Source organism: Nonomuraea sp. LPB2021202275-12-8 (genome assembly GCF_037044575.1).
GTDB lineage: Bacteria > Actinomycetota > Actinomycetes > Streptosporangiales > Streptosporangiaceae > Nonomuraea.
Genome location: NZ_JBAHWD010000039.1, coordinates 1 through 54,523, shown reverse-complemented (window position 1 = coordinate 54,523; position 54,523 = coordinate 1). Strand labels below are relative to the sequence as shown.

The window sequence follows — 54,523 nt, the reverse complement described above, 5'->3', positions numbered from 1 at the left end:
GGAATGTCGGGCCGGGGAGGACACCCGGCCATCCCCCCACACGCTCACAGACCAGCCGGGCCGCCTCAGACACCACCAAGCCGCCCGTATCCACGCACACGTCGGCGTATTCACTGCGTTCCAGGGCTTCCGCTTCAACGACCGCCTCCTCTACCAGATCCGGACGCCATCCCCGCGCGAGAAACCGTTCCTTGAGCTCAGCGCTATCGACGCGCAGTCGGCACACGGTGAACGTGGCATCAGGAAGAAGGGCGGTGTACTCGCGAACCTCCTCGGGAGTGTCAACGAAGCCCGCAAGGACCAGGCATTGCACCCCTTCCTGCAGGAAATTCGGCCACATCGCAGCCAGATTCCGCGCGCGGAGGCGATGCGTCACGCCCTCTGGCATGGGATAGCACAGGCTGATCTGGTCAGCGTCGACGAACGCCGTCTTGACGCCGGCACGACTCAGCCGCGCAAACACCTCCCAGCCAACCGTGGACTTCCCGACACCCGTAGGCCCCGACAGCCAGAGCAGAGGCAGAGAAACGTTGCTCATCCGCGCGACACTAGCGGGCCCCCGGTGGAACGAGCGAGTGCATTTCGCCGCCGTCAGGGGCGAGTAAGGCTCCGGACAGGACACGCGGCTCCACCTCATCGGCCAACCTCAGTGCTCCACGAATGTGAACACCTTCTCCTCCTTGCTGTCTGGATCCCCACGCGCCGAACCTCTACCTGCACGCCACGGCCGGCCCTGCGCTGCGGGGCCACGCGGGCTGGTACAAATGGGGCATGAGTGATTCCGTCGGGTATCCCCCACAGCCGAACGTGCGGCCGGCCCGGCGTGTCTACAGCCGGAGGTACCGCGTGTGGGCCCACATGCTCCTGTGGACTCCGATCGCCCTCACGGTGATCGGTGTCGTTCTCGGCCTGGGGCTGTTCGCCGCCGCTGACGCCGATTCGACGTCCAGTTCGTCCGCGCTCGGCTATCTCGGCCTCGTCGTGTGGGGCGGCCTCGCGGTCCTGTCCCCGGTCCTGCTCGGGTCGTTCATCGCCGGGCTGGTCATGCTGCTCCGCACGCGCAGCTGAGGTCGCGGCCGGACGGCGCGAAACTCTGACGGCATGATCGCCTGTCGATGCTGTCGCGAGTTGTCATTCCGGTGGGGCCTGATGGTGACGTTCCTTGTTCCCCGGTGGCACGGCCTCCTCCGTGTCACCGCCGAGTCGGCGGCCGCCGTGGCGATACCACCGGTGTGGGTCGGAACGCCTCTCGATAGGTCAGGTGGAGGGGTGAGTCGCCAAAGCTTGGCACGCTGCCGGATCGGCGGGCTCGAGCGGCGCGGTGGCCTCGATGAGAGTGTCCAGGGCATCGCGCGCGGTGAGGAGCTCGGCCACCGCGCCGCTGAGCCGTTCACGTTCCCGGTGCAGGTCAGGAAGCATGCCGGAGCAGGCCGGCGTCAGCGTCTGGCCGTCGTCGGCCATGCAGGGCAGCAGTTCGGCGATCGTGGCGCTGTTCAGTCCGGCGGCGAGCATGAGGCGGATGCCCCGCACGATGCTGACATCCCCTTCGCCGTACTCGCGGTAGCCGCTGGGCAGCCGTACCGGCTGCAGCAAGCCCTGCTCCTCGTAGTACCGCAACGAGCGCACGCTGGCCCCCGTGCGTCGGGACAGCTGGCCTATCCGCATGAAATCACCACCCCATCCGGCTTGACTCTCACGTCCATGTGAGGGTCCAACCTATCCCTCATGACGAACTCGCTTTTCTCCGGCCAGAACCGCACACCGATCACCGTCATCGGCCTGGGCCCGATGGGCCTGGCACTGGCCCGGGCACTTTTGACCCACGGACACCCCTTGACGATCTGGAACCGCACCGCCGAAAAGGGCGACGCGCTCGTCGCCGAGGGCGCGCGCCGCGCGGCGACCGTCGCCGAGGCGGTGTCCGCAAGCCCGGTCACGATCATGTGCCTCAAAGACTACGAAACCATGCACGAACTCCTGGTCCCCACCGGTGATGCTCTGCGGGGCCGGGTGCTGGTGAACCTCAACTCGGGTACGCCCGCGCAGGCACGCGCGGCGGCCGAGTGGGCGGCCGCGCACGAGATCGCTTACCTTGACGGCGCGATCATGGTGCCGCCGCCTCTCGTCGGGCAGCCCGGCTCCGTCCTGCTCTACAGCGGCCCTCAGGACGTCTTCGAGCGGCTCCAGCCGACGCTGGCCTGCCTCGGCGACCCCCGCTGGCTCGGCGCGGATCCCGGCGTGGCGGTGCTGTACAACGCGGCGCTGCTGGACCTGATGTACGCGACCATGAACGGATTCCTGCACGCCACCGCCCTGGTCGCCTCGGCGGGCGTGCCCGCGACCGAGTTCGCCGATCTCGCCGTCAACTGGTTCATGCCCACGGTGGTGATGGACGCGAGTCTTGTCGAGCAGGCGTCCGACCTGGACAAGGGCGACTACCCGGGCGACGTGGGCACGATGGAGATGAACCTGAACGCGCTGCAGCACATCACCCGCACCAGCGTGGAACAGGGAGTCCACTCCGACCAGCCACGGCTGATGCAGGAGGTCGCCGAACAGGCGATCGCCGAGGGCTACGGCGGCAACAACTATCTGGCCGTGTTCGAAATCCTCAGAAGACCGGCGACGACCTGACAGCGCCGCCCCAGGGAGACGGGGAGGGGGTGCGGCCCGCCACCGCGGCCCACATGAGTTCGATCGCGCCCCGGCTGGGCACGAACGGCGCCAGGGACTGCACGAAACGCGGCATGATCTCCTGCGGCATCAGCAGTCCGCCCAGCGCCGCGATCGGGAAGTACGCCACCTGCGACACCGCGATCGCCGCCTTGGACGACACCGCGTACCCGATGAACAAGCCCATCAGCATGAACGGCACGGAGCCCACCAGCAGCGCGCCGATGCCCAGCGCCAGGCGGAGCGGGGAGATGGCGGCGGCGGTGAGGAACGCCGAGATGAGCAGGACCGGCACCACCGACAGCAGCATGCCGGCCATCGTGGTCAGGATGCGGCAGGCGAAGCGGGGCACTCGCCGGATCGGTGCCGGTGAAGGGCACCACGAACGCCAGCATCGCGGCCGCTGGGAAGACCGCGCCTGCCACCAGCCCGATCGGGACGCGCAGCTGTTCCAGGAACTGGTAGCGGGTGAGGATGAGGCTGTCAGCACCGCTGTGCCGCCGTCGGCGTGGAAGCTCTGATCACCTCCCACAGGATTCGCCTGGCTTCCACGTCAAGCCCGGTGGTGGGCTCGTCGAGGAAGACCACGTGCGGGTTGCCGGCGAAGGCCGGCGACACCGCCAGGCGGCGCTTCTGCCCGCCGGACAGCCCGCCGATCTGCCGCTTGGCCAGGTCACTCAGCCCGAACCGCTCCAACAGGTCCGCCTTATCCCGGTATTTCGGGTAATGGTCGCGCGATCTCACCCAGGCGGTGAAGCCTTCGATCGCGTCGATGACCGCCTCGAAGCGGACCGAGTGGTACAGGTCGAAGGCGTGGTTCCCGCCGCGCAGCTCGGCGTAGACGACGGGGGAGGCCGAGGTCTGGCGTAGCCGGTCGGCGAAGTGCCGGGCATCGGCCGCGGGCACCTGCTGGTCGAGATCGCCATGGGCCACGAGGAACGGCGGTGCGCCCGGTGCGATGTGGGCCAGCGGCGAGGACTCGGGGCCTGGCTGCCGAAGTAGGTGCCGTACCAGCCGTTCAAGTAGATGGCGCCGGTTATGGAGGTGTCGGCGTCTGCGAAGCCAGGCTGGAAGGCGGGGTCGTTCTTGGGTGAGCGCGGCCAGCGCCCGCGTGGTCATCCGCGAGGCCGCGTTCACCGTCCTTCACCGTAGGTGCGGCCTCATGGTCGCCTGCCCCGAGACGGCAGGGGCCGCCAGCCGGCGGGCGCTGGACGCCGGCCTGGGCCGGGCCCCCTGCTCTTCAGGTCGGCCAGGCCGTGGCCGCGCGTCAGCCCTGGCCGATGATGGCCTGCTGCTCCCGGCCGAGGATCGCCGTGAACTCCTGGAGGTCGTCGTAGTTGCTGAGGACGACGCCGACCCAATCGGCGTCCAGGTAGACGTTCCAGTTGGTGCTGACGCCACCGCTGCCGCCGCCGCGCCCGGACACCCACTGGCTGCCGTTGATGATGTGGAGCACACCCGAGTACGCGTGGAACGACGTGGGTTTGCGGCCGGGGCGGTTGGCCCCGGTGTACAAGTCGGCGTAGGGCCGGTCCAGCACTGTGGCGTCGCGCACCGCTTTCGCGAACCGGACCAGGTCCGGCGCGGTGGCGAAGACGTCGCCGATGAAGCTGCGGCCCGGATTCTCGCCTGGTCCCTGCTGGCTCAGGCTGTCCCTGTCCAGGTTGCGGACGGCGTCCACCCGGTTGCCGTCGGGCTGGCGCATGTAGGGGTGCGCGATGTGCTCGTCGGCGAGCCACTGGTCCCTGGTGTAGTAGGCGGAGCCGGTCATGCCGGCGCGTCCGAAGACGTGTTCGTGCATGTAGTCCCAGAACGTCGTACCGGTCACGGCTTCGATGATCTGCTCGGCCATGGCGCCGGCGGCGCCACCGCCGGCAGTGTGGCCGTTGGCGGCGCCGCTCGAGCCGGGGACTGCCACCAGCGTCGCCTGCCGGGCCCACTGCTGGTTGTACTCGTGCACCTCTTCACGGCTGTGGAAGACGCGTTGCACGTCCGGCCTCGGGGCGTCTATCCCGGAGGTGCCGGTAAGCAGGTGGAAAATGTTCACCTGCTCGGCGATGTCGTCGGCGATGCCGTCCAGGTGGGTGCCGACCGTGTCCGACAGCGTCAGCCTGCCCTGCTGCAACAGCTGCAGGACGGCCACCGGGAGGAACGGCCCACCTGCCGAGGAGAGGTTGAACGCGACGTCCTCGTGGTTGCGGATCCGCCTTTCCTTGTCGGCCCAGCCGTAGCTGCGTGACAGCACGGTCCGGCCCCGGTGCGCCAGTAGCACCACACCGGAGAACTTGTCCTGTGCGGCGAGGTCCGCCACGTACCGGTCGTAGGCGCCGCCGGGCCGGGTGTCGGGCGGGATCTGGCCGTGTCCGGACAGCTCGGGCGCGGGGGCGGCGTCGACGTTGCCCGTCCCGGCGCCCAGTAACGAGCCCATCACCCCGGCCAGGGCTGCCGCGCCCGTGTATCCCATCAGTCTGCGCCGGTTGACATTGAATTCGATCATGTTGATCGTTCCTTTCCATGCGCGGGCGGTGATCCGCCGTACGCGGTCGACGAAGGGCAACACCAGGTCTTGCTCCCGGCTGTGATTGGCGACGTCTGCCCAGCCTTGTCGGCGGCCGGGTCATGGCGGCACACGCTCAGTTCCCGGGCTGGTGGGTGCTGGCACGGTGGCGGCCTCGACGAGGCGCGTGACCAGTTGCTGGTAGGGCAGTCCGGCTGCGGCGAACATTCTGGGTACCTGGGATTCGGCGGTCATTCCGGGCATGGTGTTGACTTCGTTGAGGACGGGTCCGTGGTCGGTGAGGAAGAAGTCGATGCGGGCGAGCCCGGCGCAGCCGAGCGCGTCGAACATCCGCAGCGCGCTCCGTAACTGGCCCGCCGGCCGACCCCGTCCACTGTCGGCCAGCCGTGTCTCCGCCTCATCCGCGCCGTGTCATGGTCGTGTCACGGCCGCAACCGACGGTGGCAGCCGTCGACAAGCCGAGACATGCGGCGGACAACGCGCGCGCGCATTCGGCACCCATCGTGGTCCGTTGACAATGAACGACCCACACCTTCAACCCCTCGGCCCCGAGACCGGCTGTACGCTGCGGTCCGCTGGTGCTCGCCATGCTCCTGCTGGTCCCCGGTCGAGCGGATCACGTCACGCCAGGCGTACCTGACCCCCTCGTAGGAGGAGCTCGCGTGGGCGCGGGAGAGGACCGACACCGATGAGCACCTGCTGACGCTGACGCTCGCTGAAGTGCTTTCAGCGGGTGGCGATCTCCATCCGTGAGGGCCGACTCAACTCCGTCACCTGCTCCGCAGACTCGGCTCCAGCTCCCTGCGGCGGCGCATCACCGCGGTCACAACAAGGTCGAAGGCTTCAACGGCGGCTGTTGTTTGGCTGTCAAAGGCGCAGCCCGAGGGGCGCCGCGCCCACCAGGCCGCCGTCGATGACGAGGTCCTGACCGGTGATGTACGACGCGTCGTCCGAGGCCAGGAAGGCGACGGCAGCGGCGACATCGTCCGGGTGGCCGAGCGAGCCGAGCGGCACCTCCGCGATGATGCGGGTCTCCGCGTCGGGGTCGATGGCGGACCGGTACATCTCGGTCTCGATGTAGCCGGGGCTGACGGAGTTGACGCGGATGCCACGCGGTGCGAGGTCGGTGCCGAGCGTGCGGGCCAGATTGTGCACGGCAGCCTTGCTGGCGGCGTAGATCGAGGCGACCGGGAGGCCGCGGTGCAGGGTCCAGGAGGCGTTGATGACGACGGCGCCTCCGTCACCCATCAGCGGCAGCGCCTTCTGGATCGTAAAGAACACACCCTTGAAGTTGATTCCGACGGTGTGGTCGAAGTCCTTCGGGGTGAACTCTGGGCTGAAGTCCGCAATTCCGGCATTGGCGAAGACCGCGTCGAGGGCGCCGCGCCAGGTCTCGATGCGCCGCACGAGGAGATCGAGGTCGGCGTCAACGCTGACGTCCGCGCGGACGGGCAGGACTCGCTCGGCGCCCAGGCGTTCTGCCGCGGTGTCGAGGCGGGCCTGGTCGCGGCCGGTGATGACGACGTACGCGCCCTCGTCGAGAAGCCTGCGCGCCGTCGCGAACCCGATGCCGCTGGTGCCGCCGGTGATCAAAACTGTTCTGTTCGTGAATCGCTTCATACCGACGATCCTCGAGCGGCGCGCGCCTACGCGGCAGTGTTGGCTGAACCTGGGTCTGACACCACCACCAAGCGCTCCAGCAGAGCCTTCGTTCCCGTCCCGGGTGCGGGGGTGTGCAGCGACAGGCGGTGGCCGGGCAGTTCGGGCAGCGGCAGGGTGGTGGCCTCGAAAGTCAGCGTGCCCAGGCCGGGAATCTCCAAAGCCTTGGTGCCGTGGGTGGGACCGCCCACGGGGAGTTCCGCCCAGATCTCGGCGAAGGCGGGGCTCGCGGCGCACAGGTCCGCGGCCAGGCGGCCGAACTCGGGATCGTCCGGGTAGCGGGCGGCGTCCGCCCGGAACAGGCCGATCATCGCTCGAGCCGCGTCGTGCCAGTCCACGACTGCCGCACGGTAGCGGGCGTTGGTGAAGAAGCTGACCAGGCAGTTGTGGTCGTACTCGTTGCACTGGAACACGATCTCCGCCGCGCGGTTGACCGCGAGGACGTTCCAGTGCCGGTCGATGACGTACGCGGGCCGCGGCAGCCAGCCCTCCAGTAGCCGCCGCACGGCATCGGGGACCCGGCCTTCGGACGGCGCCGCCTGCGGCGGATTGAGACCGGCGAGGAGGTACAGGTGCTCGCGCTCGGCGGGCTCCAGGCGCAGCACCCTGGCGATGGCGTCCAGGACGTCGGCGGAGACGTTGATGTCGCGTCCCTGCTCGAGCCAGGTGTACCAGGACACTCCTACACCGGCGAGCACCGCCACCTCCTCCCGCCGCAGCCCGGGCGTACGGCGGCCCTCGCCTGCCGGCATGCCCACGTCAGCGGGCGTCACGCGGGCTCGCCGCGACCGGAGGAATGCGCGCATCTCGGAACTGCGCCGCTGCCGCGCATCCGTGGAGAGCCGGGAAATGCCCATCAGGTCATGCTATGTCGTGATTAACAGACCTCGTCTGTACGGCCCGCTCACGCGTGTCGCTGCCCGGGGGTGCTGCCGAGCGGGCCGGCTCGTGTGCGAGCACGCTGTGTCGCAGCGTTTTCTGGATAGACGTTTCTGGACGGTGTCGCGCGGCCGGCATGGAGGCGCTCCTGACGCTGCCCAAGAGTATGGCCACCAGCCACCAGAGTCGGTGGCCGCCCATCACCAGATCTTGGCCGTGTACCACCAGGTCCGGTCGGCCACTACCAGCCTGGGGGTGGGGTGTCTGATCAGGCACTGGTCGGGGCGTCTCACTTGGCACGCGCTGAAGCGCCTCGCAACTGGGCGGCAACCAGCCTCGGCTATGAACGTCTAGTTCGCGGCCGTCCGGCCGCGAACACCGGAACACGACATCCCGCCAAGGAATCCTCATGAACACCTCAGATCCCCGTTCGCGGGTCGGACGGGCCAGCCGGAAGCTGGCCGTCGTCTCGGCCCTGGCAGCCGCGGCCCTCGCCATTGCGGCGGGCCCCGCTATGGCCGAGCCGAACCCGCAGGTCAAGTGCACGAGTGCCAGTACCCATGTGATCTGCTTCAGCCTTGACCGGCTTGACGACGGCAACGTCGCCGCGCATCTGGGCATCGACATCCACATGAGCCGCGCCGACGCTCAGGCCATCATCGACGCTCCCGGCGAGGAGCTCTCCGCCAAGGTCATCGGCGCGGACCCGGCCTTCAACAACAGTCTGGTGTCGGTCCCGGTCACCTGGAGCGCGGCGGGCGACGCGGGGCTCTCGGCTGAGTTCGACATCACCGTGCCCTTCAGCGTCCTCAACGAGGACGACGGGTACTTCGACGGCTACATCGACGAACTGTTCGGCCGGATCGTCCTGGTCGATCCCCGCAACGGAGCCAAGCGTACCTTCACCTCGGCGACCATCACCGGCTACTACTGAGGCCGGGCTGCCCAACCCCGGGGGACGCCAGGGCGCGGGCCGTACGGCTCGCGCCTTTGGCATGTTCGGGTGTGAGGCGAATAGCGCTCGCGGGCCATGTTTCGCCGCTCGATCTGGGGCCGCCGCGCCTGCCGTTTCCGAGGAAGCGATCCGGCGGATCCAGGGCGCCGAACGTGAGCATCTGACTCACTTGGATCTCTCCGCACCCAATCTCGGTCGCCTGCCGGACAGTCTGGGCAACCTGACCGACCTCGACTACTTGGGCGTCGGTCCGAATCCGTTGGTGAGTCCGCCGCCGGAAAACCGGCTGATGTTGCCGCGCATCGCGCTGCTGGGTGTGATCACCGCCTCCGTCTCCACCTACTTCGTCGAACGTTTTCACCAGCAGTATCTTCACCGCAGCATTAACGGCTACTGCGGGATCGGCGTGGCCTGTCCGGTCGGCCTGACGTCCGGCGAGGCGTAGACCTGCGGAGATAGCTAGAATCTGGCCCTTGATCGCCCGGCTCTGTCCGGTGCTGATCGGAAGTCCGAATAGTATTCGGCCTGCTTGGCGGCGAGTGAGACGGTAAGGCTGCCAGCCGAAGGAGTGCGTGCCGCCCACTGGAAGATCTTGTTTGGCGCGCATGCGATGCTGCGCCTTGCGGACCTTCACTTTTGAGATCACCGCGCCAAAGAGGCTCATGCTCTCGGTGTCCTCGCTCCCGCACCCCATGCTCATCCCGCCGAAATGTCCGGCAAGTCGGGTATCGCCCTTGGATTGGCGTCCTGCCCTGCCCTCTTGGAGCGCTTCAGTTGATGAACCAATCGTGACCGAAGCTGCTAGCGATTTCGCTTGCGTATATTTCGTTTGCTGCGGATACTGCGAAGAGGGGGTGTTCGCCATGACAGACGTACAGGCCAAACGAGTTCAGCCTGGGAGCATCGATGCCGAGGTAGCCGGTCGCGCAGTGCGCCGGATCAAGGACTACCTCATGCGGTATCCCGAGCAGTCGACCGTTCGAGTCGCCGGTGAGCACGGGGGTGAGGATCCATTGATTCTGCCTCGCGAAGCCGTGAGTCTGCTCGCCTTCATCCTTGCCCAAGCAGCCGAAGGGCGCGGAGTCACGGTCATTCCGTCACATGCCGAGCTGACGACACAGCAGGCGGCTGACCTGCTGAACGTCTCGCGCCCATACGTGATCAAGCTACTGGAGACGGGAGAGATTCCCTTCCGGTTGATCGGCAAACACCGACGAATCAAATGTGAGGATCTCCAGGAATACAAGCGTCGCGATGATGCCAAGCGCCGGACGTCGGCTGATCAGCTCGCTGCGCTGGGGCAAGAGCTGGGCATCTGAGCGATGACATTCGTAGTGGTCTACGACGCGAACGTGCTGTACGGCAACGCCCTGCGTGACCTGCTCATTCGCCTTGCCATGACGGGACGGGTGCAAGCCAAGTGGACCAACCGGATCCTGGATGAGATGCAGCGTAACCTTGCCGCCAACCGGCCCGACATTCCTGCGGAGAAGCTCGGCAAGCTCCGCTGCCTGATGAACTCCGCTGTCCGAGACTGTCTCGTCGAAGGGTACGAGCCGCTGATCGAAGGGCTGAAGCTCCCCGACTCGGATGATCGGCATGTGCTGGCTGCGGCGATCAAGGTGGGCGCACAAGTTATCGTTACGTCCAACCTCAAGGACTTCCCCGCCGATTATCTGACTCCATGGGATATCGAGGTGAAGTCGCCCGACGACTTCGTACTGGACCAGATCGATCTGGACGGAAGGGTCGTATGGGCTTGTGTGCAGCAGATCGCCGACTCGCGGACCAGCCCGCCGGAGACGGTTGATGACGTGCTCGATGCCTTGGAGGCGGCGGGCCTCGTCGAGGCGGTCGCTGCCCTTCGAGCCGGCTGAAGTCTTGCCGAACTGTTTTGTAGCGCGAACCGAACCGCTACCACCAGCAATACCTGTACAAAGTGCCCAACGGCTGAGGAAGCAGGGGTCTTCCGGAAGATCTTCGCGTCGCTCATCGGGTACGAGTTCGACGGTCCGACCGGCAGGCGGTCGAAACTGCGTGATGATCAGCATTCCCCTTTGAAGTAGCTGATGGCGGTCGGGACGATGTTCTCCGGGGCAGGTGGAACCCGTCGGCGACGTGACCGCTCGTCCGCCGGTTGCGCCTTGCCATCTTCAGCATCTTGCCGGGTGATGCAACATTTCAGGGGTCCTGGTGCGTCTCCGTCGGGATGAACGAGAGGATCCTCCTTCGTGGATGACGCACCGGACTTAGCCGACTTCGTCGCCAATCGGGGTCATGCGTTGTTCCGCTATGCCTACATGCTTACCGGCAATCCGCATGATGCCGCTGATCTGGTTCAAGAGGCGGTGATGCGACTGCGGAACTCGTGGCCGCGCGTGCAGCGCAAGCACGACCCAGAGAGCTACGTGAAGACCACGATCGCCCGGCTGCACATCTCCTTCTGGAGGCGGCGCAGGCGTGAACACCTGGTGTGGGAGGTGCCCGAACAGCCGCGATCGGAGGCGGAGTCACCGCTGGACCTATGGGACGAGCTGGCCAAACTGCCCAAGCGTCAACGTGCCGTCCTTGTCCTGCGCTACTACGAGGACCGGTCGGATGTAGAGATCGCCGAGATGCTCGACATTTCTCCAGGAACCGTGCGGAGCCAGGCGTCCCGCGCTCTGGGCAAACTGCGCGACACCGTTACCCGGCCAAGGAGCCTGCGATGAACGATGTTGAGAAGGAGTTGCGCCGTACGTTCGCCCGCGCGGAGGCGCGGATCCCGGCGATGCCGCCGGATTTGCTGCGCCAGATGGCCGTACCGCGGGTTCGGCGCAGACGCCGCGGCCTCGCGCTGGCGAGCGTGGCGGCCACCGGTCTCGTGATCTCGGTGACGTCAGCCGTGGTCTGGCAGGCTCCCGAGCCGCGGCCTACCGTCACGTCGCCACCCAACGTCACGGCGAGGCCGACGCCGCGCATCAAGGAGTCACGGACTGTGGAGAGGATTGCTGCGCCGCTGGAGCAGGTGCTGCCTTCGGTGATCGCGGTAGTTCCCCGGAAGGTCCCGAACGGTGAGGCCTTCACGCCGAAGCTGTTCACCGACGCAGGCACCCTGCTCGGATACGTGTCGAAGAAGGGCTACGACCCTGCGCCTGCGTTATGGACTTACAACCTGGAGTCGCAGACTTTCCAGCACCTGGCCACCATCGATTCGCCTATCGCGCCGGTGAACTCACTGGCGGTGGGTGAAGGCGTGATCGCCTGGTTCAAGTATGTGGACCGAGATATCCACATCATGACCATCCCGGTGACTGGGGGCGATCCCCGTACGGTGGTGTCGTTCCCGGCCGAGCTGGATGTGGACAAGGTGAACGGGGACAGCATCTACGGTGTCGAACTGGCCATCGGGGACGGCAAGATCTTCTGGTCGTCGACCAAATCGGGCGGTGTCCATCAGCTTCCGGTGTCGGGCGGCGAGCCGTCGTTCACTCCGGGCACAGAGGGATTGGGCCTCTTCCGCTGGCCCTGGGCGGGACGTCCCAACGATGGCCGGGTAGGCGTGACGAATCTGCTCAACCTGAGCACCGGGGAGCGGCTCGACGATCCCGCGCAGGCGGCATGCGACCTGACTTGGTGCCTCAGCGGCAACCAGGCGACCCGCCGCGACGGCAGCCAGGCCGTGGATCTGCCGGGTGATCACCCTCGGTCACTTGTGGCCGATCGCTTCGTCACCATCAGTCAGATCGACAAGCAGGGACGGAAGGCTGAAGCGATCTTTGACCTCGCCACATCAAGGGTCGGCCGGCTGTGGATCCACAACGACCACAAGGCCTCTCCCACCCTCTACACCAGCACCGAAACGCTTCACTTCAAGCGCGGCGACAAGTGGGTCGTCATCCATGACGCAGACCGTTAGGAGAAGAACCCGCGGCCCGGTTTCACTGCCTCCAAGGATCATGAAACGTTGGAGTGACCCGAGCAGGCGCTTCGCCTCCCAGTGGCGTGGAGCAGCATCTGATGCCTGAACTGAAGCGCTACCAGCAGACGTCGGCGGCAGAGAACCAGAACCAGGACGGCCTGCGGCTCGTCCTGGACGAGATGGCCAGGTTGCGCGTCCGGCTCGACGAGATCGCCGAGGCAGGGCGGCGGGTGGGACACGGCGATGATCTCCATCACGCGAGGAACGGACACCGGCGCCGCCTGTACTCCAGCGGGTGAGGCCCATGCCGGCCGTCCATCCTGTAGAGCAGGCACCGGTTCGCTGACACCGAGGCTATGGGCGTGGCCTGCGGGCGGAGGCGAGGGGTACGGCCCCAGGAACACGGAGATGACGGTCGTCGAGAAGGCGCTGCTGGCCCAGTCGTACATGTACCAACCGGTGCGTTCCCGGCGCCCTCGCGACCGACTATCGGCCTTCACCTCGGGGCTGTCGACCGTCATCGGACGCACCTCTCTGCCAAGACTCGCCGCAGGCTATTGATCCCGGCGCCCCCGGGGTCAATCAACCGTGATGACGAGCTTTCCGGGCGCGTTGCCCGCCGCCAGGTCACCCACCGCGGTGGAGGCCTCCGCCAGGGAGTACGTGCGCCCGACGGCCGGTCGCACGGCCCCGGCCTCGATGAGGTCGCGTAGCGCGTCCAGGTCGGCGGTGCGGGTCAGCGCGATCACCGGGTCCAGGCGCTGGCGCGTGAACGGGGTGATCAGCCGGGCGGCCAGCAGCCGGCCGAGCCCGCCGAACCACCGACCGCCGCCCTCGCCGCCGACGATGACGAGCCGGCCGCGCTCGGTGAGCAGCCCGCGCAGGAGGGCCAGCGGCCGGATGCCCGCGATGTCGATGATCAGGTCGTACGTCCCGGTGAGCGGCTCGCGCGTGTAGTCGATGACGGCCTGGGCGCCCAGCGACCGGACGAGGTCGGCCTTGGCTGTGCTGCACACGGCGGTGACGTGGGCGCCGCCGGCGACCGCGAGTTGCGTCGCGAAGCTGCCCACTCCGCCGCCGGCGCCGATGACCAGCGCCTTCTCGCCGGCGGTGACCTGGCCGACGGCCCGCAACGCGGTCACCCCTGACGTGGGTACGGCCGCCGCTTCGGTGAAGCTCAGGTTGGCGGGCTTGCGGGCGAGCTTGCCCGGGCGGGCGAGCGCGAACTGCGCGTACGCGCCGGTCGCCGCGCCGTACACCTCGTCGCCGGGGTGAAACGCGGTCACGTTGGCGCCGACGGACTCCACGACGCCGGCCACGTCCATGCCCGGCACGCGGTTGCGGGGCCGGCGCAGGCCGAAGCCGAGGCGGCCGATGAGCGGCAGCCCGGTCATGACGTGCCACACGCCGTAGTCGACGCCGGCCGCGTGCACCCGGATCAGCACATCGTCGGCGCCGGGCGTCGGGGTCGGGACCTCACCGAGGCTCAGCGCGTGCGGTGGGCCGTACTCGTCCTGGACGATCGCCCTCATGAGGGGTCTCCTTCGGTGTCGGGGTACTGGAAGACGTCGTCGAGTCCGACCCGGAACACCCGGGCGATGCGGAACGCCATCTCCAGCGAGGGGGAGTAGCGACCCTGTTCGATCGCGATGATGGTCTGGCGGGTGACGCCGACCCGGTCGGCCAGCTCGGCCTGGGTCATCTCGTCGTGCGCGAACCGCAGGGCCCGGATCGCGTTGGTGACCTGCGTCGGCTTCACCACGTCTGGAAGCCGCCCTTGCGGTACGCCATGATCTTGGCAACCGAGCTGAGCACCGAGGACAGCACGAACGCCAGGTAGACGGCGTTGGCGATCCAGAAGTGGCGCAGCTCGGCGATGGCCATGACCAGTGCGGCGAGCGCGCCGATGACGACGAGCGACTGCCCGATGCGCTCACTGACCTGGTTGATCTCACGGTCGCGCTCGTCAGCGCGGTCGGCGCCGTGGCCGCCCGCGATGGCCATCGCGATGTGGGCCACGATCGCGGCGACGATGGCGCCACCGATGGTCCACAGCAGAGTTCCCGCGTAGGAGATGTCGGCGAGCGGGCCGTCGCCGGCCCGGCCCAGGACGGTCGCCACGTAGAGCGTGTACGCGCCGACGGAAACCAAGATCATCACCCAGGCGCGCTTCTCCTCGAAGGCCATGCCCGCTCCTCATGTAAAACAAAGCTGACATCAACCAATGTAAAGCGCCGCGGACACCGTGTCAAAGTTTATTTACACGCACGGTCGGCGACGCCATGGCGCCCGGCGCGGTGTTGCTGCAAAACGTCCACGGTCGGCCGGACGGCGCAGGTCGCACCGGCCCGCCCACATCGGAAGAGCCGCAGGATCTGGGCTACTCCGGTTCGCGCCGCTGGGCGGCACCCTCGCCGCCGCCCAGCGGCAGACGCTTGGCCACGTCCAGCCGTACCTCGCCGTAGGACTGGACGTGCTGCCAGAACAGCGGGGGTCAGCCCAAGCTGCCGGGACCCCGGCCGAAGTCCTGGCCCAAGACACCAGCAGTGACGACCATCGGGCAGAGCTGCTAATCGGTCTTGACGAGTCGTCCATTGCAACGCCTGCGGACTCGTGCCTGACAGCCGCCAGCGGGTGAGCACTCATGGCTACTGGACCTCGAGTCCTGCCCCAAGATCGTGCCCTCGCCGGTCGGCCGGGAGAGTTGATCGCTGCTGGGATGTCGTGGGAGGGTGAGGGTCAGCGGCCTTTGTCGGCCTGGGCACTTCGGGCAAAGCGGTTGACCGCCGAGAACGATCACGGTGTGGTGAAGGTGAGCAGGGACCTTCGCCCTGGCCGGAGCCGTCACCGTCGTTCTCGCTGGCGTCTTCCCTCATTGGACCGCATGGAGCCTACCTTTTACCCCGGCGAGTCGGCAGCCGGCCCCTGGCAGGCGACGGCGATCGGCGACGTGATGCGGATGCTGGTCGACGCCGCGGGTGACCCGCTGGGCCGGCCGCGGATCGTGGCGATCGACGGTCCCGGTGGTGCCGGCAAGACCACCATCGCGGCGACGCTGGCCGGCGGCATGCCGCGCGCTGCCGTGGTACACACCGACGACGTAGCGTGGCACCACTCCTTCTTCGGCTGGAGCGACGTGCTCGTCGAGGGTGTCCTCGATCCGCTGCACCGCGGCGAGGCGGTGGCCTACCGACCGGACGCCTGGGCGCAACGAGGCCGCGCCGGAGCCATCGACGTGCCCGCCGGCCGGCACATGGTCATCGTGGAAGGCACCGGCGCCGCCCGCCGTGAACTGATGCACCTGGTCGACGCCGTCGTCTGGGTACAGGCAGACCTCGCCGAAGCCAAGCGCCGCTGCATGACCCGTGAAGGCGACGCTCAGGCCGCACGTGACTTCTGGGACGAATGGATGCAGCAGGAGATCCCCTTCATGGCCGATCACCGGCCGTGGGAGCGGGCGAACCTCGTTGTCGCCGGAACGCCGACAGTCCGCTACGACCCCACCCGCCAACTGTTGACTGCGTTTCCTCCGCCGCGCAGCCCGCGCTCCTGGCTGTTGCCGTAGAGGACCGGCTCCAAGGCCACGCCGTCGCGAACGTACAGCGCGGCGATGCCCCGGGACGCGTACATCTTGTGCCCGACCACGGTGAGCAGGTCCACGCCCAGCGCCTCGACGTCCACGGCGACTTGCCGACGGCCTGGGCGGCATCGCAGTGTCGACCACGCCGTCGCCGCCGACCGGCACCGTCCTGCCCACCCCGCGCTCGTTCGGCAACCGGCCATGCCGTGCCAACCCGTACGTCAAAGACGCGCCGTCGGGGAGCACGACGTCGCCGGCCAGTGCTAATCGTCGCGGTCTTTCCGCCTCTTTCGGTGCGGCGCCGGAGGCTCGGCCGCCTGCGGGAGGGCCGCGGCGATGCAGTCGAGGACGCGCTCCAGCCCGTGCCGGAACTGCTCGTCGCGGCTCTGGTGCGGCCGGCGCGCCTGCACCACGATCTTGGTGAAGATCGGGTACTCCCCGCTCTTCATCAGCTGCTCGACGCGCGGGGCGCTCCGCGCCATCCACTCCGGCTCGCTGAGCCCGCTGCGGCGGACCTCCTCGGCCCAGCCGATCTCCTCGCGGACGGCGCTCTCGACGTAGCCGGTCAGCAGGGCCATGAGGCCGAAGTTCTCGTCGATGGAGACGTGGGCGTCGAGGGCGCCCATCACCCGTTCGATCACGAGCAGCTGGTTGGGGCCGTAGCTGGGCAGTGCCCGGTGCACGGTGGCGATCCACGGGTGCCGCAGCCACATCGCCCGCACCCCGTCGGCGTAGCGCGTCAGGTCCGCGCGCCAGTCGCCGGAGGGCATGCCCTCGAGGTCGATCTCGCCCTGCAGCCGGTCGGTGATGAGCTCGATGAGGTCGTCGCGGCTGGGGACGTAGCGGTAGAGGGACATCGCGCCCGCGCCGATCTCGGCGGCGATCCGCCGCATGGTGGCGGCCTCCAGCCCTTCGGCGTCGGCGATGCGGATCGCCGCGTCGGTGATCTGCGCACGACTGTAGGCCGGTTTCGGCCCATAGGCCGGGCGCTCGGGCCGCATCCAGATGTTCACGTACTCGGCGTCGGTCACCGTTCCACCCCTCCTGGTTGCGTACATAGTACCCAGTCGCCTAGTCTGGCCGCCATGACCGCGTACAACGTACCCAGTGGAGGGAACATGGCGGATCCGATCATGGTCGCCGAGGGGCTGCACAAGTCCTTCGGCGACACCCACGCGCTTCGCGGCCTGGACCTGAGCGTCCCGCGAGGGACGGTCTGCGGCGTGCTGGGCCCGAACGGTGCGGGCAAGACCACCGCGGTGCGCATCCTGGCAACCCTGTCCGATCCCGACGCCGGCCACGCCCGCATCGCCGGATACGACGTCGTCCGCGACGCCGGCCAGGTGCGCGCCAGGATCGGGCTCGCGGGCCAGTACGCCGCCGTGGACGACAAGCTCACCGGCCGCGGCAACCTGCGCATGTTCGGGCGCCTCTACCACCTGTCCCGGCGCGAGGCGCACCGGCGGGCCGACGAGCTGCTCGAACGCTTCGGCCTGATGGACGCCGCCGATCGCCAGGTCGCCGGCTACTCCGGCGGCATGCGACGCCGCCTCGACCTGATCACCAGCCTCATCCTGCGCCCCGAGGTGCTCTTCCTGGACGAGCCCACCACCGGCCTGGACCCGCGCAGCCGAGGCGAGATCTGGAACAGCGTCCGCGAGCTGGTCGCGGACGGCACCACGGTGCTGCTCACCACGCAGTACCTGGACGAGGCCGATCAGCTGGCCGACGACATCACCGTCATCGACCAGGGCAAGGTGATCGCCACGGGTACTCCCGACGAGCTGAAGGCCACGATCGGGGACCGCCTCGACGTCGTCCTCGAGGACCCCGCCGCGCTGCCTCCGGCGGCGACCGTGCTGAACGCCCTGGCCGGAGCCGAGCCGGCGACGACGGGCGCCGACCGGCTCAGCGTCGCCCTGCCCGGCGGCGGTCTCCGGCTCGCCGACATCGTCCGTGCCCTCGACCGCGCCGGGGTCGCCGCGGCCGACGTGCGGCTGCGCCGCCCCACCCTCGACGAGGTGTTCCTGCGTCTCACCGACCGGAAGGAATCCGTCCGATGACCACCCTCAGCCCGCCTCTCACCCGCCACCTGCGCTGGACGTTCACCGACGGGCTGACCCTGGTCGGCCGCGAGCTGGGACGGCTGCGACACGATCCCGGCGAACTCATCGCCGCGCTGATCTTCCCGGCCGTCATGGTCGTGCTGTTCGGGTACGTCTTCGGCAGCGCGATCCAGGTGCCCGGCGGCGACTACCGCGAGTACCTCATGCCCGGGCTGTTCTCGATGGTGACCTTCTCGGCGTGGTTGGGGGTCATGACGCGGACGGCCACCGACGCCTCCCGCGGCGTGATGGACCGGTTCCGCTCCATGCCGATGGCGCGCCTGGCGGTGCCGTTCGGGCAGACCGGCGCGGACCTGCTGACCGGCCTGCTGATGCTGGCCATCATGGTGGGCGCCGGCCTGCTGGTGGGCTGGCAGCCGCACCTCGGCCTGATCCCCACGGCCCAGGCGTTCCTGCTGATGATCGTGCTGCGGTACGCGCTGAGCTGGGTGGGCGTCTATGTGGGCCTGGCGGTGAAGAACGAGCAGGTCGCCGACGCGATGGTGCCGCTGGGCCTGCCGTTCACGATGCTGTCGAACGCGTTCGTCCCGACCGGCGGCATGCCGGGCTGGCTGCGCTTCCTGGCCGACTGGAACCCGGTGAGCGCGCTCACCGCCGCCTCACGGGAGCTGTTCGGCAACCCGGGCGCCCCGTCCGGAAACCTGGCCTGGCCACTCGCGCACCCGGTGGCCGCCGTCCTGCTCTGGTCGGCCGCACTGCTGGCGGTGTTCGTCCCGCTGTCGCTGCGTGCCTACACGCGCAGGGGACGGTGAAGGCCCGGGCAGGCGGGCCCGACCACCGGCCGCACTGATCAGCGATCACGTAGCCCTTCGTACGAGATGAGAGGAATGAACGCGACAGAGTCCGTACACACCGTCAACGTGCTGCCGACGACCGGATACGACCTGGCCAGGTCGGTCCTGGCCGACTCACGGTTCAGCTCGCGCAACGAGCTCATACTCCGCCCGTACGTGGACAAAGGCGGCATCGCGTCTCGCGACCATCGGCCGAGACGGTCACGCACGCATCGTCGACCACCTCGACAACGACCGACCTCAGCGCCCACGTCGGCTCGCTCCTCCTCAAGCGGATGGCCCGGACGATGGACCCTGAGGTGCTCCTCGGACAGGGCCAGCGCGTCGACCAGCTTCAAGAGGTCATCGTGACCGTTCCTCGCTCGCTCGCCGGGAGGGGCCGGGTGAGGAGATCGACCTGGAGCAGCGTCTGGCGCGGATGACCCATTGCGGGCGACCGCCGTACGGCGGTCGCCTTGCAGGCGCGACTGCGGGCGGAGCGGCGCATCGGCTGCGCCGCCGGGTCGCCCACCATGCCGCGGCGAAAGCGCCCTTCACCCGATCACGTGCGGGGAAAGTCCCTTTCAGCCTTAGTCGATGAAGTCGATGTTCGGGTGCCGCGGGGATTCGCCGTCGAACAGGTGCCGGTCCCGTCCGCGAAGGTGCAGATCGAAGAACGCGCCGATGTAGTCCCGTTGCGCGGCCAGCGAACGACGGGGATCGATGGTGCCGATGACCGCCTCACGCTTCTCCGGCGCCACGCGCGCGCCGAGTTGCGGCACGATGACCTGGAGATCGCTGTAGGCGCTGTGCGTGCTGCCACCGCGCAGGAGCAGATCCCGCTTCCAGCCTCGCTGGTTGGCCCAGAAGTCCGCCCAGCTGCGGTCGAATCCGGGATTCCGGTGCGTGTGCTCGAGCGGTTTCCCGTTCTCGTCGACGCCCTCGGTGCCCATCAGGAGGAACGGCCTGTCCAGGCCGCGTTTCGTGACTTCGCCCGGCACGTAAGGACTTCCCGGGGGATAGCCGACCGCGGTCGCCATCGCGCCGTCCAGGTTGATCCCGGCGTCGAGACGACGGTCGTGGACCATCGTCTCGCCCGCGGTGAACCCGCCGTAGGAGTGCCCGTAGGCGCCGACCCGGGACAGGTCGAGTGACCGGCCGAGCCCGCGGGGGAGCGGCCGCTTGCCCGCGTCGGGGTTCTCGCCCCGGGTGATCTTCGTGAGCTGGTCGAGGACGAACCGGCTGTCGGCGACCCGGGCGTCGAGCGCCTTCTTCTCGAATTCGGGGCTTTCACCCCCGGGCACCGCGAGTTCGAGCCGCCCGCCAGGAAACTCGACCGCCGCGCTCTCGTAGGTGTGCGAGAGCGAGACGACCACGTAGCCGCGGCTCGCCAGATCGTCGACGATCGCCGTGTACGTCTCCCGCGGGCCACCGAAGCCGGGGGAGAAGAGCGCGACCGGCTTCGGCGCGCCGTGCGCCATGGGGACGCCGGTCTCGGCCCTTCGCTTCGCCGATGCCCAGTCGATGGAGCCGACCGGGAGAGCGAGGTAGTCCTCTCCTGCCAGCACCTGGTCGACGACGGCGCTCATGCCGGGCGTGAACCACGGTGCCCGCTGGCCCCCGGCTAACCGGTCCGCCGGGTAGGTGACGGTGACCATGAGTTCCCGGCGCCGTTCCGGTTTCCACGGATCGGGACGGGACGGGTCGACGAGGTGGAGGTCGGTGGTGCCGACGTCGTACTGGCCGGTGAGGGCCGGCGCGGTGAGCTTGGCCTGCTCCGCCGCCACGGCGGGAGCGGTCGCGGTGAGCCCGCCCGCGAGCGCGAGGCCCGCGATCAGCGCCGAACCCCGCACCACCCTGGTGTGTCTCGATAACACTGCTGGAGTCCTTCCGGATCGGGGCGGCCCAGCGGACGCTTGCTTCCGACCCTGGCAGCGCCCCGGCACTACGCGCATCCCCCTTCGGATGGAGCCGTGCTCCTACCTGTGAAGGGCACGGTAGGTCGGCGCGGCCCGGGGTGCAGCGCCACCTTGCCCGTGCCGATCAGTGTCCGGACGTCGAGGAACTGCGTCCCCACCGCGGGCGCCGGCACGAGGTCGGCGGCGTGGCCGACCAGCACGCGCGCCGCGGCGGCCGCGACGTCGTCGGGCAGGGAAAGGCGCCGCCAGCAGGAGGGTGGCAACGCCGATCGTGCGCAGTTCGCCAACTCCCTGATATGCCTGCGCCGGGACGTGGACCTGGTCGTACACCGGGCCGTAGCCCGCCCGCAGCGCCGGCAGGTGGGCGTCGAGCGGGAGGAGGGTGATCGCGGTGGTGCGGTTCAGGTCCGTCAGCGCCGGCGTGGAGTCCCGCCCGACCAGAGCAGCGCGTCGACCTCGTGCGCCACCAGCGCGTTGATCGCTTCCCCGAGCAGGAGGTTCCTGGCGGCCACGGGAACCGCGGCCCGGGCGAACAGCCGGGTGCTGAACACCGTGACGCCGGACCCGTTCGCGCCCATCGCGACCGGACGTCCGGCCAGATCGGCCAGCGACCGCACGCCGCCGTCCGCGCGCACCACCAGCGGAACGACATCACCGAGCGTTTGGCCAGTTCATAGCAACTACGAGCAAGATCGGTCTCACGATAATGGCTGTTCCGCTGTTCCGCTGTTCCGGACGCCGGATCCGACGGCCGGCGTTCGTACCCTTCGACGCCGACACCAGGTCCTCACCGACCAGCTGGACGACCTGGGCGAGACCGTGACGGGGGAGTAGCGTGAGGCAATGGATCGTCGCATCTTCGGCCTGGAGAACGAGTACGGCGTGACCTGCACGTTCAGGGGACAGCGCAGGCTGTCCCCTGACGAGGTGGCCCGGTACCTGTTCCGGCGGGTCGTGTCCTGGGGCCGGTCGAGCAATGTGTTCCTGCCCAACGGCGCCCGTCTGTACCTGGACGTCGGCAGCCATCCCGAGTACGCCACGCCCGAGTGCGACAGCGTGATCGAGCTGGTCACGCATGACAAGGCGGGGGAGCGCATCCTGGAGGGCCTGCTCGTCGACGCCGAGAAGCGGCTGCGCGAGGAGGGCATCGCGGGTGATATCTACCTGTTCAAGAACAACACCGACTCGGCCGGCAACTCCTACGGCTGTCACGAGAACTACTGTGTGGGCCGGCACGGCGAGTTCGGGCGGCTGGCCGACGTGCTGATCCCGTTCCTGGTGACGCGGCAGATCATCTGCGGGGCGGGCAAGGTGCTGCAGACCCCGCGCGGCGCGGTCTACTGCGTCTCGCAACGCGCCGAGCACATCTGGGAGGGCGTGTCGTCGGCCACCACCCGGTCCCGGCCGATCATCAACACCCGGGACGAGCCGCACGGTGACGCCGAGCGGTTTCGCCGGCTGCACGTGATCGTCGGCGACTCCAACATGAGCGAGACCACGATGCTGCTCAAGGTCGGCGCCACCGACCTGGTGCTGCGCATGATCGAGGCGGGCACGGTGATGCGCGACATGTCGCTGGAGAACCCGATCCGGGCGATCCGCGAGGTCTCCCACGACATGACCGGGCGGCGGCGGGTGCGCCTGGCCAACGGGCGCGAGGCCTCCGCCCTGGAGATCCAGCAGGAGTACCTGTCGAAGGCCAGGGACTTCGTCGAGCGCCGCGGCGGCGACGCGATCGCGCACCGGGTGCTGGAGCTGTGGGAGCGCACGCTGCGCGCGGTCGACACCGGCGACCTCGACCTGGTGTCGCGGGAGATCGACTGGGTGACGAAATACCAGCTCATCGAGCGCTACCGGAAGAAGTACGACCTGCCGCTGTCGTCGCCCAGGGTGGCGCAGCTCGACCTCGCCTACCACGACGTGCACCGCAAGCGGGGCCTGTTCTACCTGCTGCAGCGCCGCGGCGCGGTGGAGCGGGTGGCCTCCGACATCAAGATCTTCGAGGCCAAGTCGGTGCCGCCGCAGACCACCCGGGCGCGGCTGCGCGGCGAATTCATCCGCAAGGCGCAGGAGAAGCGGCGCGACTTCACCGTCGACTGGGTGCACCTCAAGCTGAACGACCAGGCCCAGCGCACCGTCCTGTGCAAGGACCCGTTCCGCAGCGTCGACGAGCGGGTGGACAAGCTTATCGCCGGCATGTGACCGAGCGGCCGGTTGGCATCGCGTCAATGGCCAGGCCACTCTGGGTCTGTACGGGCACCAGATTGCGCGCGGGCCCACGGGGGCGGTCACGCCTTCACCTGGCTCGTCGATCACCTCGATCGGGCCGTCACTTCCCTGCTCGTCGGCCGCTACACCGCCGCGGTCGGCGGCGAACCATCGCCCACGCTGAGCCCGGTGCGGATCGCGTCGATGCGCAGGCCGCCTCTTGCGCCTGGTGGGGCTCTGTCTGCCTCGGCCAGCAGCCAGGTGGTCGATGCCCACATGGCGGTGACGACGGCGGCGACGCCGATGACGACGGTCCACCACGAGATCGGCTGCAAGGGACGTCGTGGCGCTGTCATCAGATGCTCCCGATGCTCAAACTCGCGCCCAGATCCAGCCGTACCTCGCCATACGGGCGGACGTGGAGCCGGAACAGCGGGGTCAGCGGATGTGGCCATGACGCGGCTGTGAACCCGGACCGGGCCCTGGACGTCTCACACACGAGTCGTCCACCGATTTGGTCCTGCCCCATAGCTATGTAATCATGTAAGCATGGAGAGATCCTTATACGAGCACGCGGGCGGCGAAGAGGGACTGCGCAGGTTCATCGAGATCTTCTACCGCGGTCTCCTAGCCGACCCGCTGCTTCAGCCGCTGTTCGGCGAGGGCAAGGCGGGTCACGTCGACAACCTGACCGCCTTCACGGCCGAGACCTTCGGCGGCCCCGACACCTTCTCCGCGAGGATGGGCGGCTTCCCGCTGCTCATCGACGCCCATCGGGGCCTGCGGATCGAAGAGGAGCAGGGCAGGCGATTCGTCGAGCTGTACATGACGGCCGCCGACCAGGCCGGACTGCCCGATGACGAGCCGTTCAGGGCGGCGCTGCGCTCCCACGTGGAGTTCGGCACGCAGGTGGCCGTGCAGAACTCCCACGCGGAGACCGACGACGAGCTGCACCCGCTGCGGGAGGTGCCCCGCTGGGGCTGGACGTAGGCCCGGCTAGACTAGGAGGATCGGGAAGCTACCCCCTGGTCGGTACAGAATCCTGTTTGCTTTGACTTCAAGCACAGCAGGCCCAGGAGAGCACCATCGGGATCCACGACGGCGAGGCGGCGCCGGCCGCAGGAGACCATGGCCGCGTGCACCCGGGCGAGACTCTCATCCGGCCCGATCGTGCGTCCGCTCAATCGCGCGAACCGCAGCGCGGGCGCGCCGCGGGGAGCCTCGATGAGGTCGCGCCGCTCAAGCGTTCCGCGCAGCGTCGCCCCTTCGACCAGCAACAGTAGATGGACGTGCTCGTTTTCCAACGCGACCGATGCGTCGGCGACGGTCGTCTGGACCGGATGTAGCTTGGCGGTGCGTATCATCGCCTCCCGGACGGTGCGCGGGTGCCTCTCTTCGAGTGACCTCATCGAGGTTCGGTGAGCGCCGCGAGCCGTGCGGCCACGTGCTTGTGCCAGGGCGTTCCCGCGTAGGTGTCGCGGTCTTGGCTTGAGGTGAGCTCGTTGAGCGCGATCCCGGTGACGACCCGGCCGGCTTCGGGGTCCAGATGGTCGACCCCGAAGCCGTTGGGCAGCGAGATGTGCCCGGGGCGCATCCGGTCGGTGAGTTCCACGACGACCTCGACGCTGCCGCGCCGGGTGGTCAGTATCGCCCGGTCGCCGGTGGCCAATCCCAGGCGTTCGGCGTCAGAGGTCGCGATGCGCAACGCCCCGTCGATGTCGCGTTTGCGCCAGTCCGGGTCTCGGATGATCGTGTTGGCGGTGAAGGCGCGCCGTTCGCCGGCCGACAGCACGAACGGCCATTCCCGGTCGTCGGCAGGTTCGGGCCGGTCGGCGAGCTCGGCCACCTCGGCGAGGAGCTCGGGGATGTGAAGCTGAATGCGCCGGCCCTTCAGGCGCCGCCAGGTCTCCTCTTGGGCGTCGTCGGTGGTGACCAGGCCGTGCGGGCTGGAGATGATGGCGTCGAAGAGCCGCTCACCGGCTTCCATGCCTTCGCCGTAGCCTGCCTGCTTCACTCCGGCGGGGTTTTCCTGGACGAAGCCGTGCGCCGCGCCCCACAGCACCGCCGCGGCGGCGGCGCCGTCGGGCAGCGTCGGCCCGAGCGTGCGGTAGAGCAGGACCGGAGCCAGCCGGGCGAGCTGCGGTTGCGCGCCGAGGGTGTTCAAGAACGCCTCGGCGAACGCCGCACGCCCCTGGGTGGCTGCTTGCCGTAGTGGCTCGACGACCTCTGCGGTCAGCGCGCCTGAGGCCTCCACCAGCCGCGCGTGGATCTCCGGCTCGGGCAGCGGCCCGTCCGGCGGGTCCACGACCGGCCGGCGCAGATGGAAGATGTTGCGCGGGAAGTCGAAGGTGAAGAACGTCGCCTCCCACTTTTCGAACTGGGTCGGCGCGGGGAGCACGTAGTCGGCGAGCCGTGCGGTCTCGGTCATCGCGACGTCGATGACGACCAACAGGTCCAAGGCCTCCAATGCGGAACGCATGGCCACCGAGTCGGCCAGGGAGTGTGCCGGGTTCGCGCTCTCCACCAGCATCGCCCGGTAGCGGGCCGGATGGTCTGTGAGGATCTCCTCGGCGATCACGTTGCAGGGCACCAGCCCGCTGATGATCTTCGCTCCGGCGACCGGGCTGACCGGCCCCTCGCCGACCTTGTGCCCGCGATCCCGGGCGATCGACGCCAGGTTGGAGAAGGCGTACTGTGCGCCCTGCTTGCCGAGGTTGCCGGTCAGGAGCCACAGCAGCCGCTGGAGGTAGGAGACCACGGTGGAGTCGCGGTTCATCTGCACGCCCAGGTCCTCGGTGACCGCCACCGAGGACGCCGAGGCGATCCTGCGCGAGGCCGCCCGGACCAGGTCCTCCTCGACACCGGCCGTCGCGCAGTAGCGGCTCACCGACACACCCGACAGCGTTTTTCGAACCTCGGCCAGCCCGTCGGCGTGCTCCGCGAGCCAGTCCTCGTCGATCAGCTTCTCCTGGACGAGGACGGCGGCCATCGCGGTCAACAGGTAGACGTCGGTGCCGGGCCGTACCTGCAGGTGGAAGTCGGCCAGCTCGGCGGTCTCGGTCCGGACCGGGTCGATGACGATCATCGACCGTGCCGGGTCCTTGCCGATCTCCTTGAGCACCGTGCGGGCCCGGGGAAATCCATGGGACTGGTAGGGGTTCTTGCCGACGAACACCGCGACCTCGCAGTGCTCGAAGTCGGAGCGGGTCGGCGCGCCGAGCATGCGGGCGCTCACCCAGAACTCGCCGGTCTTCTCCTGGGCCAGGGCGCTGGAGCGGTATTTGGCGCCGAAGGCCTTCATCGTCGCCGCGGCATAGGCCCCGCCCAGGTGGTTGCCCTGTCCGCCGCCCCCGTAGTAGAAGATCGACTCTCCGGGCAGCGCGCCGAGCCGGGTGGCCACCTCGCCGATGGCGCTCTCCCAGGAGATCTCCTCGAAGGTGCCGTCGGGCCGCCTGCGCAAGGGGCGCGTCAGCCGTTCGGTACGCCCGTTCTGGTAGCGGTCGAGCCGCAGCGCCTTGTTGCAGGTGTAGCCCTGGGAGGCCGGATGCAGCTTGTCGCCGCGGATCTTGTCGAACGATCCGGACGGGCCGACCAAGATCTCGACACCGCAGTTGCATTCGCACAGGATGCAGGCGCTCGGCCGCCACTCGTCCATGGTCAGTCCTTTCGACACCGACTGAGTTCCCTTTTAGAACTTATTCAGTTCCGGAAAAGAACTCAATAGACTGCCGGCATGCGCTGGAAGGACATCGGGGATGTCGACTGCTCGATCGCCCGCACCCTGTCGGTGATCGGTGACCGCTGGACCCTGCTCGTGTTGCGCGACGCCTTCCTGGGCGTGCGGCGTTTCGAGGACTTTCAGAACGACCTCGGGCTCTCCCGGCATCTGCTGGCCGACCGGCTTGGCATCCTGGTCGAGCATGAGATCCTCGATCGGCGCCCCTACAGCGAGCGGCCGCCCAGGTATGAGTACAGGCTGACCGCCAAGGGCCTCGACCTCTATCCGGTGATCATCTCGATCGCCGGCTGGGGCGACCGCTGGATGGCGGGCGAGGACGGCCCGCCGCTCACCCTGCGCCACCAAAGCTGCGGCGAGATCATCGCCCCGGCCCTGACCTGCCCCTGCTGCGGCGAACGGATTGATCCCCGGCAGATGACCCCGCTCAGCCGGGGAGCCTCCCCCTGATGACCTCCTCACCCTCACCGTGGCCGGGCCCGCCAAGGTGACGCTCCCCGGCCAGGCACGCGGGCACCAACGACGTCCTGCGCGCGTGAGTGCGGGGGAGGAGGTCAGACGGCCGCGGTCCGGGTGTCGCGCAGCGCGGTGACGGCGGGGGCGAACATGGTGGTCTTGATGGCGGCGAGGGTGCCGCGGTCCTTGCCGGCCAGCGGGCGGATGCGGGCGTCGGCGGCGGCGACGAGTCCGTCGAGCCTGCACCGGGGGCCGCACACCACACCGTTTCCCCCTGGAGGTGCTCGAGCCGGGTCTTGTCCAGGCCGATATAGCGGGCGCGGCGGATCTCGGTGACCGCGACGGCTTGGCTGATCGTCCCTTCGATCCCCGATCTGGGCGCGTGCCCGGCCTTTCACTCGGCCGTCGTCTGCGCGGCTCGCCCCAGGTCAAGCGCCTCTTGTACAGGTTGGGGGTTGAGGCAAAGCTGACGGCCAGCGGTGGCGGTGTGGGAGTACCGCTGGCCACATAGCGATGGCCGACGCTGCCGCGGTCAGAACCGCGCTGCGGATGTCTCGTCCGCCCACACATCGGTTCGGTCGGGGATGCCGTCGCGCAAGAGGCCCTCGGCGGCAAACGCGCAGCGAAGGACGGCGGAATGCGGGACGAGGGCAACGTCAACGTCCAGGGGGCTGCTTGGCTGCGCCACTCAAAGGACCTCGTCCGAGAGATTCTCCTGCGTTGACGCAAGAGAATCGGCGATGAGGACACTCAAGGCCTCACGTCCATCCCGGCAGGCATGCTCGGCGTGACCAAGCGCGTCGTGCGCGCGGGCGAGACCGTCGCGCGTCCGCGTGCGCCCGCCCCTCTCCGGCGCCGGCGCAGAATGGCCGGTCCAGTCGTGCCCGGTGACCCGGGCCGTACCACGGGCAATGGCCGCCATCCTCGCCCGGTCCGCGCGGTCCAGGCCCAGTGCCTCGGCCAAAAGCCGTAACGACGTGCTGCGGGCGCGCGGTAGTCCATCTCCCTCCAACCGTCGGACGGTTCGGACACTGAGCCCGGAACGCTCGGCCACGTCCTCCTGAGTGAGTAATGCGCGCTCCCGCCAGCGCCGCAGCAGCGCCCCCAACGCCCGCTGGTCCGTGTCTGTCCCTCCTGGCATGTCGTTTCCCGCCCCTCGTCCCTGGTCGGCTCGGCTCTGCAGTGGCACCCCGAAGGCCGCGGGCCTCCTGCAAACACTCTCCTCAACCGACCCGGCGCGCGCATCCGCTGCCTGGCCACCCTCGGGGTACTCCACTCGATGTAGTCCGGGGTCGATACGCCGGTCACGCAGCTCCGACGGCCGTCATCCAGGGGTTCTCAAGTGAACTGGCTGGTCAGCCGGGTGAAGGTCTGTCAGGGTCGGGTAGCCGGAGCGCATTGCTGCGCCCCGGCCCCCTCAGAACCGTGCTTGCTGCTCGTCGCAGCACACGGCTCAAGCAAGCCCCGCGGACGCTCGGGAGGGCTTGGCCGTCCTCATGCGTTCCCGGGACATGAGACTCCGGTGGCATGAGGTGTGCACAAGGTGTGATCGGACGTCACCCTTTGGGCCGCGGCTTCCGTGGTAGACGAGGTGATCTTGTGAGATCGCCTTTCGTGCTACCTGAAGCCACCATCTCTCCCATTCATCCGGTCCTTGCGGGGGTTGTTCGGGAGATAAGAGGTGTTCTCCGCAGAGCACGCAGCGCGCGTCTTGCCGGTCGAGCACCCTGATGGTGTAGGCGTCGAGCGGGGGTTTCACCCGTCGGCGCCGCGCAGTCCAGTAGTCGTCCAGGGTGGGGTCGTCTGGGGACGCCCGCCCTCTGACCATGGTGTGTCGTTCGATCTTTGCCCAAGAGAATTTCAGCAGGTAGGCACCCGTTTCCGGGTTGCCGAACACCCAGCGGTCGTTGCGGAACTTGTTGAACTTTCCGTAGTGCCGATCAACGATCCAGCGGGGTGGCCTGTTGCGGTGGGTTCGAAGCGCCCACCGGTAGGTGAGCGTCCACAGGTAGTGGTCCAAGGACTTGAACACCTTGGCCGAGACCACCGTCCGGTAGTAGGCGGCCCAACCCCTGATGATGGGGTTGAGCCGAGCGATCACCCTCGTCGAGTTGGCCCCGCGCAGAGAGCGTAGTTCCTTGGCGAGCCGTTCCCGGATCCTCTTGATGGCAGCCTTGCTCGGTTTGATCAGTAGCTTGCCGCCCGCGTAGCGGCGGACGTTCATCCCCAGAAAATCGAACCCTTCCGAGGCGTGGACGATGCGCGTCTTGTCCTCATTGAAGGCCAGTCCCCGGGGCTTCAGCCATGCGGCGAGCCGTGCCTTGACCTGTTCGGCCTGCTGCTTCGAGAAGCAGCAGGCGACCAGGTCGTCGGCATATCTGATCACTGCCGGGCTGGCCTGTCCGAGTCGCGTCGTCTCTTTCGAGTAGCGGACTCCTGCGGCTTCCTCTAGCCCGTGAAGTGCGACGTTCAGCAAGAGCGGCGAGATTACGCCGCCCTGGGGTGTGCCCTCCGGTGTCGGAGCGAACCCCTTGCCCTTCTCGAACACTCCCGCCTTCAGCCACTCACGGATCAGCCCTCGAGCGGGGAACGACCCAATCATGGACAACAGGTAATCGTGGTCGATCCGGTCGAACGCTGCAGCCAGGTCCGCGTCGAGGATCCAGAGCCGTCTCGTAGTCCTGAGACACAGCGTCTGGAAGATCGCCCCAATCGCGTCATGGCAGCCCCGACCGGGCCGGAACCCGTAGGAGCGCGGTTCGAACCGCGCCTCCCACTCGGGTTCCAGCGCGTTGCGTACCCGCGCCTGGTGGCATCGATCTGCCAGCACGGGAATGCCCAGCGGCCGGAGCTTGGTTCTGTCACGGGCCTTCGGTATGTGCACGCGCTTGACTGCACGGGGCCGCCAGGTTCCGATCGAGGCGTGCACTTGCACGGCCAGCTCGGCCCTGGTGGGCGAGGTCAGCGCGACCTGCCCGTCGATCCCTGGCGTCTTGCGCCCGGCGTTCTGCTGCGCGACCTGCCGCACGCTCACGAGCGTGTTGGCGCGGCTGCGCAGCATCAGCTTCTGCAGGTTCCTGACCTTGGGCCAATCCTGCTCCTGAGTCGCCTTGAAGATCCTGCGGCGCAGCTGCTGTACCTGCTTGTCCTGGCTCGGCCAATGGATGGCATCCCATCCATTTCCGTCCAGGGACAAGGGCAGGTCCTCGGGTCCGTTCACCGCGACGGCATCCAACTTGTCCCTCGGTTCCGGCGACCTTGTCGCTTCGTCGTCAAAGGCTCACCTGCCCACGTCAGCACCCCTTTCGGGGCCGGGCGAGCAAGGCCCGGTATCCGGCCGGTTATACGGGGCGGCCCGAGGTAGAGGCCTTGCGCTCCGCTTTCCCGCTGCCTTTCGGCCGCCGGCGTTCGCTTCTTGGGCATCCTGTGCCCGCCAGGGAATTCAGCTCTCCTCACGGTCGGCCTACCCCACCTGGATGGGGACCCTGTCGGGGTTGCCATGTTCCGCACTCATGAGATGCGGCCGGGTCGGACGCCCTCTGCCCCGGGGACGGCGGTGTCCTCACGTCAGCCATATGCAGCCTCCGCCGCCTGCCGATTCTCGCGGCCAGTCCCTGTTAGCCCCGAACTTGAAAGCCGTCTCGGGGAGCTTTGCCTCACGAGGCTTTGAAACAAGGGTTTGCTTTCGCTCGTCCTTTCGGCCTTCCCCTCGCCTGTGGCCCCCGGACGGATCGGGTGCTCTTGGGCTTTTCCTCTGAGCTCCGCACCCCGCAGTTACCCGCGACGCACGTCAGAGTGGGGACGGATCTTGGACACTGGTCCGAGCTATGATCACGGCTTCATGCCGGACCTCCTGTCATAGCTGCTCATCGAGTGCGGCCTCATGTCGCACCACGTCAGGCAAGTAGGCTGGCCGTGGCAGCTGCGCCGGTTCACGTACTGCTGGATGCGTATGTATTTGCTTATGTCCATGAGCTGCAGCGGGACCGAGCCCGCAGGGCCCCGGCATATGCCCGCTCATGTCCCCGATGGGAATCTGCTCCGGTTTCGTTCCGATTGCCCGCCACGACCTGGTTCGGCAGAATGCCGTCCATGATCGACAATCCGCGACCCGGCTGGATAAGCCTGGTGGGCGTCCTGGCGGCCGGCGCGGTGTTTGGCGCGGCGACCTCCCTGGCCAATGCCGTAGCCCGTCTATCTGTGGATCTGGAAAGCCGGGAAGCGACGACCAACGGGTGGTCGTTCATTGAGATTGTGAGCGTGCTGCTGGACTCTGGCTGGGCATGGGCCGGGCTGGCGGTGCTGGCGGGATTCCTGGCCACCCGCGTCAAACAGAGCGGTCTTGGGGCTCGGGCGCTGGGCCGGGGCGCCGTTGCCGGTGTGGTGACCCTGCTTGCCGCCACGGCCTCCAGCCTTCCGAGGTCAGTCGCTACTGGCCGTTCCGATCCTTCTCACGGGCCTCTCGGTTGCTCAGGCGAAATCAGTCGGCGGGCTTGCCGAACCAGCGGGAGAGGTGGTCGTCCAGGTCCTGCTGATCGTCGCCGATCCAGGCTACGTGGCCGTCGGGGCGTAGCAGGACGCACGGGACATCCAGTTCCGCAGTGGGATCCGCAAGGTAATCGACCCGGTCTGACCAGCCGCCGACGGTCAGGCGTTCGGTGCGGTCCAGCAGCAGGCCGCGGCCGCGATGCAGCAGACCGTAGAGGTGGCCCTGTTTCACGTCGATGTCGCGCAGACGGCGGCCGAGCAGGTCGGGGCCTTCGCCGAAGTCGTAGCGGATGCCGATCGCGGTGATCTTCTCGATCAGATAGCGGTTCACCTCGTCGAAGTCCATCAGTTCGGTGAGCAGCCTGCGCACGGCCTGCGGGCCCGGTTCGGTGGACAGCAGTTCCATCTGGGCGCGGGTGTTGTCCAGCACGTCCTCGGCGACCGGACGACGTTCGGCCTGGTAGGTGTCAAGCAGTGTTTCCGGCGCCCGGCCGCGGATCTGTGCGGCCAGTTTCCAGCCGAGGTTGAATGCGTCCTGCACGCCCAGGTTGAGGCCCTGACCGCCGATGGGTGGATGGATGTGCGCCGCATCGCCGGCCAGCAGCACCCGCCCGACCCGATAACGTTCGGCCAGCCGGGTGGCATCCCCGAAGCGGGACAACCAGCGCGGGGAGTGCACGCCGAAATCGGTTCCGGCGATGGTGCGCAACTGTTGTTTGAAATCCTCGAGGGTGGGCGGTTCCGCACGGTCGCTGACTCCCTCGGCGGGGACGACGACGCTATAGACCCCTTCGCCGAAGGGTCTGAGCCAGAATGGCTTATGGGTCTCGCTGATTTCGGTCGCCTTGGCGGCGATCTCCTCCTGCGGCACACCCACTTCCATCTCGCCCATCAGCGTCTCGGTCCGCGAGGGCTCGCCGGGGAAGCCGACGCCGAGCAGTTTGCGCACCGTACTGCGCCCGCCGTCACAGCCGACGAGATAGCGCGCACGCAGCTGTTCCCCGTCGGCCAGCTCGACGGTCACACCCTCGTCGTCCTGCTCGAAACCGGCCACCGCACAACCGCGCCGGACCTGCGCACCCAGTTCGATCGCATGTTCTTCGAGGAGGCGTTCGATGGCCGGCTGCGGGATGCCCAGCAGATAGGCGTGCGCGGAATCCAGGCCCTTGGGCGCGGGTTTGGCGATGGCGGCGAAGAAACCGCCGGCCGGACGCTGTCTTCCGTGTTGGAGAATGCGATCCAGCAGTCCGCGCATTGCCATCAGCTCGAGACTGCGAATATGCAGACCGACTATGCGGACGAACGACTTGGGCTCGGTCTCCTTCTCCAGAACGAGTACCCGCACGTCGTGCAGCCGCAGTTCGGCGGCCAGCATCGCGCCAGTCGGCCCGCACCCGGCGATGATCACGTCGAACATGAGGGGCGCGCGATCGGCGTCGGAGGCCGGCGACCGGAGCCCGGGGACGTCGCCCACCGTGGAGTCGCGCTCGCCCCTGTCGTTCGACGGCGGCTCGGCGGTGACCTGCTGAGAGTGCATAGGTGTTGCCTTTCGGGAGTGCCTTGTTGGCGAGGCGCTCCCGGCGACACCTACGGCAATCGCCCGACCGTGACGGTAAGGGGGAGCACCCACATCGATACAGCGTTCATGGGTCTCACCTCCTCGGGCGGTGTCACGGTCAACTGCAAGCTACAAGCCCGAGCATCATCCCGTCCAAACCTTTTCCAGCCACGGGCCCGTGCGGTTGCCGGGCGAATCCGGCGTGGCGGCCCGGCCGGTCCCGGCCACGGTCGACGGTCTGATCCTGGCCGCCCCGAGGCAGACCGGATCTCGGAGGGCGCTGCCCATACCCCGACAAATCAGAGACCAATCAGCCGCCCCGACAGGCAACACGCCCACCCCATGAATGATCAGGGTTGGACACCACGCGGCCGACGCTGTTCAGATAGCCCGCCACGCCCGCGGCCAGCGCCCGCGACACGTCCGCGTCGGTGTCGTACGTGGTCAGCACGATGACGTGGACCTCCGGATGCTCCGAGCGCAGCCGCTCGATGGCGCCGACCCCGTCGAGCCCTGGCATGCGCAGGTCCATCAGCACCACGTCGGGACGCGTCGCCCGAGTCTGGGCGAGTGCCTGGTGTCCGTCGGCGGCCTCGGCGACCACCTCGATGTCGGGCACGCCGTGGAAGATGCCGCGCAGCCCGTCGCGCACCACCGGATGGTCGTCGACGATCATCAGGCGCACGGGATGCTCAGGCACAACGCGGTCCCTCCCCCCGGCGCCGACTCCACGGTCACCGTACCCCTCGATCGCGAGGCGCGCTCGCGCATGGCGATCAGCCCGTAGCCACCCCCGGCGGCGGCCGGGTCGAAGCCCGTCCCGTCGTCGAGCACGTCCAGCGTGACCTCCTCGTCCATGTACGACAGGGTCAGCGCCGCGCGCCCGGCCCGCGCGTGCCTGGCCACGTTCGCCAGCGCTTCCTGCGCCGCCCGCAGCACCGTCGTCTCCACTTCTGACGGCAGCCGCCGCAGCTCGCCGTCCACCGAGACAGTCACGAGCACACCAGTGGCGGCGGACCAGCGCTCGGCGACCGCGGCCAGCGCCTCGTGGAGCTCGGCCCGCTCCAGCGGCTCGGGGCGCAGGGCGTCTACGGAGCGCCGGGCCTCGTTGAGGCTGTCGCGGGCCAGCTGCTTGGCCAGCGAGATCCGCTTGCGTACGGTGTCCGGGTCATCGATCCTCTGCTCGGCCGCCTCGAGCTGGGCGATGATCCCGCTGAACCCCTGAGCGAGCGTGTCGTGGATCTCCCTGGCCAGTCTGGCCCGCTCCTCCAGCGTGCCCACCACCCGGTTCTGCTCGCTGTGCCTGATGAGATCCCGGGCGAACAGCCCCATGACGGTCGCCAGCATGATGTTGCCCACGAGGCGTCCCAGGACGGACGGATCGTGGGGGATCATCTCGATCAGCCCGCCCGCGGCGGATGAGGAGAAGACGAGCATCACCGTGCCGGCGTAGCCCCATCGCCCGGGCAGCAGGAGGTACGGCAGTGCGAACATGCCGAACAGCGTCGTCTCGTACGCCGAATCCATCCTGATCAGCGCGAACTGCAGCGCGATCAGCACCAGCAGGTGCCAGGCCATGGGATTGAGCCGTTCGAGGAGAGCGGGCCTGCGCGCGACGAAGAACGCGTACCAGCCTGCCATCAGTGCCGTGAGCGCGAGCGTGGCGGGATCAGGACCTCCCTCCAGGAGCACGATCGTCGCGGCGACCGTGAGGCAGGTGTAGAACAGCAGGTGGAAGACCCGGACCCAGCCCGCCTCATCCATCGCCCGATCACTCCCAGCGGAACAGCGCAGCCGCCACGGCGGTGCCGAGGACGATTATCCCCGAAAGAATCAGCAGGGGCGGCAGCGTCGGGACGTCGGACCAGCTCTCCCGCAGGGCGGTCACGGCGTGGGTGAGCGGCAGGTAGTCGCCGATCGTGTGCATCGTCTCCGGCCCGCCTTCGCGGGGGATGGCCGCGCCGGCCAGGAAGATCATCGGAAACATGACCAGCAGCCCGATCAGCTCGGCGGTCCGTGCGCGTGGCACGACGGCGGCGATCACGAACCCGATGGCGTAGCACATCAGCGCGCTCAGCACGAAGGCCAGCGCCAGCCAGGCCGGATGTGCGGGCGGGTCCACCCCGAACCCGATCATGCCGACCCCCATCACGATGGCCGCCCCGGCGAGCGCCATCGAGAGCTGGGCCACGATCTGCGCGGTGAGCAGCACGAACGGCGAGACTGGGGTGGTCGCGAGGCGGCGCAGCACCTTCCGCTCCCGGTAGGTCGCCAGCGTCGCGGGCAGCGCGGTGATCCCGCCGATGGCCAGGATCATGGCCAGGTAGCCGGGCACGCGGATCTCGAGCTGGTTGCTGCCGCCGTTCAGCACGAGAAGCATGAACGGGAAGGCGACCATGAAGAACAGGCTGCCCGGGTCCCTGGCCAACAGCCTGAGTTCCGTCGCCGACAGGTGGGCGAACGCCTTCATCGCCCCTCCCCCAACAGCGCGAAGTACGCCTCCTCCAGAGAGCCGGTCCCGGTCCGGCCAATCAGCTCGCGGGGGCTGCCGAGCGCGATGATCCGGCCGTTGCCGAAGACGGCGACCCGGTCGCACAGTTCCTCGGCCTCGTCCATGAAATGGCTCACCAGCACCGCCGTGGTACCGGAGGCCTTGAGGTCGCCGATGAGCGTCCATGTCTCGCGGCGGGCGACGGGGTCGAGGCCTGTGGTGAGCTCGTCGAGCACCACCAGTTCGGGGCCGCCTACCAGGGCCATCGCGAGCTTGAGCCGCTGCTGCTGGCCACCTGACAGGTCGCCGAACGCCTTGTTCGCGATCGGGCCGAGCCCCCAGCGCTTCAGCACCGCCTGCCAGTCGTCCGGGCGATCGTAGAACGCCGCGAACAGGCGCATGGCCTCGGCCACCCTGAGCCGGTCGGGCAGCTCACCCTGTTGGAGCTGCACGCCTGTGCGCTGGGCGAGGGCGCGGCGGCGTCTCGCGGGGTTCTCACCGAGCACGCGTACTGTCCCCGAGTCCGGCCTGCGCAGCCCGACCAGGCATTCCACCGTGGTGGTCTTGCCCGCGCCGTTGTGGCCCACGACTCCGAACGTCTCTCCCTGCGCCACCGTGAACGACACCCCGTCGACCGCCCGGGTGTTTCCATAGTTCTTGCGGAGGTCCTCGACCTCGATCACCGTCATGCTCCGAGCCTGGCCGGGCACGAGGTCGCACGGCATCGCCCGATCGTGCGGACGCCATCCTCCTTCCGGAGGATGGCGTCACCTCGGCGTGCACTCGCAGATGGCCTCGACCAGGCCATCCCTGGTCCCAGCCTCAGCGGCCAAATCCATTGTCAGCAGGCTCCAAGTGGTCGGCTCCGGAAATCCTCCGGGGGGTGACCCGAATCTCAGGCGGATGCTGCCTTGAGGAGGGTTTCGGCTGCCATGGTGCGGGCGTAGAGGACGGACCGGCCGGCGCGGTGGGCGCTGACCAGGCCCACATTGCGCAGCGCGGTGAGATATTGGGATACCCCGGCCGGCGAGAGTCCGGTGCGGTGGGCCAACTGTGTGGTGGAGGCGGGGGTATCCAGTTCGGCCAGGAGCAGGGTCCGCGAGCGGCCGAGTACGGCGGCGAGGGCGTCGGCTCGGGGGGCGGGCCGCGCATTCCATATGGAGCCGACACCGCGGGCCGGATAGACGAGTTGCGGTGGATCCGGCAGCGTCGTCCGGGTGCGCAGCCCCGGTCCGGTGAAGGCCGAGGGGATCAGCAGCAGTCCTGTACCTGCCGTCTTGCGGGTCAGCGGCTGCTTTCGGCGGGTCATCAGCAGCGCGTTGTCGTCCCAGCTCACCGTAGTGTGCAGGTCGTTGAAGAGGCGGCCCGCGCCGTGCTCGGCGACAGTGCGGGCCCGGTGGAGGATGTCGGCGTCCAGCACGGCCCGGATCCGTGCCCAGTAGGGGGCGAGTGCCAGCTCCCAGTACGTTTCGATCTCTTCGGTGACCTTGGCCAGGTGGGTCTGCGGGTCGGCGCGCAGGGTCCGCAGCCGCGGGCCGAGATTGCCCTGGTGGCGGGCCAGGTGGTCGAGGTCCTGGCGGACCCGGTCGGCGGGCGAGGCCCGGATCGCCTCCCATTCTGCCGCCGGTGTGGGGGCCGGTCCGGCGGGGGCCGGGTTGAGGAAGTCGGGGACGTAGCCTGTGGGCGGGATCAGCTCGGAGAGCCAGCCCCGGTCCAGCCCGGCGGCCACCATGCGCGGCCGTACCTGGTCGGTCCAGGGGCGGTGGACCGGGTGCGCGGTGTTGGACCTCAGCAGCCGGAAGCTGGGCGCGACCTCCCACATCGGTGAGACGGCGAACCGCACCTGCGCCAGATCGCTCGCCGAGAACGCCAGCTCTGCCAGGACGACTACTCCTCAATGGATTCAGGCATGTGTGAATCAATGGCAGGCCAGCCTACCGTGCGGAGATGATCCTGCCATGACCTCACAGACGATCACCGCGGCCGCATCCGGCACTTGGAAGCTGGGCGACCGCACGGTCAACCGGATCGGCTTCGGCGCCATGCGCCTGACGCAGCACGGCGAGGCGTTCGCGGCCGATGCCATCCCGCGCGACCGCGACCAGGCGATCGGCGTACTGCGCCGCGCGGTCGAGCTCGGCGTGAACCACATCGACACCGCCGCGTTCTACTTCTCGCAGCTGCGCTCCGCCAACGAGCTGATCAACCGGGCACTGGCCCCCTATCCGGATGACCTCGTCATCACCACCAAGGTCGGACCGGGCCGCGATCCCTCAGGCCAGTGGCTGCCGCACGCCACCCCCAAGCAGCTGCGCGGCCAGGTCGAGGAGAACCTGCGCCAACTCGGCCGCGACCACATCGACGTGGTGAACCTGCGCATCATCGGCACCGATTCCATCGCCGAACGCTTCGGCGCACTCGCCGAACTGCGCGAGGCCGGACTCATCCGTCACCTGGGCCTGTCCAACGTCCACCCCCACCACCTCGCCGAAGCCCAGACCATCGCACCAGTGGTCTGCGTCCAGAACATGTACGGCATCGGCGCATCGCCCGAGCAGAAGGAGTTCCTGCACATCTGCGGTGAACAACGCATCGCGTTCGTACCGTTCTACTCGATCGCCGGCACCGGGCGCACGGTCGGCGCGGCCTCCGGCGACATCAGAGATGTGCACACCATCGCCCGCTCCCGCGGGGTGAGCGCAGCCCAGATCCGGCTGGCGTGGACCCTGCACCAAGGGCCCCACGTCCTGGCCATCCCCGGCACTGGCGACCTCGACCACCTCGCCCAGAACGTGGCCACCGGATCTCTGCGCCTGTCGGAGGACGAACTCACCGTCCTGGACTCCCTCCACCACGAAACAGCATGAACAAGACCCCATGACACGAGCAGGCCGCACTCAAGTGCGTCTACATGGCGATCATGAGCCTGGACCCGACCGGCAAAGGCCGCAAACGCTGGATCACCCGCTGGAAAGCCGCTCTGAACGCCTTCGCCATCACCTTCGAAGGCCGCCTGACCCCGACCACCCGCTAGAACTAATTCAAGATCGAGTTACACCATTTACTGGACACGCCCGTACCTGCGGATGAAGCCGGGCCGTCATCGGCGCCAGAAAGCGTCGTGGGCGCGCTGGTCGGCCACATATTCCCAGCGTTCCACGACCAGCCCTCGCTCGAAGCCGTAGACGATGAAATTGTCCATCTCGACGCGCTCTCCACGGCGCTCCGCTGTCCAGCGGTGCAGAGTGACCGAGTAGGAGTCGTTGGCCTGTACAGAGAGCAGCCCGGTCTGGAAGGTGCCGCCCGTCTCTTCGAGCACGAGCATGCCGAGCCTGCTGATGGCGTCCTTGCCGCGATGCTCGCCTGCCACGATGCTGTCGCCGCCGATGTGGAAAATGGCGTCGTCGGCGATCAGGTCGAGATAACCGGTGGGATCGCCATTGCCGATCAGATCGTACAAGCGCCGGGTAAGCACGGCGTTCGGGTGTGTGTCAGGTCTCATATGGTCACCATGCCGCAGCGGCGTGGCGAGATGGCATAGATCTTTGGTTATAGGTCGCTCGGCTGTACAACGGGTCGGACCGAGCGGGCGCAGTTAGGCCGCCGACGTTTTGATCAGGTGAATCGAGCGCAATGAGGACCTGTTCTTCTTGTTGGTACTCCAGCCGTAGATTGTGATCTTGCTGCTGGGGCCAGGTGAGAACGAGTACGGCCACCGCGTGATCATCGTGTGTGTTTTGAGGGCAAAGGAAGATCAAACGGAGGCCGCGGGCCATAGCGTAGCGCTGCGCGGTGGAGTGTGATGATGGGCGACCTGGTGGCCAAGGTCGCGGGCCGGTTCGCGCGCCCGGCACGGTGGCCGTGGTCCGGGAGAGCTGTAGTGGTCGATGAGGCGGAGCGCCTCCTCGCAGGTGTGGACGGTGAAGGGCGACCGCGCAGCAGCGCCTCAAAGATCTTTAGGCGCAGGTCCGTGGTGCGGCCGTCGAGGGGTGACAGCAGCGCTCCCTCGCCTTGGACCCTGGTCAGGCCGCCCACGCGATCGTCTTATGCGTCCCTGCTGCTGCCTCCGGCAGGAGATCGCGTTGAGCGCCGGCTCGCCACCATCGGCGCCTCACGGACGGCCGGGCCTGCGAGAGCGCGCCCGTGTCGCGCAGCCTGCCGATCAGCGGGTCCGGCGAGTCCAGGACGGCGGACTCCATGTCAGGCTCCGTCCCACATGGGGTAGTCGGCGATGTCGTCGTGCTTCCAGTTGAGCTCGTCGTGGACGGCGACGAGGCCGTCGATGTTCTCGGCCAGGCGAACGGCGGTGATGGCATGGCTGTGCTCGGCGAGTGTCCCGGACAGGGTGACGACCGCGTCGGTTACCGTGACGTCCAGGCCGGCGGTGTCGGCTCGCACGGCCTCGCGCACCTGCTGCTCGATGTCCTTGTCGGAACGCAGGAAGACCTTGATCAGGTCGCGGCGGCTGACGATGCCGATCAGGCGGCCGCCGGCGTCGACCACGGGCAGTCGCTTGACGCCGTGACGGTCCATCAGACGCGCGGCCCACACTACGGGCGCGTCGGCGGTGGTGACGTGGGCGGGCGAGGTCATCAGCGCGCCGGCGGTCTCGCCGAAAGACTTGCGGTAGCCGCTGCCCTCGCTGCCGGCGGCGTGGCGGATGCGGGCGCGCAGTGGCGGCCGGTAGTCGTCGCCGTAGTAGCGCTCCTTGAACTCCTCCTTGGCCAGCAGGTCGGCCTCGGAGACGACGCCCAGGACGCGATTGTCGTCGTCGAGCACCGGCAGCCCGCTGACGCCCCTGCTGATGAGCAGCTCGGCCACGGTGTGGAAGGAGGCGCCCTGGTTGACGGCCACCACGTCGGTGGTCATGACGTTCTCGACGGTGGTTCTCATGGTGAACTCCTGATGTGGTGTCTGACTCGGACGATGCCGGGCACGGTGCGGGCGAGCAGGTCGGCCTCGGACACCATGCCGAGCACATGGTTGTCGTCATCCAGCACCGGCACGGCGCTGATGCCACCGGTGATGAGCGCTTGGGCGATGTCCTTGAACGGGGTGGTGGCGGTGACGGAGACGACCTTGGTCGTCATCACGTCCGCGACGGTCATGCGCATGACGAGCTCTTTCCTGTGCTCTGTACGGCGAAGTCCGGTTACTTCCATCACAACTCCGGCCGGAAGCGGGGTGTAGGGCCGGAAGTCCTGGTGGTCGTGGTCGTTGGTCAGCGCAGGCGGCGGAGCAGCTGGGAGGGCTGCGGCTCGCAGGGAGCGAGTCTGATCCGGGCGACCACGGTGATCGCCCGGTCCGGTGTGACGATGACCGGGTTGAGGTCGAGCGGTCATCGTCCCCCTCATCGTGTCGGAGTTCGTCTCCGCTCTTGTTCGCGAGGTGCACGGTCACATCCGTCCAAGGGCATCCGCCGGCGGGCCCAAGGTCCTTTCGGCGACATGGGGTCAATGTGCCCTAAGACACATGCCTTCGGGTCGTTCGCCTCAGACATCAGGGGCGGACTGAGAGAAGGTGAGGTCACCTGAAGCCCATGAGCCAGTGAGGGTGATCGAAATGGCCGTTCTCCTCAGCACACCGCCTGTCCACGACGACCCTCTGCACGAGACGTACTTCGCACAAGCCGCCGGCGCCCTGGAGGTCCACCAGGCAGGCACCGGGCACGCCTGCGTCTCCTGCGCCACCGCATGGCCCTGCGCGCCGGCGCTGGCCGCGGCGTTCATGCTCGAACTGCACTCCGCCTGAAGAACGAAGGTCCCTTCGCTTCGGCGACCTACGGCACTGCCGCATGCGGGCCGGGAGCCGGACGGTGGAGGCGGGGTGAGAGCCATCCCCTGCCCGCAGCGAAGAGCCACTTCGCGTCCCAGGCACGCCAAGGACTCGGTGGTGCCCCAGAACCAGCCGCGTCGGATCGCCGCTTCTGATCGGCGCCCGCCGCGGCCGGCAGGAGCATGCCTCTCCGCGCACCGCGGTGGGGGTTGAGGCGTGGCGATCCACCCAACGCGGGCGACCGGGCGGCGCTCAGGCAGACTGGCGCTGCCTCGACCTGGCGGGCGTCCGATCCGACGAAGTCGCCGCCGAGGTCGCCCGGCATTCAGGGGCCCAGCGCGTCCTGGGCGGCCTGCCACTGCTCACCGACGGTCAGCACAGGCGCCAAAAGGTCTTGGGCGCGCAGCAGAGCGTTGGCAACGGGAGAGGTAGCGGTCGGTGACGGAGCCGTCGATCTCGCAGTAGTTGCGTTCCATCGGAGCCGAGACGAACCGGTTGCGCAGGCGTACGCACCCGAGCGTCATGGGGGAGCCGATGCGGGTTGCGCTCGGTCACGGACGCGGCCCGGACCGGCCCGTGGGCGTGAGGCCCCGGGAGCGGCGGAGGATGGCCGGGCCGCACTTCCGTGATCGCGACATCCCCTCCTACCTCCCTGTCCGGGAGCGTTCGGCGTCGCGGATGGTCCTGTCGGCGTCTCGCCTGGTGATGAAGCCGTCGCGCAGGTTCCGCTCGGTGACCTGGCGCACCTTGGCCACATAGTCGCGGTGGCTGGGATACAGCCCGTCGAGGGTCGTCTCGTCGAACGGGATCCAGGTCCCGCCCTGGCGGCAGGCGCTGGTGGTGGCGTCGGTCAGGCCGATGTTCCAGCCGGTGTTGCGCTCCGTCGGGACGTCCACCGCCGCGAGCCGGATGCCGCCGCGAGCGATCTGGTAGGCGTCCCTGGAGACGGTGGCGGGGCTGGTGGTGACGTCGGTGATCTCCAGCTTGGGGGCGGCGGGCGGCCTCCGGTCCTCCCGCGCCCAGCGCACGGCGTGGTCGAACATCGCGTTCAGTACGAACTCGTACGGGACGTTGCTGCGCGCCGGGGACACGCAGGGCGCGGTGGGCCCGGCCAGCAGCCCCGACACCCCGGCGTCACGTAGCCGGATCGAGTTGTTGACGAGGTACGCGTGCCGGTCGGAGTGCGAGGCGCCGGCGATCTCCCAGTACGTGTAGCGCTCGCTGTCGGGCTGGCGGCGGGCGGCCTGGTTGGCGAGGACGTCGTACTCGGCGGCCGTCTTGAAGACCCTCGTGGTCAGGTCGGGGCGGATCTGCACGCCGCCGTCCACGACGGTGATCACGTCGTAGACGGGCGCGAGCGGGTGCACCGAGTTGGCGTAGACCGCCAGCCGAGAGGCCGACTGGGACTGGCCCGTCGCGATCAGCGTCCTGACCTTCAGGCTGCCGAGGGGCCGCGCCCCCCGCGGGTCTGTCAACGCCCTGGCGGCCTGGCTGAAGACGTCGTAGGCGAGGCCGTCGTCGGTGACGGTGCCGCCCGCGGTCAGGTCGAGGCCGCCGTACCGGGCCGGGTTCCATGCCTTCAGCCCCGTGGGGGAGTTGACCCCGTTGCGCTGCGCGCTCACGCCCACCCACGCGTACCCCGCGTCCAGGATGTGGCGGAAGGAACGGGACCAGACGACCTCGTAGTCGAAGTTGTTGGTCACGTTGTACCACTCGACGACGGCGGTGCCGTTGAACTTCTTCGGCGAGATCGGCCGGCGGACCACGATGCGGGTCCTGTAGGGGTGGCCGCTGTCGATGACCGTGCCGGTGGCCTGGTCGGGGGTGGTATAGCGGCTGGCCGTGCCCTCGATGAAGTACTCCTCCTCGACGTATCCGGCCTTTTCCAGGTCCTGATCGGTGGCGAAGAAGGGGTGGTCGCGGGGCTGGCCGGTCGATGGGATCGGGCCGGTCACGGTGGGGACGGCCGATTGGTCGACATGGGCGTTCGTGGGGAGGGTGGGTGCGGTGATCAGCGCGAGCGATAACGAGCAGGTCAGGAGGAGGGGGCGCATGGGGGGACTCCATCCCGCAAGTACGAACTAGGTAGTTCATAAAGCTCCGTGAGTGCGGCCGCAAAGTCAAGGGAAGATTCGCATCGCTGCCGCGCACGCTGTGCGGACCAGGTGATCGGGGGGCTCCGGCCCAGGTGCGCGTGCCCGCCGGCTTCGCTTCGGGTGCACGCGAAGAGCCCCCCAGAGGGTCGCATGCGGATGATCGGCCGGGGCGCGATGATGTTCAGGAGTCGCCGCAATTGACGGGAGCCATGCATGCGGATCGGTGTTGTCTTTCCTCAGACCGAGATCGGCGCGGACGCGGGCGCCGTGCGAGCCTACGGGCAACGGGTCGAGGAACTCGGGTTCCGGCACGTCATGGCCTACGATCACGTCGTCGGCGCCGACCCGGCGATCCACCAGGGCTGGGCAGGCCCCTACGACGTGCGGACCACGTTCCACGAACCGATGGTCCTGTTCGGGTACCTCGCCGCGCTGACCTCGCTGGAACTCGTCACCGGCATCATCATCCTGCCCCAGCGGCAGACCGTTCTGGCCGCCAAGCAGGCGGCGGAGGTCGACCTGCTCACCACCGGCCGGTTCCGGCTCGGCGTGGGCCTGGGCTGGAACCGGGTCCAGTACGAAGCCCTCGGCCAGGACTTCACCACCCGGGGCAAGCGCATCGATGAGCAGATCGGGTTGATGCGCCGGTTGTGGACCGAGTCGTCGGTCACGTTCGAGGGCACCTTCGACCGGGTGACGGGAGCGGGCCTGGCGCCCCAGCCCGTGCAGCGGCCGATCCCCGTCTGGGTCGGCGGGCAGTCGCCCGCGGCGTACCGCCGTGCCGGACGCCTGGCCGATGGGTGGTTCCCGCAGATGTCTCCCGGCCCGAAGCTCGACGAGGCCAAGGCCATGGTCGATGAGGCCGCCACGCAGGCGGGCCGCGACCCCTCCGCACTCGGCATGGAAGGCAGGGCCAGCTGGCAGGGCAGCGCGGAGGAACTGCGCGAGCTGGCCCAGCGGTGGCGGGAGTCCGAAGCCACGCACCTCGCCATTGACACCATGCGAGCGGGACTGCGCTCGGTCGACGAGCACCTCGCCGCGCTGGAGACCGCCGCCGACGCGCTCGGACTGCGGAAAGGCTAGGCGGTCAGGCGGCGCCGTTCGCGCCGCGCTGACCGCCACCGTGGTGTAACGCATGGTGAGAAGCTGCCTCCCATCGTGTCGACGGCGGCGCCGATGCCCACCCGCACCTCCATTATCGGCAGGCGCAATTTGGTTCCTCGCGCTGAGCGCAGCGCGGGGGACTGCGAGGTATGCGCGCGACGCGTGATGGTAGATATGGGACATGGATCGCGACCGGCGGCAGAATCGATCACTGATCTCTGCTTCCGGAATTCCTCAGTGCCCAACCTGAGTATTGAGACATTCTCGCTGGCCGAGCTTCGGCTGCGCGTTCCGCTTGAGCGCCTACGGCGTCCTGCGCGCCTGGAGTTCCATCAAATCAGGCATCAGCTGACCGCGCTGCTGCTGCGGATCGCCGCCCTGCCGCCTTCAGAGCCTGCGGTGACCATGGCGACCGGCAATGACGCCTATCGCCGATTCCGCCGTGAATTGGAGGACCGCTTCGCGTCTACGCACCGGGTCGAGGAGTACGCCGCGATTCTCGGCTACTCGGCCAAGACCTCAATCGCTCCTGCCGGGCTGCGACCGGTCACAGTGCCAAATCGCTCATCGACCGTCGCATCGTCCTCGAAGCGAACGTCTGCTGATCCACACCGAATATCCGGCATCGGCGATCGCCCACAGACTGGGCTTCGATCAGGCGACGAATTTCGGCAAGTACTTCGCGCACCACGTGGGGATGACTCCCGGCAAATTCCGAGCCTTCAGCAATGGCTGACGTTCCACTCGGCCGACGAGCCGCCCTTGGACGGTTTCTACCATCGCTGGTCCCTGTCCGACCTTCCGCATCCCAGCCGTAGCGGGCGACCTCTGACTACCGGCCGGGATAGCCGAGTAGCTGCGCCGGACCTCCGCCAGGCGCGACACGTTCCCCCGGCCGAAAGGGATCACATTTGGTCACAGGCGGCGACGGGCTGGAGGAGGAGATGTCCAGATGCCTTGGTTTCCTGAATACAGCCTGGCGTTGGAGCTGGCACGTCGGCAGGTCCGCAGAGGAGATCGGCCTGACCCGGTCGCCGAGTTCGTCGCCGCCCTGAACAACCGCGATGCGCACGCCTTGCCACCTTCCTGGACAGGTGAGCTGGTCATCCACGATCCACGGGAAGGGGAGATCCGCGGCCATGATCGAGTGCGCGAGTTCGTCGACCAGAGCCGCGCGTGGCTAGCCGGCCACCACGCCCGAAGTGAGGTCGTGGCCACCACCGCCGCCGATGGCCGTGCCGTGGTAGAGCTGCTGGTACACCTGAGGATGAACGCCCAGGACCTAGCCTGGGCCGTCACCGTCGTCGCCGAATCACCGGACGATCAGTCGGCGACATTCCGTGTCTACTACAGCCAGTGGCCGATCAGCGGTCGGCATCACCTGCGGCGCGCATCCGGTCGAAGAGCGGCGTGTACAGCTCGACGGCCTGCCGCGCGCGATCGGGCAGGTTCTCGGCCGCTTCGACGCCGACCGGCTCGCGACGCTGCACGAATTCGCCGAACTGACCGTACGCGTCTTCGAGGAGGAGTCGATACGACTCGGCGAGCGTTGACGGCCGCTGACCAGCCAGTTCGCTCGACAACCCAAGATAACGATCGGATCGACCAGGGCGAGCAGGTGCATGGTCTTGTCGATCCGGCCGTACTCGGCGAACGCCGCACCCGGCGGGGTCGTGTGGCCCTCGCGGCCGAACATCCGCAGCAGGTCGTAGGCGCGGACCTGGTTCGTGATGAGCGATCCGGCGACGCGGAGCATGTCCGACCGGTGCGTGGCGATCCGCTTGAGGATCACCTTATTGCAGGTCACGGCCTCCAGCGGCCCGTACCCGGCGGCCGGCCGTCCCCGTCGGGCAGGTTCGCGCGCCAGAACCGCTGGTCGTGCAAGTCGCGGAAGCGCGGGGCGAAGCGGAAGCGCGGGGCGAAGCGGAAGCCGAGCATCTTGTACAGGCCGAACGCCATGTCCGAGTACGAGGCGTTGTCGGTCGCGACCATCTCCGGCTTCACCCCGCCGTCGAGGTTCAGCAGGGTATCCAGCGTGTACAAGCTGTCGCGCGGGGTGCCGCGCACAACCATCGCACTGATCCCGCGATCTGGTCATTGACAGCGTTGAGAAGTGGGCCAAGCTGCTCAAACCCGCCGACCAGCGCGGGCTGCACCACTGTTCTGGCAGCACGTCCAGCCCTACGGCGAGGTAAGGCTGGACGTGGCCAAGCGCCTGCCACTCGGCGGCCGTGCGGATACCACGCGAGCGGACGCCCCCGAGTAGGCCGGACTCAAGCCATAGCCCACGCCTCGGAACTTGATCGACAACGGATCGATCAGTGGCGTTAGCACGCCGACCCGGGCGGAGTTGCCGCTATCCACCGTTCCGATGTCGTTGGGGCAGACCAAGTACCGAGAGAGGGCAAGGCCCCTTGATCGCTTGTCGAAGACCTGGGCCGAGCTCTCGCGACCTCGCTGAGCCTGAGTTTGCTGAGCGGCTCGTCCGACAATGAGCCCGAACCCCTCTAGCCATGACGAGCCGCCATCCGGTTGATCGTCTGGCAACTTGTCCGGGGGGAGAAGACGGTCTTCTGCAATCCGGTTCAAGGGCAGCTGATCGCAACCATGAACGAGGTGCAGATGTCGAATCCGGACCCGCCGAAGCCGCGATCATGGATCCCGGCCTCACCGTGGAGCCTGTCTCGCCCCGCGTCGCCGAAGATCGTGTCGTTGCCGGTGCCGCCCAGCAGGCGGTCGTTGCCGTCTCCGCCCTTCAGGGTGTCGTTTCCCGCGTCGCCGCGAATCACGTCGCGCTCCGTGCCGCCGTGGAGGGAATCCGCGCCGTCGCCACCCCAAAGGGAGTCCTGCCCGGCGTCACCGTAGACGCGGTCGTTGCCCTGCTCTCCGTAGAGCTTGTCGTTGCCGGTGTTTCCGTACAGCCTGTCGTTGCCCGCTCTGCCGTAGAGGTTGTCGAATCCGGATCCTCCCCGCAGCTCATCGTCACCCTGTCCGCCGGTGACGATGGCCCGTACGGTGATGGACGCCCTCACGTAGTCGTCGCGATCGCCGACGCGGACATCGACGGCGTTGATGTTGGCAGCAGTGCACCTGACCCTGGTCGGATCGATCCTGGTGCAGCCCGCGCCCGGGGTGAGGGGGACGACGTCCTCGACGGTGTAGAAGTTGCTGTCGCCCAGGGTGATGGTGACCTTGTTCACCTCGTTGGCTCTGGCGATGTACATGAGGGTGGAGCCGTTGACGATCGCGACGCTGCCTGGAGGCGGAACGGCCTGCGCCGTTGCTGGTGCCGTCATAGAGACGGCGATCGTCCCCGCCGCCGCGACCGTGGCCAGTGCCGTCTTGAGTGCTCGCATGGTGAAGCCTTTCGTATGCAGATGATGTTCGATGTTTCACGGGTTGCAGTTCAGCTGTTGCTCGGCAGAGCAGGTGTCGGTGCCCGTCCCGCCGTCGGCGAAGTCGGTGCCGTCCGCGCCGTTGAGCTGGTCATGGCCGGATTCGCCGAAGAGCTCGTCGTTGCCAGGTCCGCCGTTCACGACGTCATCGGACCCGTCGCCGTGGAGCGTGTCCTTGTCGGGGCCGCCGTCCACCCGGTCTTTGCCGGTGCCGCCTGCCAGATAGTCGTCACCTGACTGACCATGCAGCTGGTCGTGACCGGTCCAGCCGTACAGGTGGTCGGCACCGGGCCCGCCGTATACCCGGTCGTCGCCTCCCTCGGCGTCCATGACATCGTTTCCCGGTCCGCCGTGCGCCTCGTCGTTGCCGAGACCGAGCCAGAAGAAGTCGCGCGCGCCGTTGCCGTGCAGCTTGTCGTGGCCGTTCTGACCGAGGAGCTGGTCGGTGTTAGAGCCACCGGTCAGCTGGTCATCGCCCTCGCCGCCCACGATGCGCACCGGCGCCGAGATGTTGGCGGTGACGATGTCGGCACGGTCGCCTGCCAGGACGACGACCCTGCCGAGCGGGCCGAAGAGGCAGCGGACCTTGGTCCTGTTGTTGGGGTCGAACCACTTGCAGCCGGGTCCGGGATTGATTCTGGCGATGTCGTCGATAATGTTGAAGGGCCCGCTCCTGCTGATGACGACGTTGTTGGACACCCCCTGGCCTGCGGTGAAGGTGAGGTTTTGGCCGGTGATCTTGGCAGCGCCGGGAGCGGGCGGCGATTGGGCAGCGGCGGGCGGTGCCTGGGTCATGGTTAGCGCGCCGGCGGCCAGGGCCGCGACGAGCAGGCGGGTTGTGGCGAAGTGGTTCATCGAAGAGTCCTTACTTGGCGCAGAGCGCCTGGACCGACATCCCTGAGGCGGGATGCCTGGTCATGGTCAGCTTGACGGTGCGCAGGTCGGGGGTCGGGTAGAGGTCGTTGATGTGCACGCTGCCCTGGTCGGTGAAGTTCGCTCCGCCGCCCAGCCCGTGCACGAAGGTGCCAGGCGGGCAGGTGATAGTGGTCTGCGTACCGACGGAGGACCAGCGCTGCTTACTTTCGAGGCCGGGGATTCGGGCGTCGGGGACGCAGGCCTGCATCAGCGGGCCAGAACTTGGGGACTACAGGTCGCGCGGCGAGACGAACGGGAAGATCGTCTTTGTCGTACCGCATTGCGTCGGCGCGAGCCTATCCCAGGGCGTCTGGCAGACGGTGACGACGATCTTGTCTACGTTGTCACGCGTGAACCTGATTTTCGTGAATTTTTCGGGGCCGCACTTCACGTAGTGCTTGAGGGGACCCCATCCTCCGTTGAGGTGGTGCACGCCGAACCGCGCGTACGCGCACTTGCCATGGGGCAGAGGCCGGAAGTCTCTGTCGTACAGCTTGCCGGTGATGACCACGCGATTCTTTCCGAACCCGCCGAAAGTTACCTTGACGTGGCCTTGTGCGAACGCCTTCTTGTTGTGGGACGTGAACCACCCGGGCTTGGCTGGCCAGTGCCTGTTGTAGTTTAAGATCTTCGGGTTCGGCGTCGGGTCGGGTGTCGCAACCGAAACCATGCTTCCGGTGGCGACGGAGGCCGCCGACATCGCTGTGATCAGCAGTGCTTTGATGTAACCGCGCATGACTTGCCTCTTTCTGTAGTGGATGAGTTGTCGCTGAACGGGGAGCCACCGTCGGCCCGCGAAAGCGGTCTGTGCTCATACGGCAGCCCTGATTCGAGGGCTCGGCACCGCAGGGCAGAAAGCCTGTGAAGGCGCGACCCATGCCATAGATTCGGGCCCGGAAACTTTGGCGACTAGGTCAAGCCGCCGTGTGCCTGCAGCGCCGTGCCGATGATCGGATTCCCAGAGCTGGATCGACAGAGCGATCGGACCGCTTGCGCCGTTGCCGGCGTCCTTGCGCGGCCACGCCACATTGGCGTTGTCGGTGGAGTCGAACATCTGTGAGCACGTGGTGTGAACTGCCCGCCGAGGTCGAAGGAGGTGAAAATGTACGGTTCGTTGGACCCGGCGAAATCGAATCCCGATGCGCTGATGCAGGCGAACTTCATAGCGCGCACCACATATCTCAGCTGAGTCATTTCCTTTTGTCTTTCGGCTATTCCTGTCATTGGTGGCGGGAGTGCTTCATAAACATACGAGCCGCACAATTCCCTGTCATGACCGGATCTGATCGTCTTTCACCGGGCAGACGGCAGTCCAAAGAGGGTGCAACGATGGTCAGGACTGACTACTCTTGACGCGGGGGGAGTTGGTGGAGATGGCCGACGCCGCCGCGTCGTTCTTGCACGCGAAGATCGAAAGCCAACCGAGTGGGACGGCTGATCAGAATCGGCAGCTGCTGCGAAAGCTGTTCGCGCATCACGGTGGCCGGGAGCTGGCCAGTGGACCCGGCGAATTACTGATCTCTTTCGCCGGCGTAGCCAATGCGATCATGGCCGCGGTGCGGGCGCGGCGCTCGACCGCCGTCTCCGGCAGCTTGCGCATCGGGGTGCACGTAGGCGAGGCGGGTCCAGCGGCGGAGATCTCCTTGCTCGCGTCCGCCGGTCAGATCCTCGTTTCGCAGACCGCGAAAGATCTCCTCGACCAAAACAAGCTCTCCGAAATAAGCCGCCTGGAAAGTCGAAGGCGCGGCCCACCTCAATTCCCGGTGTATGAGGTCATTGCCGCCCCGGAGATATCCGATCAGGGGAAGATGCCCCTGCCTCTATCGCTCCGTTCGACAACGCCGTTCTCATTTGTCGGCCGTGTGTCCGAGCTGGCAATATTAGAGTCTCTCCTGCCACTGGCCGAAGAAACAAGCAGGCGTGTCGCGTTGATCCGGGGGGAGGCAGGCAGCGGAAAAACACGGCTGGTCCGCGAATTCGCGCACGCAGCCGTCTCGCGAGGTGTGCGCGTTCTTTATGGGGCGTGTGACGCGGTAGTGAACGCCCCCTACCAACCATTCGCCGAGGCGCTGGAATTCCTCGTTGGCATCCTGGACTCAGAGATGCTGAGCGACTGCCTGGCCGGAAACGGCGAACTGAGTCGCTTGCTGCCCGATCTGTCACCGCGCCCAACAGTCGCAGCGGCCGACCCCGACACCGAGCGGTACCGGCTGCACGTAGCGGTAGCTGACCTGCTCGAACAGGTCAGCCGCCACCTACCGGTGCTGCTCGTCGTCGACGACGCACACTGGGCCGACACCCCGTCGCTGCACCTCATCCGCCATCTGATCCGGGCCAGTCCCGGAGGGCGACTGCTGCTGGTCATCGCCTTCCGCCCAGGCGAAGCCGACATCCTCCCCGAATTCGCCGAGGCGCTGGCCGACATACAGCGTGCTGAGGGAGTGACCCACCTACCGCTCCGCAGCCTCAATGAGGACGAGGTCCAGGACTTTGTCCGACATTCAGCCAGGGTCGGCCCGGACGTAGACGTCCTCACCACGGCACACGAGATCGGCGAGCTAACCGGCGGCAACCCGTTCCTGCTCGGTGAGCTGTGGCGCACCCTCGCCGAGACCGGAAACATCGAGGTCACCGCCCGGCAGGTCCGGCTGACCAGATCCACCGCACGCCTGAGCAGCCCAGACAGCGTCCGTGACGTGGTACGGCAACGGCTGCAGCGCCTCTCGCCCGAGGCCGTGGCCCTCCTGGAGATGGCGGCCGTCATCGGTCCCGAGTTCGACCTCAAGGTGCTCGCCGACGCAGCGCGGATGGGGAACGGCTCACTCATGTCCTCGCTGGACGAAGCCGTACGTAGCGGGATGCTCCAGGAGGGCGCAGAGTCGTCCGTCCGCCTCGTCTATCGGTTCGCGCACGAGCTCGTGCGCCGTGCCCTCTACGACCGGCTGACCGGAACGCGCCGTGCCGAGCTGCACCTTCGGGCAGGTGAGGCGCTTGAACGGGCAAACTCCTCGCGCCTGGAGCGCGTCCTGCCCGAGCTCGCCTATCACTTCTCTCTGGGCGCGGCAATGGCCGGGCCGGAGCGGGCCGTGGAGTACAACGTCCGCTCGGCCGAGGCGGCCATGGACTCCTTCGCCTTCGAGGACGCGGCGGCCCAGCTTAAGACGGCACTGCGACTCGGCGTCGGCGATGAGCATCGGCGGGCGCACATCCAGCTCGATCTGGCGCTGGCCTGCCACCGGGCAGGTCAGTCTCCCCAAGCTCTCGCCGCCTACGGCGAAGCGGCGGCCCACGCCCGTGTGCACGGCGATGCCGAGATGCTGGCGCAGGTGGCGATCGGCTTTGAGGAGGCGAGCTGGCGGCCCGCTCGCGCCCACGAACAGGCCACGATGTTGCTCAACGAAGCCGTCTCAGGGCTTGAGGACGACTCCCCGCTGCAAGCCCGCGCGCTCTCCCACCTCACCCGCGCGCTCGTCTTCACCGGGCAGCTGGACAAGGCCCTCGAGACTCGGGAGAAGGCTGTCGCCATGGCCCGCCGTACCGGCGATCGACAGGCACTGGGCCGGGCGCTGGCCCAGGCCTACTACGCACGCGGTCCGATCCCGTACCCGGACGTGATCGCGATGCTGAGACAAGCCCGCGAGCTGGGAAACGAGCTAGGCGACGCCGAACTGGTGGCCGACAGCACGGGGTGGCTGGCCGTCACACTGGTCGAGCTGTGCGATCTCGACGCGGCAAGCGGCGAGATCGAGGGCCTGCGGCGGGCGGCCGAGCAGACCCACCAGGCATTCCCCCTCTACACCGCCTACCAGAATGGTTCGGCGCTCGCGCTCTGCGCGGGACGACTGGCTGACGCCGAGACGATGGCCGAGCAGTCCTGGTACTGGAGCCGCCGTTTGCACGGCCGCTCCCGGTCCGCCGAGTACGGCCTGCAAATGTTCAGCATCCAGCGCGAACAAGGCCGGCTCACGGAGCTCCGACCGATCATCGAACTCCTGGCTGGGGAGGACAAGGCCGCGGTGTCCTGGAGGCCCGGGCTGGTCGCCCTACTGGCCGACCTCGGCCTGAAGAAGGCGGCCCAGGCAGAGCTCAACCGGCTTCTCGCCGACGGGGTGACGTCCATCCCGCAGGACGGGCTGCGCGTCGCGTCGCTCTCCTACCTCGCCGACGCCTGCAGCATCCTCCAGGACGCCCGCTGCGCGGCCTTGACCTACCCGGCGCTGCTACCCCTGGCTGGCGGTAACGTCCGGATCGGCCAGCTCACCGCCTGCTACGGCGCGGCCGACCGCTACCTCGGCATGCTCGCCGCGACCATGAAGGAGTGGGACAAGGCCGAAGCCCACTTCGAGCTGGCCCTGGAACTGAACACCCGCATGGGCGCGCACACCTGGACGGCGCACACGGCCTACCAGTACGGGCGCATGCTTCGCAGCCGCGGCTCCCTACCGGATCGGCAAAGGGCCACGCAGTTACTCGCCGACGCAACCCGGTTGGCTGAACGCCACGCGCTGCGCGCCCTGGCCTGCAAGATCAGCGCACTCGAAGAGCTTCCCAGCGCCCCCGACGGACTCTCCAACCGCGAGGTCGAGGTGCTACGTCTCGTGGCACAGGGGCGCAGCAACCGTGAGATCGGCCTGCAACTGCACATCAGCGAGCACACCGCCGCGAACCACATCCGCAGCATCCTGCACAAATCCGGCTCGGCGAACAGAACCGACGCCGCGTCCTACGCACATCGCCACGGCCTCATCCAGGATTGAACCAAGGAGCCATCCCATGCCGCTCTACCTGATCGAACGCCACTTCGCCGAGCAGGTCGATCCGACTGATGACAAACTCAGCCTGATCGCGGAGATCAACCTAGAGGAGAAAGTCACCTGGTTGTTCTCGTTCCTGGCCGCGGACCGGCTGCTCATGTACTGCCTCTACGAGGCCCCCTCCGCCGAGGCGATCAAAACTGCCGCCCGGCGCGCCGACCTCCCCGCAGACGCTGTCCGCGAGGTCAGCCGCGAAACTGCCGACACCCTCCGACAGGCAGCGCGTATTGGAGCAGGCTAGAGCACGGTCCGCCTCCGCTCGGTCCTTCGCACAGTGGGCGGCAGGCACCTATCCGGCTCTTCGACGGGACGCAAGGAACTCCTCGGCTATGCCTCGATCAAGCCTGTCCGTAAGGCTGGCCCCACCAGCCGCCATCTGTCACATGCCAGCAGGCGGGCAGGGACCGTAAGAAGAACGGCTCTGTCGCTTTCTCACTGGACAGACCCTCCTGCCTGCTGCGCAGTGCCGAGATCACGCCGTCGGCAGAGCGGTGAGGTCCAGGC

60 protein-coding genes and 3 pseudogenes (1 of these 63 cut by a window edge) are annotated in these 54,523 nt (G+C 67.9%); 24 read left to right on the top strand and 39 right to left on the bottom strand.

The genetic code is table 11. The features are described from left to right. On the bottom strand, nt 1-538 hold the start of the coding sequence (locus tag V5E28_RS41685) for a hypothetical protein (RefSeq protein ID WP_336215446.1). The gene continues 629 nt to the left of window position 1, outside the view; the window shows 538 of its 1,167 coding nt (coding positions 1-538); it begins with the start codon at nt 536-538; its stop codon lies beyond the left edge, outside the window. Between the two features lie 233 nt (nt 539-771). Here V5E28_RS41685 and V5E28_RS41680 point away from each other — a divergent pair, with 233 nt between their 5' ends. Next, nucleotides 772-1,068, top strand: a complete 297-nt coding sequence (locus V5E28_RS41680; protein WP_336215445.1) for a hypothetical protein — start codon at nt 772-774, stop codon at nt 1,066-1,068. Nucleotides 1,069-1,257: 189 nt separating this feature from the next. On the opposite strand, the gene V5E28_RS41675 is transcribed toward V5E28_RS41680, so the two are convergent. Then, nucleotides 1,258-1,626 (bottom strand): MerR family transcriptional regulator, encoded by a 369-nt coding sequence (locus tag V5E28_RS41675; protein WP_442945953.1) that lies wholly within the window; start codon nt 1,624-1,626, stop codon nt 1,258-1,260. A 99-nt stretch (nt 1,627-1,725) separates the two neighbouring features. On the opposite strand from V5E28_RS41675, the gene V5E28_RS41670 reads away from it, so the two are divergent. After that, a complete protein-coding gene (locus V5E28_RS41670; protein ID WP_336215443.1) occupies nt 1,726-2,634 on the top strand; it encodes an NAD(P)-dependent oxidoreductase in 909 nt (302 codons plus the stop codon). Here V5E28_RS41670 and V5E28_RS41665 read toward each other — a convergent pair. From V5E28_RS41665 to V5E28_RS41640, 6 genes are all read right to left on the bottom strand, one after another. Further along, nucleotides 2,612-2,992, bottom strand: a complete 381-nt coding sequence (locus tag V5E28_RS41665; RefSeq protein WP_336215441.1) for a hypothetical protein — start codon at nt 2,990-2,992, stop codon at nt 2,612-2,614. The genes V5E28_RS41670 and V5E28_RS41665 overlap by 23 nt on opposite strands. A 164-nt stretch (nt 2,993-3,156) precedes the next feature. Next, complete coding sequence (locus V5E28_RS41660; RefSeq protein WP_336215439.1) at nt 3,157-3,606, bottom strand: ATP-binding cassette domain-containing protein; 450 nt, start codon at nt 3,604-3,606, stop codon at nt 3,157-3,159. A 334-nt stretch (nt 3,607-3,940) separates the two neighbouring features. Continuing rightward, nucleotides 3,941-5,170, bottom strand: a complete 1,230-nt coding sequence (locus tag V5E28_RS41655; RefSeq protein ID WP_336215438.1) for a serine hydrolase domain-containing protein — start codon at nt 5,168-5,170, stop codon at nt 3,941-3,943. Between the two features lie 120 nt (nt 5,171-5,290). Then, a complete protein-coding gene (locus tag V5E28_RS41650) occupies nt 5,291-5,521 on the bottom strand; it encodes a hypothetical protein (protein WP_336215437.1) in 231 nt (76 codons plus the stop codon). Nucleotides 5,522-6,058: 537 nt separating this feature from the next. Continuing rightward, entirely contained in the window at nt 6,059-6,811 is a 753-nt protein-coding gene (locus V5E28_RS41645; protein ID WP_336215435.1) for an SDR family NAD(P)-dependent oxidoreductase, read from the bottom strand. A gap of 26 nt (nt 6,812-6,837) precedes the next feature. After that, nucleotides 6,838-7,623: a helix-turn-helix transcriptional regulator gene (locus tag V5E28_RS41640; protein WP_442945951.1), complete on the bottom strand. Its 786-nt coding sequence runs from the start codon at nt 7,621-7,623 to the stop codon at nt 6,838-6,840. Nucleotides 7,624-8,138: 515 nt separating this feature from the next. Here V5E28_RS41640 and V5E28_RS41635 point away from each other — a divergent pair. The 8 genes from V5E28_RS41635 to V5E28_RS41600 all read left to right on the top strand — a co-directional run bounded on the left by V5E28_RS41635 (nt 8,139) and on the right by V5E28_RS41600 (nt 13,146). After that, a complete protein-coding gene (locus V5E28_RS41635; protein WP_336215432.1) occupies nt 8,139-8,663 on the top strand; it encodes a hypothetical protein in 525 nt (174 codons plus the stop codon). 190 nt (nt 8,664-8,853) lie between these two features. Then, nucleotides 8,854-9,129, top strand: a complete 276-nt coding sequence (locus V5E28_RS41630) for a hypothetical protein (RefSeq protein ID WP_336215430.1) — start codon at nt 8,854-8,856, stop codon at nt 9,127-9,129. 418 nt (nt 9,130-9,547) lie between these two features. Next, nucleotides 9,548-10,003 (top strand): helix-turn-helix domain-containing protein, encoded by a 456-nt coding sequence (locus V5E28_RS41625; protein ID WP_336215428.1) that lies wholly within the window; start codon nt 9,548-9,550, stop codon nt 10,001-10,003. Nucleotides 10,004-10,006: 3 nt separating this feature from the next. Beyond that, nucleotides 10,007-10,561 carry a PIN domain-containing protein gene (locus V5E28_RS41620; protein ID WP_336215426.1) on the top strand — a complete coding sequence of 185 codons (555 nt, stop codon included), beginning with the start codon at nt 10,007-10,009 and terminating at the stop codon, nt 10,559-10,561. 354 nt (nt 10,562-10,915) lie between these two features. Then, the gene (locus V5E28_RS41615; RefSeq protein ID WP_336215424.1) at nt 10,916-11,395 is read left to right on the top strand and encodes a SigE family RNA polymerase sigma factor; all 480 of its coding nucleotides are present in this window, start codon (nt 10,916-10,918) and stop codon (nt 11,393-11,395) included. Continuing rightward, nucleotides 11,392-12,582 (top strand): hypothetical protein, encoded by a 1,191-nt coding sequence (locus V5E28_RS41610; RefSeq protein ID WP_336215423.1) that lies wholly within the window; start codon nt 11,392-11,394, stop codon nt 12,580-12,582. The genes V5E28_RS41615 and V5E28_RS41610 overlap by 4 nt, the downstream gene beginning before the upstream one ends. Before the next feature lie 101 nt (nt 12,583-12,683). Further along, nucleotides 12,684-12,884, top strand: coding sequence for a hypothetical protein (locus V5E28_RS41605; RefSeq protein WP_336215421.1), 201 nt, complete (start codon nt 12,684-12,686; stop codon nt 12,882-12,884). A gap of 109 nt (nt 12,885-12,993) precedes the next feature. Further along, nucleotides 12,994-13,146 carry a hypothetical protein gene (locus tag V5E28_RS41600; protein ID WP_336215419.1) on the top strand — a complete coding sequence of 51 codons (153 nt, stop codon included), beginning with the start codon at nt 12,994-12,996 and terminating at the stop codon, nt 13,144-13,146. Nucleotides 13,147-13,163: 17 nt separating this feature from the next. Here V5E28_RS41600 and V5E28_RS41595 read toward each other — a convergent pair whose 3' ends face one another. From V5E28_RS41595 to V5E28_RS41585, 3 genes are read right to left on the bottom strand one after another with little or no spacing between them, the layout of a single operon-like run. Then, entirely contained in the window at nt 13,164-14,117 is a 954-nt protein-coding gene (locus V5E28_RS41595) for an NAD(P)-dependent alcohol dehydrogenase (protein ID WP_336215417.1), read from the bottom strand. After that, complete coding sequence (locus tag V5E28_RS41590) at nt 14,114-14,347, bottom strand: helix-turn-helix transcriptional regulator (RefSeq protein WP_433381358.1); 234 nt, start codon at nt 14,345-14,347, stop codon at nt 14,114-14,116. The genes V5E28_RS41595 and V5E28_RS41590 overlap by 4 nt, the downstream gene beginning before the upstream one ends. Continuing rightward, on the bottom strand, nt 14,341-14,772 hold the full coding sequence (locus V5E28_RS41585; RefSeq protein WP_336215415.1) for a hypothetical protein: 432 nt from the start codon (nt 14,770-14,772) through the stop codon (nt 14,341-14,343). Before V5E28_RS41585 ends, V5E28_RS41590 begins: the two co-directional genes overlap by 7 nt. Before the next feature lie 688 nt (nt 14,773-15,460). Between V5E28_RS41585 and V5E28_RS41580 the strand changes: the two genes are divergently transcribed. Beyond that, nucleotides 15,461-16,150, top strand: a complete 690-nt coding sequence (locus V5E28_RS41580) for a uridine kinase family protein (protein WP_336215414.1) — start codon at nt 15,461-15,463, stop codon at nt 16,148-16,150. On the opposite strand, the gene V5E28_RS49800 is transcribed toward V5E28_RS41580, so the two are convergent. Beyond that, entirely contained in the window at nt 16,078-16,368 is a 291-nt protein-coding gene (locus V5E28_RS49800) for an aminotransferase class V-fold PLP-dependent enzyme (RefSeq protein ID WP_442945950.1), read from the bottom strand. The genes V5E28_RS41580 and V5E28_RS49800 overlap by 73 nt on opposite strands. 60 nt (nt 16,369-16,428) lie before the next feature. After that, a complete protein-coding gene (locus V5E28_RS41575; protein ID WP_336215412.1) occupies nt 16,429-17,196 on the bottom strand; it encodes a TetR/AcrR family transcriptional regulator in 768 nt (255 codons plus the stop codon). A gap of 87 nt (nt 17,197-17,283) precedes the next feature. On the opposite strand from V5E28_RS41575, the gene V5E28_RS41570 reads away from it, so the two are divergent. Both V5E28_RS41570 and V5E28_RS41565 read left to right on the top strand, forming a co-directional pair. Beyond that, the gene (locus V5E28_RS41570; protein WP_336215410.1) at nt 17,284-18,228 is read left to right on the top strand and encodes an ATP-binding cassette domain-containing protein; all 945 of its coding nucleotides are present in this window, start codon (nt 17,284-17,286) and stop codon (nt 18,226-18,228) included. Continuing rightward, nucleotides 18,225-19,043, top strand: coding sequence for an ABC transporter permease (locus tag V5E28_RS41565; protein ID WP_336215408.1), 819 nt, complete (start codon nt 18,225-18,227; stop codon nt 19,041-19,043). The genes V5E28_RS41570 and V5E28_RS41565 overlap by 4 nt, the downstream gene beginning before the upstream one ends. A 611-nt stretch (nt 19,044-19,654) precedes the next feature. Here the strand turns inward: V5E28_RS41565 and V5E28_RS41560 are convergent. From V5E28_RS41560 to V5E28_RS41550, 3 genes are all read right to left on the bottom strand, one after another. Continuing rightward, nucleotides 19,655-20,941, bottom strand: a complete 1,287-nt coding sequence (locus tag V5E28_RS41560) for an alpha/beta hydrolase family protein (RefSeq protein WP_336215406.1) — start codon at nt 20,939-20,941, stop codon at nt 19,655-19,657. A 68-nt stretch (nt 20,942-21,009) separates the two neighbouring features. After that, nucleotides 21,010-21,270 (bottom strand): hypothetical protein, encoded by a 261-nt coding sequence (locus V5E28_RS41555; protein WP_336215404.1) that lies wholly within the window; start codon nt 21,268-21,270, stop codon nt 21,010-21,012. Nucleotides 21,271-21,393: 123 nt separating this feature from the next. Further along, nucleotides 21,394-21,621 carry a TAXI family TRAP transporter solute-binding subunit gene (locus V5E28_RS41550; RefSeq protein WP_336215403.1) on the bottom strand — a complete coding sequence of 76 codons (228 nt, stop codon included), beginning with the start codon at nt 21,619-21,621 and terminating at the stop codon, nt 21,394-21,396. A gap of 205 nt (nt 21,622-21,826) precedes the next feature. On the opposite strand from V5E28_RS41550, the gene pafA reads away from it, so the two are divergent. Continuing rightward, entirely contained in the window at nt 21,827-23,185 is a 1,359-nt protein-coding gene (gene pafA / locus V5E28_RS41545; RefSeq protein ID WP_336215401.1) for a Pup--protein ligase, read from the top strand. Between the two features lie 149 nt (nt 23,186-23,334). Here the strand turns inward: pafA and V5E28_RS41540 are convergent, their stop codons facing one another. Then, nucleotides 23,335-23,547 (bottom strand): hypothetical protein, encoded by a 213-nt coding sequence (locus V5E28_RS41540; RefSeq protein ID WP_336215400.1) that lies wholly within the window; start codon nt 23,545-23,547, stop codon nt 23,335-23,337. A 193-nt stretch (nt 23,548-23,740) separates the two neighbouring features. Here V5E28_RS41540 and V5E28_RS41535 point away from each other — a divergent pair, with 193 nt between their 5' ends. Further along, nucleotides 23,741-24,181 carry a group II truncated hemoglobin gene (locus tag V5E28_RS41535; protein WP_336215398.1) on the top strand — a complete coding sequence of 147 codons (441 nt, stop codon included), beginning with the start codon at nt 23,741-23,743 and terminating at the stop codon, nt 24,179-24,181. Between the two features lie 11 nt (nt 24,182-24,192). Here V5E28_RS41535 and V5E28_RS41530 read toward each other — a convergent pair whose 3' ends face one another. Beyond that, nucleotides 24,193-24,555: a hypothetical protein gene (locus V5E28_RS41530; RefSeq protein WP_336215396.1), complete on the bottom strand. Its 363-nt coding sequence runs from the start codon at nt 24,553-24,555 to the stop codon at nt 24,193-24,195. 41 nt (nt 24,556-24,596) lie between these two features. After that, on the bottom strand, nt 24,597-26,846 hold the full coding sequence (locus tag V5E28_RS41525) for a molybdopterin-dependent oxidoreductase (protein WP_336215394.1): 2,250 nt from the start codon (nt 26,844-26,846) through the stop codon (nt 24,597-24,599). 78 nt (nt 26,847-26,924) lie between these two features. On the opposite strand from V5E28_RS41525, the gene V5E28_RS41520 reads away from it, so the two are divergent. Continuing rightward, complete coding sequence (locus tag V5E28_RS41520) at nt 26,925-27,377, top strand: winged helix-turn-helix transcriptional regulator (protein ID WP_336215392.1); 453 nt, start codon at nt 26,925-26,927, stop codon at nt 27,375-27,377. Nucleotides 27,378-27,481: 104 nt separating this feature from the next. Here the strand turns inward: V5E28_RS41520 and V5E28_RS41515 are convergent, their stop codons facing one another. The 9 genes from V5E28_RS41515 to V5E28_RS41480 form a co-directional block, all read right to left on the bottom strand. After that, the gene (locus tag V5E28_RS41515) at nt 27,482-27,643 is read right to left on the bottom strand and encodes a hypothetical protein (protein ID WP_336215391.1); all 162 of its coding nucleotides are present in this window, start codon (nt 27,641-27,643) and stop codon (nt 27,482-27,484) included. 428 nt (nt 27,644-28,071) lie between these two features. Next, nucleotides 28,072-28,524, bottom strand: a complete 453-nt coding sequence (locus tag V5E28_RS49795; RefSeq protein WP_442945949.1) for a helix-turn-helix domain-containing protein — start codon at nt 28,522-28,524, stop codon at nt 28,072-28,074. A 312-nt stretch (nt 28,525-28,836) separates the two neighbouring features. Beyond that, complete coding sequence (gene ltrA, locus V5E28_RS41510) at nt 28,837-30,618, bottom strand: group II intron reverse transcriptase/maturase (RefSeq protein WP_336215390.1); 1,782 nt, start codon at nt 30,616-30,618, stop codon at nt 28,837-28,839. Between the two features lie 1,245 nt (nt 30,619-31,863). Beyond that, complete coding sequence (gene rox / locus V5E28_RS41505; protein ID WP_336215477.1) at nt 31,864-33,288, bottom strand: rifampin monooxygenase; 1,425 nt, start codon at nt 33,286-33,288, stop codon at nt 31,864-31,866. A gap of 451 nt (nt 33,289-33,739) precedes the next feature. Next, nucleotides 33,740-34,129, bottom strand: coding sequence for a response regulator (locus V5E28_RS41500; protein ID WP_336215388.1), 390 nt, complete (start codon nt 34,127-34,129; stop codon nt 33,740-33,742). Continuing rightward, a complete protein-coding gene (locus tag V5E28_RS41495; protein WP_336215387.1) occupies nt 34,105-35,193 on the bottom strand; it encodes a sensor histidine kinase in 1,089 nt (362 codons plus the stop codon). The genes V5E28_RS41500 and V5E28_RS41495 overlap by 25 nt, the downstream gene beginning before the upstream one ends. Before the next feature lie 7 nt (nt 35,194-35,200). After that, nucleotides 35,201-35,899, bottom strand: a complete 699-nt coding sequence (locus V5E28_RS41490) for an ABC transporter permease (protein ID WP_336215385.1) — start codon at nt 35,897-35,899, stop codon at nt 35,201-35,203. After that, on the bottom strand, nt 35,896-36,609 hold the full coding sequence (locus V5E28_RS41485) for an ABC transporter ATP-binding protein (RefSeq protein ID WP_336215384.1): 714 nt from the start codon (nt 36,607-36,609) through the stop codon (nt 35,896-35,898). The genes V5E28_RS41490 and V5E28_RS41485 overlap by 4 nt, the downstream gene beginning before the upstream one ends. Nucleotides 36,610-36,815: 206 nt before the next feature. After that, nucleotides 36,816-37,742 carry an ArsR/SmtB family transcription factor gene (locus V5E28_RS41480; protein ID WP_336215382.1) on the bottom strand — a complete coding sequence of 309 codons (927 nt, stop codon included), beginning with the start codon at nt 37,740-37,742 and terminating at the stop codon, nt 36,816-36,818. Nucleotides 37,743-37,878: 136 nt separating this feature from the next. On the opposite strand from V5E28_RS41480, the gene V5E28_RS41475 reads away from it, so the two are divergent. Further along, nucleotides 37,879-38,787, top strand: coding sequence for an aldo/keto reductase (locus V5E28_RS41475; protein ID WP_336215380.1), 909 nt, complete (start codon nt 37,879-37,881; stop codon nt 38,785-38,787). A 17-nt stretch (nt 38,788-38,804) separates the two neighbouring features. After that, nucleotides 38,805-38,954, top strand: a pseudogene (locus V5E28_RS41470) (IS256 family transposase); the annotation flags it as partial. A 66-nt stretch (nt 38,955-39,020) separates the two neighbouring features. Here V5E28_RS41470 and V5E28_RS41465 read toward each other — a convergent pair. The 4 genes from V5E28_RS41465 to V5E28_RS41450 form a co-directional block, all read right to left on the bottom strand. Beyond that, nucleotides 39,021-39,380, bottom strand: coding sequence for a nuclear transport factor 2 family protein (locus V5E28_RS41465; RefSeq protein WP_336215377.1), 360 nt, complete (start codon nt 39,378-39,380; stop codon nt 39,021-39,023). A gap of 562 nt (nt 39,381-39,942) precedes the next feature. Beyond that, nucleotides 39,943-40,119 (bottom strand): hypothetical protein, encoded by a 177-nt coding sequence (locus V5E28_RS41460; protein ID WP_336215375.1) that lies wholly within the window; start codon nt 40,117-40,119, stop codon nt 39,943-39,945. A gap of 1 nt (nt 40,120) precedes the next feature. Next, nucleotides 40,121-40,813 (bottom strand): CBS domain-containing protein, encoded by a 693-nt coding sequence (locus tag V5E28_RS41455; protein ID WP_336215374.1) that lies wholly within the window; start codon nt 40,811-40,813, stop codon nt 40,121-40,123. Next, a complete protein-coding gene (locus V5E28_RS41450) occupies nt 40,810-41,034 on the bottom strand; it encodes a CBS domain-containing protein (RefSeq protein WP_336215373.1) in 225 nt (74 codons plus the stop codon). The genes V5E28_RS41455 and V5E28_RS41450 overlap by 4 nt, the downstream gene beginning before the upstream one ends. Before the next feature lie 448 nt (nt 41,035-41,482). On the opposite strand from V5E28_RS41450, the gene V5E28_RS41445 reads away from it, so the two are divergent. Continuing rightward, nucleotides 41,483-41,671 carry a hypothetical protein gene (locus tag V5E28_RS41445; RefSeq protein ID WP_336215371.1) on the top strand — a complete coding sequence of 63 codons (189 nt, stop codon included), beginning with the start codon at nt 41,483-41,485 and terminating at the stop codon, nt 41,669-41,671. Nucleotides 41,672-42,339: 668 nt separating this feature from the next. Here the strand turns inward: V5E28_RS41445 and V5E28_RS41440 are convergent. Next, on the bottom strand, nt 42,340-43,749 hold the full coding sequence (locus V5E28_RS41440) for an alpha/beta hydrolase domain-containing protein (protein WP_336215370.1): 1,410 nt from the start codon (nt 43,747-43,749) through the stop codon (nt 42,340-42,342). A gap of 255 nt (nt 43,750-44,004) precedes the next feature. Between V5E28_RS41440 and V5E28_RS41435 the strand changes: the two genes are divergently transcribed. The 3 genes and pseudogenes from V5E28_RS41435 to V5E28_RS49785 all read left to right on the top strand — a co-directional run. After that, nucleotides 44,005-44,874 (top strand): LLM class F420-dependent oxidoreductase, encoded by an 870-nt coding sequence (locus V5E28_RS41435; RefSeq protein WP_336215369.1) that lies wholly within the window; start codon nt 44,005-44,007, stop codon nt 44,872-44,874. Between the two features lie 439 nt (nt 44,875-45,313). Further along, a complete protein-coding gene (locus tag V5E28_RS49790; protein WP_442945948.1) occupies nt 45,314-45,631 on the top strand; it encodes a helix-turn-helix domain-containing protein in 318 nt (105 codons plus the stop codon). A 216-nt stretch (nt 45,632-45,847) separates the two neighbouring features. After that, nucleotides 45,848-46,189, top strand: a pseudogene (locus V5E28_RS49785) (nuclear transport factor 2 family protein); the annotation flags it as partial. A gap of 70 nt (nt 46,190-46,259) precedes the next feature. Here the strand turns inward: V5E28_RS49785 and V5E28_RS41430 are convergent. From V5E28_RS41430 to V5E28_RS41405, 6 genes and pseudogenes are all read right to left on the bottom strand, one after another. Then, nucleotides 46,260-46,478, bottom strand: a complete 219-nt coding sequence (locus V5E28_RS41430; RefSeq protein ID WP_336215479.1) for a hypothetical protein — start codon at nt 46,476-46,478, stop codon at nt 46,260-46,262. Nucleotides 46,479-46,492: 14 nt separating this feature from the next. Further along, nucleotides 46,493-47,003 (bottom strand): annotated as a pseudogene (locus tag V5E28_RS41425) (Tn3 family transposase); the annotation flags it as partial. 477 nt (nt 47,004-47,480) lie between these two features. Next, nucleotides 47,481-48,251, bottom strand: a complete 771-nt coding sequence (locus V5E28_RS41420) for a calcium-binding protein (RefSeq protein ID WP_336215367.1) — start codon at nt 48,249-48,251, stop codon at nt 47,481-47,483. Between the two features lie 36 nt (nt 48,252-48,287). Beyond that, complete coding sequence (locus V5E28_RS41415) at nt 48,288-49,145, bottom strand: calcium-binding protein (RefSeq protein WP_336215366.1); 858 nt, start codon at nt 49,143-49,145, stop codon at nt 48,288-48,290. 10 nt (nt 49,146-49,155) lie between these two features. Next, entirely contained in the window at nt 49,156-49,413 is a 258-nt protein-coding gene (locus tag V5E28_RS41410) for a hypothetical protein (protein WP_336215365.1), read from the bottom strand. A 21-nt stretch (nt 49,414-49,434) separates the two neighbouring features. Then, a complete protein-coding gene (locus V5E28_RS41405; RefSeq protein ID WP_336215363.1) occupies nt 49,435-49,941 on the bottom strand; it encodes a hypothetical protein in 507 nt (168 codons plus the stop codon). Nucleotides 49,942-50,578: 637 nt separating this feature from the next. On the opposite strand from V5E28_RS41405, the gene V5E28_RS41400 reads away from it, so the two are divergent. Together V5E28_RS41400 and V5E28_RS41395 are read left to right on the top strand one after the other, a co-directional pair. Then, nucleotides 50,579-53,962 carry an ATP-binding protein gene (locus tag V5E28_RS41400; RefSeq protein WP_336215362.1) on the top strand — a complete coding sequence of 1,128 codons (3,384 nt, stop codon included), beginning with the start codon at nt 50,579-50,581 and terminating at the stop codon, nt 53,960-53,962. Between the two features lie 16 nt (nt 53,963-53,978). Next, a complete protein-coding gene (locus tag V5E28_RS41395; RefSeq protein ID WP_336215361.1) occupies nt 53,979-54,260 on the top strand; it encodes a DUF4242 domain-containing protein in 282 nt (93 codons plus the stop codon). Nucleotides 54,261-54,523 lie beyond the last annotated feature (263 nt).

Bases quoted from the DNA above. Each gene is read 5' to 3' on its own strand.
- V5E28_RS41520 (WP_336215392.1), top strand. From the start codon at position 26,925: ATGCGCTGGAAGGACATCGGGGATGTCGACTGCTCGATCGCCCGCACC.
- V5E28_RS41485 (WP_336215384.1), bottom strand. From the start codon at position 36,609: ATGACGGTGATCGAGGTCGAGGACCTCCGCAAGAACTATGGAAACACC.
- V5E28_RS49800 (WP_442945950.1), bottom strand. From the start codon at position 16,368: ATGGCCGGTTGCCGAACGAGCGCGGGGTGGGCAGGACGGTGCCGGTCG.
- V5E28_RS49790 (WP_442945948.1), top strand. From the start codon at position 45,314: ATGACGCCTATCGCCGATTCCGCCGTGAATTGGAGGACCGCTTCGCGT.
- V5E28_RS41625 (WP_336215428.1), top strand. From the start codon at position 9,548: ATGACAGACGTACAGGCCAAACGAGTTCAGCCTGGGAGCATCGATGCC.
- V5E28_RS49795 (WP_442945949.1), bottom strand. From the start codon at position 28,524: ATGCCAGGAGGGACAGACACGGACCAGCGGGCGTTGGGGGCGCTGCTG.
- V5E28_RS41565 (WP_336215408.1), top strand. From the start codon at position 18,225: ATGACCACCCTCAGCCCGCCTCTCACCCGCCACCTGCGCTGGACGTTC.
- V5E28_RS41610 (WP_336215423.1), top strand. From the start codon at position 11,392: ATGAACGATGTTGAGAAGGAGTTGCGCCGTACGTTCGCCCGCGCGGAG.
- V5E28_RS41415 (WP_336215366.1), bottom strand. From the start codon at position 49,145: ATGAACCACTTCGCCACAACCCGCCTGCTCGTCGCGGCCCTGGCCGCC.
- V5E28_RS41670 (WP_336215443.1), top strand. From the start codon at position 1,726: ATGACGAACTCGCTTTTCTCCGGCCAGAACCGCACACCGATCACCGTC.
- V5E28_RS41540 (WP_336215400.1), bottom strand. From the start codon at position 23,547: ATGACAGCGCCACGACGTCCCTTGCAGCCGATCTCGTGGTGGACCGTC.
- V5E28_RS41420 (WP_336215367.1), bottom strand. From the start codon at position 48,251: ATGCGAGCACTCAAGACGGCACTGGCCACGGTCGCGGCGGCGGGGACG.
- V5E28_RS41655 (WP_336215438.1), bottom strand. From the start codon at position 5,170: ATGATCGAATTCAATGTCAACCGGCGCAGACTGATGGGATACACGGGC.
- V5E28_RS41495 (WP_336215387.1), bottom strand. From the start codon at position 35,193: ATGGATGAGGCGGGCTGGGTCCGGGTCTTCCACCTGCTGTTCTACACC.
- V5E28_RS41480 (WP_336215382.1), bottom strand. From the start codon at position 37,742: ATGTGGGAGGTCGCGCCCAGCTTCCGGCTGCTGAGGTCCAACACCGCG.
- V5E28_RS41530 (WP_336215396.1), bottom strand. From the start codon at position 24,555: ATGATACGCACCGCCAAGCTACATCCGGTCCAGACGACCGTCGCCGAC.
- V5E28_RS41475 (WP_336215380.1), top strand. From the start codon at position 37,879: ATGACCTCACAGACGATCACCGCGGCCGCATCCGGCACTTGGAAGCTG.
- V5E28_RS41450 (WP_336215373.1), bottom strand. From the start codon at position 41,034: ATGCGCATGACCGTCGCGGACGTGATGACGACCAAGGTCGTCTCCGTC.
- V5E28_RS41445 (WP_336215371.1), top strand. From the start codon at position 41,483: ATGGCCGTTCTCCTCAGCACACCGCCTGTCCACGACGACCCTCTGCAC.
- V5E28_RS41620 (WP_336215426.1), top strand. From the start codon at position 10,007: ATGACATTCGTAGTGGTCTACGACGCGAACGTGCTGTACGGCAACGCC.
- V5E28_RS41680 (WP_336215445.1), top strand. From the start codon at position 772: ATGAGTGATTCCGTCGGGTATCCCCCACAGCCGAACGTGCGGCCGGCC.
- V5E28_RS41665 (WP_336215441.1), bottom strand. From the start codon at position 2,992: ATGGCCGGCATGCTGCTGTCGGTGGTGCCGGTCCTGCTCATCTCGGCG.
- V5E28_RS41600 (WP_336215419.1), top strand. From the start codon at position 12,994: ATGACGGTCGTCGAGAAGGCGCTGCTGGCCCAGTCGTACATGTACCAA.
- V5E28_RS41410 (WP_336215365.1), bottom strand. From the start codon at position 49,413: ATGCAGGCCTGCGTCCCCGACGCCCGAATCCCCGGCCTCGAAAGTAAG.
- V5E28_RS41395 (WP_336215361.1), top strand. From the start codon at position 53,979: ATGCCGCTCTACCTGATCGAACGCCACTTCGCCGAGCAGGTCGATCCG.
- V5E28_RS41460 (WP_336215375.1), bottom strand. From the start codon at position 40,119: ATGGAGTCCGCCGTCCTGGACTCGCCGGACCCGCTGATCGGCAGGCTG.
- V5E28_RS41455 (WP_336215374.1), bottom strand. From the start codon at position 40,813: ATGAGAACCACCGTCGAGAACGTCATGACCACCGACGTGGTGGCCGTC.
- V5E28_RS41585 (WP_336215415.1), bottom strand. From the start codon at position 14,772: ATGGCCTTCGAGGAGAAGCGCGCCTGGGTGATGATCTTGGTTTCCGTC.
- V5E28_RS41650 (WP_336215437.1), bottom strand. From the start codon at position 5,521: ATGTTCGACGCGCTCGGCTGCGCCGGGCTCGCCCGCATCGACTTCTTC.
- V5E28_RS41490 (WP_336215385.1), bottom strand. From the start codon at position 35,899: ATGAAGGCGTTCGCCCACCTGTCGGCGACGGAACTCAGGCTGTTGGCC.
- V5E28_RS41595 (WP_336215417.1), bottom strand. From the start codon at position 14,117: ATGAGGGCGATCGTCCAGGACGAGTACGGCCCACCGCACGCGCTGAGC.
- V5E28_RS41635 (WP_336215432.1), top strand. From the start codon at position 8,139: ATGAACACCTCAGATCCCCGTTCGCGGGTCGGACGGGCCAGCCGGAAG.
- pafA (WP_336215401.1), top strand. From the start codon at position 21,827: ATGGATCGTCGCATCTTCGGCCTGGAGAACGAGTACGGCGTGACCTGC.
- V5E28_RS41535 (WP_336215398.1), top strand. From the start codon at position 23,741: ATGGAGAGATCCTTATACGAGCACGCGGGCGGCGAAGAGGGACTGCGC.
- rox (WP_336215477.1), bottom strand. From the start codon at position 33,288: ATGTTCGACGTGATCATCGCCGGGTGCGGGCCGACTGGCGCGATGCTG.
- V5E28_RS41405 (WP_336215363.1), bottom strand. From the start codon at position 49,941: ATGCGCGGTTACATCAAAGCACTGCTGATCACAGCGATGTCGGCGGCC.
- V5E28_RS41400 (WP_336215362.1), top strand. From the start codon at position 50,579: ATGGCCGACGCCGCCGCGTCGTTCTTGCACGCGAAGATCGAAAGCCAA.
- V5E28_RS41435 (WP_336215369.1), top strand. From the start codon at position 44,005: ATGCGGATCGGTGTTGTCTTTCCTCAGACCGAGATCGGCGCGGACGCG.
- V5E28_RS41440 (WP_336215370.1), bottom strand. From the start codon at position 43,749: ATGCGCCCCCTCCTCCTGACCTGCTCGTTATCGCTCGCGCTGATCACC.
- V5E28_RS41570 (WP_336215410.1), top strand. From the start codon at position 17,284: ATGGCGGATCCGATCATGGTCGCCGAGGGGCTGCACAAGTCCTTCGGC.
- V5E28_RS41605 (WP_336215421.1), top strand. From the start codon at position 12,684: ATGCCTGAACTGAAGCGCTACCAGCAGACGTCGGCGGCAGAGAACCAG.
- V5E28_RS41645 (WP_336215435.1), bottom strand. From the start codon at position 6,811: ATGAAGCGATTCACGAACAGAACAGTTTTGATCACCGGCGGCACCAGC.
- V5E28_RS41525 (WP_336215394.1), bottom strand. From the start codon at position 26,846: ATGGACGAGTGGCGGCCGAGCGCCTGCATCCTGTGCGAATGCAACTGC.